The organism is Streptomyces sp. NPDC057950, from assembly GCF_042887295.1.
In the GTDB taxonomy this organism is placed as follows: Bacteria; Actinomycetota; Actinomycetes; order Streptomycetales; family Streptomycetaceae; genus Streptomyces; species Streptomyces kaempferi.
The window spans coordinates 114310-156708 of the sequence record NZ_JBHVPP010000025.1 but is presented as its reverse complement, the minus strand read 5'-3'; the positions used below and the strand labels follow the sequence as shown (position 1 = coordinate 156708).

Annotated in this window: 38 protein-coding genes (1 of these 38 only partly in view); 15 read left to right on the top strand and 23 right to left on the bottom strand. The window is 71.9% G+C overall.

Annotated elements, in window-relative coordinates:
- Window positions 1–403: 403 nt before the first annotated feature.
- The 3 genes from ACFVTC_RS34895 to ACFVTC_RS34885 all read right to left on the bottom strand — a co-directional run bounded on the left by ACFVTC_RS34895 (window position 404) and on the right by ACFVTC_RS34885 (window position 2982).
- On the bottom strand, window positions 404–1018 hold the full coding sequence (locus tag ACFVTC_RS34895) for a TetR family transcriptional regulator (RefSeq protein WP_390132495.1): 615 nt from the start codon (window positions 1016–1018) through the stop codon (window positions 404–406).
- The gene (locus ACFVTC_RS34890; RefSeq protein WP_390132493.1) at window positions 1015–1839 is read right to left on the bottom strand and encodes a sugar phosphate isomerase/epimerase family protein; all 825 of its coding nucleotides are present in this window, start codon (window positions 1837–1839) and stop codon (window positions 1015–1017) included. The genes ACFVTC_RS34895 and ACFVTC_RS34890 overlap by 4 nt, the downstream gene beginning before the upstream one ends.
- A gap of 210 nt (window positions 1840–2049) precedes the next feature.
- A complete protein-coding gene (locus ACFVTC_RS34885; protein ID WP_390132491.1) occupies window positions 2050–2982 on the bottom strand; it encodes a Ppx/GppA family phosphatase in 933 nt (310 codons plus the stop codon).
- Between the two features lie 71 nt (window positions 2983–3053).
- Here ACFVTC_RS34885 and ACFVTC_RS34880 point away from each other — a divergent pair, with 71 nt between their 5' ends.
- Window positions 3054–3914, top strand: a complete 861-nt coding sequence (locus tag ACFVTC_RS34880) for a hypothetical protein (protein ID WP_390132489.1) — start codon at window positions 3054–3056, stop codon at window positions 3912–3914.
- Between the two features lie 3 nt (window positions 3915–3917).
- On the opposite strand, the gene ACFVTC_RS34875 is transcribed toward ACFVTC_RS34880, so the two are convergent.
- Window positions 3918–5687 carry a hypothetical protein gene (locus ACFVTC_RS34875; RefSeq protein ID WP_390132487.1) on the bottom strand — a complete coding sequence of 590 codons (1770 nt, stop codon included), beginning with the start codon at window positions 5685–5687 and terminating at the stop codon, window positions 3918–3920.
- A gap of 273 nt (window positions 5688–5960) precedes the next feature.
- Here ACFVTC_RS34875 and radA point away from each other — a divergent pair, with 273 nt between their 5' ends.
- Both radA and disA read left to right on the top strand, forming a co-directional pair.
- A complete protein-coding gene (gene radA / locus ACFVTC_RS34870; protein ID WP_390132485.1) occupies window positions 5961–7370 on the top strand; it encodes a DNA repair protein RadA in 1410 nt (469 codons plus the stop codon).
- A 68-nt stretch (window positions 7371–7438) separates the two neighbouring features.
- Window positions 7439–8563, top strand: coding sequence for a DNA integrity scanning diadenylate cyclase DisA (disA, locus tag ACFVTC_RS34865; protein WP_168529366.1), 1125 nt, complete (start codon window positions 7439–7441; stop codon window positions 8561–8563).
- 108 nt (window positions 8564–8671) lie between these two features.
- On the opposite strand, the gene ACFVTC_RS34860 is transcribed toward disA, so the two are convergent.
- Window positions 8672–9508: a hypothetical protein gene (locus ACFVTC_RS34860; RefSeq protein ID WP_390132483.1), complete on the bottom strand. Its 837-nt coding sequence runs from the start codon at window positions 9506–9508 to the stop codon at window positions 8672–8674.
- Window positions 9509–9951: 443 nt separating this feature from the next.
- On the opposite strand from ACFVTC_RS34860, the gene ACFVTC_RS34855 reads away from it, so the two are divergent.
- From ACFVTC_RS34855 to cseC, 5 genes are all read left to right on the top strand, one after another.
- A complete protein-coding gene (locus ACFVTC_RS34855; RefSeq protein ID WP_390132481.1) occupies window positions 9952–10872 on the top strand; it encodes an A/G-specific adenine glycosylase in 921 nt (306 codons plus the stop codon).
- A gap of 258 nt (window positions 10873–11130) precedes the next feature.
- Window positions 11131–11682: a SigE family RNA polymerase sigma factor gene (locus tag ACFVTC_RS34850; protein ID WP_168529360.1), complete on the top strand. Its 552-nt coding sequence runs from the start codon at window positions 11131–11133 to the stop codon at window positions 11680–11682.
- The gene (locus tag ACFVTC_RS34845; protein WP_390132479.1) at window positions 11670–12329 is read left to right on the top strand and encodes a hypothetical protein; all 660 of its coding nucleotides are present in this window, start codon (window positions 11670–11672) and stop codon (window positions 12327–12329) included. Before ACFVTC_RS34850 ends, ACFVTC_RS34845 begins: the two co-directional genes overlap by 13 nt.
- A 29-nt stretch (window positions 12330–12358) precedes the next feature.
- Window positions 12359–13069, top strand: coding sequence for a two-component system response regulator CseB (cseB, locus tag ACFVTC_RS34840; protein ID WP_390132477.1), 711 nt, complete (start codon window positions 12359–12361; stop codon window positions 13067–13069).
- Window positions 13070–13076: 7 nt separating this feature from the next.
- On the top strand, window positions 13077–14633 hold the full coding sequence (cseC, locus tag ACFVTC_RS34835) for a two-component system sensor histidine kinase CseC (RefSeq protein ID WP_390132475.1): 1557 nt from the start codon (window positions 13077–13079) through the stop codon (window positions 14631–14633).
- A gap of 146 nt (window positions 14634–14779) precedes the next feature.
- Here the strand turns inward: cseC and ACFVTC_RS34830 are convergent, their stop codons facing one another.
- Window positions 14780–16372, bottom strand: a complete 1593-nt coding sequence (locus tag ACFVTC_RS34830; RefSeq protein WP_390132473.1) for an MDR family MFS transporter — start codon at window positions 16370–16372, stop codon at window positions 14780–14782.
- A gap of 197 nt (window positions 16373–16569) precedes the next feature.
- Here ACFVTC_RS34830 and ACFVTC_RS34825 point away from each other — a divergent pair, with 197 nt between their 5' ends.
- Complete coding sequence (locus tag ACFVTC_RS34825; RefSeq protein WP_390132471.1) at window positions 16570–17169, top strand: TetR/AcrR family transcriptional regulator; 600 nt, start codon at window positions 16570–16572, stop codon at window positions 17167–17169.
- Window positions 17170–17203: 34 nt separating this feature from the next.
- Here ACFVTC_RS34825 and ACFVTC_RS34820 read toward each other — a convergent pair whose 3' ends face one another.
- Both ACFVTC_RS34820 and ACFVTC_RS34815 read right to left on the bottom strand, forming a co-directional pair.
- The gene (locus ACFVTC_RS34820; protein ID WP_390132469.1) at window positions 17204–17851 is read right to left on the bottom strand and encodes a M23 family metallopeptidase; all 648 of its coding nucleotides are present in this window, start codon (window positions 17849–17851) and stop codon (window positions 17204–17206) included.
- A gap of 794 nt (window positions 17852–18645) precedes the next feature.
- Window positions 18646–21171, bottom strand: coding sequence for an ATP-dependent Clp protease ATP-binding subunit (locus tag ACFVTC_RS34815; RefSeq protein WP_390132467.1), 2526 nt, complete (start codon window positions 21169–21171; stop codon window positions 18646–18648).
- A 430-nt stretch (window positions 21172–21601) separates the two neighbouring features.
- Here ACFVTC_RS34815 and ACFVTC_RS34810 point away from each other — a divergent pair, with 430 nt between their 5' ends.
- On the top strand, window positions 21602–22363 hold the full coding sequence (locus ACFVTC_RS34810) for an SCO3374 family protein (RefSeq protein ID WP_390132465.1): 762 nt from the start codon (window positions 21602–21604) through the stop codon (window positions 22361–22363).
- Here the strand turns inward: ACFVTC_RS34810 and ACFVTC_RS34805 are convergent.
- The 10 genes from ACFVTC_RS34805 to ACFVTC_RS34760 form a co-directional block, all read right to left on the bottom strand.
- Window positions 22342–22677, bottom strand: a complete 336-nt coding sequence (locus ACFVTC_RS34805; RefSeq protein ID WP_390132462.1) for an Lsr2 family protein — start codon at window positions 22675–22677, stop codon at window positions 22342–22344. The genes ACFVTC_RS34810 and ACFVTC_RS34805 overlap by 22 nt on opposite strands.
- A 226-nt stretch (window positions 22678–22903) precedes the next feature.
- Window positions 22904–23467 carry an amino-acid N-acetyltransferase gene (locus ACFVTC_RS34800; protein ID WP_390132460.1) on the bottom strand — a complete coding sequence of 188 codons (564 nt, stop codon included), beginning with the start codon at window positions 23465–23467 and terminating at the stop codon, window positions 22904–22906.
- Window positions 23468–23476: 9 nt separating this feature from the next.
- Complete coding sequence (locus tag ACFVTC_RS34795; RefSeq protein ID WP_390132458.1) at window positions 23477–23965, bottom strand: BlaI/MecI/CopY family transcriptional regulator; 489 nt, start codon at window positions 23963–23965, stop codon at window positions 23477–23479.
- A 134-nt stretch (window positions 23966–24099) separates the two neighbouring features.
- Window positions 24100–24279: a hypothetical protein gene (locus tag ACFVTC_RS34790; protein WP_381924342.1), complete on the bottom strand. Its 180-nt coding sequence runs from the start codon at window positions 24277–24279 to the stop codon at window positions 24100–24102.
- A 13-nt stretch (window positions 24280–24292) separates the two neighbouring features.
- The gene (locus tag ACFVTC_RS34785; RefSeq protein ID WP_390132531.1) at window positions 24293–24916 is read right to left on the bottom strand and encodes a hypothetical protein; all 624 of its coding nucleotides are present in this window, start codon (window positions 24914–24916) and stop codon (window positions 24293–24295) included.
- Between the two features lie 384 nt (window positions 24917–25300).
- Window positions 25301–26098, bottom strand: coding sequence for a type III pantothenate kinase (locus tag ACFVTC_RS34780; protein WP_168529338.1), 798 nt, complete (start codon window positions 26096–26098; stop codon window positions 25301–25303).
- 5 nt (window positions 26099–26103) lie between these two features.
- On the bottom strand, window positions 26104–27120 hold the full coding sequence (gene nadC / locus ACFVTC_RS34775) for a carboxylating nicotinate-nucleotide diphosphorylase (protein WP_390132457.1): 1017 nt from the start codon (window positions 27118–27120) through the stop codon (window positions 26104–26106).
- A 5-nt stretch (window positions 27121–27125) separates the two neighbouring features.
- Complete coding sequence (locus tag ACFVTC_RS34770) at window positions 27126–28925, bottom strand: L-aspartate oxidase (RefSeq protein ID WP_390132456.1); 1800 nt, start codon at window positions 28923–28925, stop codon at window positions 27126–27128.
- On the bottom strand, window positions 28922–29911 hold the full coding sequence (gene panC, locus ACFVTC_RS34765; RefSeq protein ID WP_390132455.1) for a pantoate--beta-alanine ligase: 990 nt from the start codon (window positions 29909–29911) through the stop codon (window positions 28922–28924). Before panC ends, ACFVTC_RS34770 begins: the two co-directional genes overlap by 4 nt.
- Window positions 29908–30840 carry a Rossmann-like and DUF2520 domain-containing protein gene (locus ACFVTC_RS34760; protein ID WP_390132454.1) on the bottom strand — a complete coding sequence of 311 codons (933 nt, stop codon included), beginning with the start codon at window positions 30838–30840 and terminating at the stop codon, window positions 29908–29910. Before ACFVTC_RS34760 ends, panC begins: the two co-directional genes overlap by 4 nt.
- 173 nt (window positions 30841–31013) lie before the next feature.
- Here ACFVTC_RS34760 and ACFVTC_RS34755 point away from each other — a divergent pair, with 173 nt between their 5' ends.
- Together ACFVTC_RS34755 and ACFVTC_RS34750 are read left to right on the top strand one after the other, a co-directional pair.
- Window positions 31014–32234 (top strand): threonine aldolase family protein, encoded by a 1221-nt coding sequence (locus tag ACFVTC_RS34755; RefSeq protein WP_390132453.1) that lies wholly within the window; start codon window positions 31014–31016, stop codon window positions 32232–32234.
- Window positions 32235–32340: 106 nt separating this feature from the next.
- Window positions 32341–33447 carry a DUF5937 family protein gene (locus ACFVTC_RS34750; RefSeq protein WP_390132452.1) on the top strand — a complete coding sequence of 369 codons (1107 nt, stop codon included), beginning with the start codon at window positions 32341–32343 and terminating at the stop codon, window positions 33445–33447.
- 85 nt (window positions 33448–33532) lie between these two features.
- On the opposite strand, the gene ACFVTC_RS34745 is transcribed toward ACFVTC_RS34750, so the two are convergent.
- Complete coding sequence (locus tag ACFVTC_RS34745) at window positions 33533–34204, bottom strand: response regulator (RefSeq protein ID WP_390132451.1); 672 nt, start codon at window positions 34202–34204, stop codon at window positions 33533–33535.
- A gap of 64 nt (window positions 34205–34268) precedes the next feature.
- Window positions 34269–35474: a sensor histidine kinase gene (locus tag ACFVTC_RS34740; protein WP_390132450.1), complete on the bottom strand. Its 1206-nt coding sequence runs from the start codon at window positions 35472–35474 to the stop codon at window positions 34269–34271.
- A 119-nt stretch (window positions 35475–35593) separates the two neighbouring features.
- On the opposite strand from ACFVTC_RS34740, the gene ACFVTC_RS34735 reads away from it, so the two are divergent.
- Complete coding sequence (locus ACFVTC_RS34735; protein WP_390132449.1) at window positions 35594–36646, top strand: SAM-dependent methyltransferase; 1053 nt, start codon at window positions 35594–35596, stop codon at window positions 36644–36646.
- Here ACFVTC_RS34735 and ACFVTC_RS34730 read toward each other — a convergent pair.
- Complete coding sequence (locus tag ACFVTC_RS34730; RefSeq protein ID WP_390132448.1) at window positions 36611–37762, bottom strand: NADH-quinone oxidoreductase subunit D; 1152 nt, start codon at window positions 37760–37762, stop codon at window positions 36611–36613. The genes ACFVTC_RS34735 and ACFVTC_RS34730 overlap by 36 nt on opposite strands.
- A gap of 31 nt (window positions 37763–37793) precedes the next feature.
- Between ACFVTC_RS34730 and ACFVTC_RS34725 the strand changes: the two genes are divergently transcribed.
- Together ACFVTC_RS34725 and ACFVTC_RS34720 are read left to right on the top strand one after the other, a co-directional pair.
- Window positions 37794–38297 carry a PH domain-containing protein gene (locus tag ACFVTC_RS34725; protein WP_390132447.1) on the top strand — a complete coding sequence of 168 codons (504 nt, stop codon included), beginning with the start codon at window positions 37794–37796 and terminating at the stop codon, window positions 38295–38297.
- Complete coding sequence (locus tag ACFVTC_RS34720; RefSeq protein WP_390132446.1) at window positions 38294–39628, top strand: PH domain-containing protein; 1335 nt, start codon at window positions 38294–38296, stop codon at window positions 39626–39628. The genes ACFVTC_RS34725 and ACFVTC_RS34720 overlap by 4 nt, the downstream gene beginning before the upstream one ends.
- A gap of 174 nt (window positions 39629–39802) precedes the next feature.
- Here the strand turns inward: ACFVTC_RS34720 and ACFVTC_RS34715 are convergent, their stop codons facing one another.
- Both ACFVTC_RS34715 and ACFVTC_RS34710 read right to left on the bottom strand, forming a co-directional pair.
- On the bottom strand, window positions 39803–41518 hold the full coding sequence (locus tag ACFVTC_RS34715) for a hypothetical protein (protein WP_390132445.1): 1716 nt from the start codon (window positions 41516–41518) through the stop codon (window positions 39803–39805).
- A gap of 370 nt (window positions 41519–41888) precedes the next feature.
- Window positions 41889–42399 carry the final stretch of an alpha/beta hydrolase gene (locus tag ACFVTC_RS34710; RefSeq protein WP_390132444.1) on the bottom strand. The gene runs 614 nt beyond the window's last position, so 511 of the gene's 1125 nt are visible here — the last part of the coding sequence; its start codon lies beyond the right edge, outside the window; the stop codon is at window positions 41889–41891.

Here is a 42399-nt window from a genome sequence, read left to right as displayed (position 1 = left end):
CGCGTAGGCCGGGGGCCCGGCTCGACGCCCGGGTACGGGGCGCGCGCCGCGCCACACCGGAGCGGAGGACGCCCCTGCGGGCCGGGCCGGGGCACGTGGCATGGGGTGGGGTGGGGAGCGGGCCCGCGTAGGCCGGGGGCCCGGCTCGACGCCCGGGTACGGGGCGCGCGCCGCGCCACACCGGAGCGGAGGACGCCCCTGCGGGCCGGGCCGGGGCACCCGATGCCCGTGCCGGCGAGGCGCACCGGATGCCGTGGGCGTCAGCGCACCGGATGCCCGTGGGAGGCCGCCCGGTCGCCCGATCCCGTGGGGCGCCTCGGGGTGGGTCGGGAGGGAGCGGCGTGGAGTCGGTGGCCGGGCAGGACGTACGGGACGCGCTGCCCGAGGGGCTGCGCCCGCCCGCTCAGGGAAGGGTGAGGTGGCCCTGTACCACCGGGGCCACGCGCGCGACGATCGCCTCCAGGTCCGCCGAGGCCAGCGGCTCGACCTTGATCACGTAGCGGAGCATCGCCACCCCCACCAGCTGGGCGGCGGCCAGCTCGGCGCGGAGTTCGGCGTCGGGGAGGTCGACCTGCTGGGCGATGCGGCGCAGCAGCTGGGCGGCGATGAGCCGGCGGAAGACGGCCGCGGCGGTCTCGTTGTTCACGGCGGAACGGACGATCGCCAGGAGCGGCGCGCGGGTGGCCGGGTTCTCCCAGATGCCGAAGATGAAGCGGGTCAGGCGGTCCCCCACGCCGTCGAGCGGGCCGTCCTCGACCGCCACGGGGGCCGCCAGGGCGGGGGCGAAAGCGACCTCGATGGCCGCCTCGAAGACCTGCTCCTTGGTGCCGAAGTAGTGGTGCACCAGGGCGGAGTCGACCCCGGCGGCCTTCGCGATGCCACGGACCGACGTCTTCTCGTAGCCCCGCTCCGAGAACTCCGCGCGGGCCGCGTCCAGGATGCGGTCGCGGGTGGCGGGGGCCGCCTCCGTCTGCGTACGGGAGGGGCGCCCCCGGCGGCGCGGGGCTGCGTCCGTCACCGGCGGGGCACCTTGACGGCGGAGGCGAGGTGCAGTCGGGTGAAGGCGAGGGCCTCGGCGAGGTCCGCCTCGCGTTCGGCGCTGGACATCGCGCGGCGGGTGTTGACCTCGATGACGACGTGGCCGTCGAAGCCGCCGAGCGCGAGGCGCTCCAGCAGCTCCGCGCAGGGCTGGGTGCCGCGGCCCGGGACCAGGTGCTCGTCCTTGTTGGAACCGTTGCCGTCGGCGAGATGGACGTGGCCGAGGCGGTCGCCCATGCGGTCGATCATCTGGAGGGCGTCCGTGCGGGCGGTCGCGGTGTGGCTGAGATCGATCGTGTAGTGGCGGTAGTCGTCCTTCGTGACGTCCCAGTCGGGGGCGTACGCGAGCATCTCGCGGTCGCGATAACGCCAGGGATACATGTTTTCGACGGCGAAGCGGACGTCCGTCTCGTTCGCCATCTGCCAGACACCGGAGACGAAGTCGCGCACGTACTGGCGCTGCCAGCGGAAGGGCGGGTGGACGACGACGGTGCCGGCGCCGAGCTTCTCGGCTGCCGACCGGGCGCGCTGGAGTTTGGTCCAGGGGTCGGTGGACCAGACGCGCTGGGTGATGAGCAGGCAGGGGGCGTGGACGGCGAGGATCGGGATCCGGTGGTGGTCGGAGAGCCGGCGCAGAGCGTCGATGTCCTGGCTGACGGGGTCGGTCCACACCATGACCTCGACACCGTCGTAGCCGAGGCGCGCCGCGATCTCGAAGGCCGTCGCCGTCGACTCCGGATACACGGACGCCGTGGACAGCGCGACCTTCGCATCCGGGATGCGCACCACTGGTTCTGCCACGAGGGACAGAGTACGGGGAGTGGCCTGAGCACGGGGAGGCGGTGACCCGCGGACCCCCCGGAACCGGCCGTCCCGCCCTCAGGGGCCCCGCGAACGGGCCCCCGCCCCCTGGACCCCCGATCGCCCCGAAGGGCTCGTCCTCACCCGCCTGACGGGCTGCACACGCCTGACGGGCTGCGGACATGACCCCGGAGGCCCGTCGGAAAGGGACTACACGGATTCCATCTGGTCCAGACGCCGCAGGATGACACCCTCCCGAAGGGCCCAGGGACAGATCTCCAGGGTCTCCACCCCGAAGAGATCCATCGCCCCCTCGGCGACCAGCGCGCCCGCGAGCAGCTGCCCCGCCCGCCCCGGGGAGACCCCGGGGAGCTCCGCCCGCTCGCCGACCGTCATCGAGGCGAGCCTCGGCACCCAGTCCTGCAGAGAACGCCGCTTCAGCTCGCGCTGCACGTACAGCCCGTCCGTGGAGCGCGCCGCCCCGGCCAGCCGGGCGAGCTGCTTGAAGGTCTTGGAGGTGGCGACGACATGGTCGGGGGCGCCGAAGCGGCTGAACTCCCCGACCGTACGGGCGATCTGCGCCCGGACATGACGCCGCAGCGCCTTGACGTCGGCCGGATCCGCGGGATCGGCCGGCAGCCAGCCCGCGGTCAGCCGCCCCGCGCCCAGCGGCAACGACACCGCCGCGTCCGGCTCCTCGTCCAGGCCGTACGCGATCTCCAGCGATCCCCCGCCGATGTCGAGGACCAGCAGCTTGCCCGCCGACCAGCCGAACCATCGACGGGCGGCCAGGAACGTCAGCCTGGCCTCCTCCGCGCCCGTCAGCACCTGGAGCTCGACACCGGTCTCGGCCTGCACCCGGGCCAGTACGTCGTCCGCGTTGCTGGCCTCACGCACGGCGGAGGTGGCGAACGGCAGCATCGCCTCGACGCCCTTGTCCTCGGCGGCCTCCAGCGCGTCCTGGACCGTCTCGATGAGTTTGTCGACACCGTCGGAGCCGATCGCCCCGCTCTCGTCGAGCAGTTGGGCGAGCCGCAATTCGGCCTTGTGCGAGTGCGCGGGCAGCGGGCGCGCGCCGGGGTGTGCATCCACCACCAGCAGATGCACCGTGTTCGAACCCACGTCGAGGACACCGAGTCTCATGTACGGAACGCTACTGCGGCCGGGCCCGCCCGCCGTCCCCGGAGCGGCCTCCGGCGACTTACCCTGGACGCGTGCCAAAGACGAAAAAGGCGAAGCCTGACAATTCGGCCAAGGGTTCTTCGCAGGCGAAGGCCACCAAGTCCAAGAAGTCCCCGAAGGCGGCGCAGGTGAAGGCCTCGGCGTCCGACGAGAAGGGACTCGACTTCGCGCGGGCATGGGTGGAGTTTCCGGATCCCGCCGACGACGAGCAGGTCTTCCGGTGCGATCTGACATGGCTGACCTCTCGCTGGAACTGCATCTTCGGCAGCGGCTGCCAGGGCATCCAGGCCGGTCGCGCCGACGACGGCTGCTGCACGCTGGGGGCCCACTTCTCGGACGAGGACGACGAGAAGCGGGTGGCCGGGCACGTGGCGCGGCTCACGCCGGACCTCTGGCAGCACCATGACATCGGCCTGGAGACGGGCTGGGTGTCGCAGGACGAGGACGGCGAGCGCCAGACGCGCCCGTACGAGGGCTCGTGCATCTTCCAGAACCGGCCCGGTTTCGCCGGTGGCGCGGGCTGCTCGCTGCACATCCTGGCGGTCAAGGAGGGCCGCGAGCCGCTGGAGACCAAGCCGGACGTGTGCTGGCAGTTGCCGGTGCGCCGGACGTACGAGTGGATCGACCGGCCCGACGACTCCCGGGTGCTCCAGGTCTCGATCGGCGAGTACGACCGCCGGGGCTGGGGTCCGGGCGGCCACGACCTGCACTGGTGGTGCACGTCGGCGACCTCGGCGCACGGAGCGGGCGACCCCGTGTACGTCTCGTACCGCCCGGAGCTCGTGGAGCTGATGGGCAAGGCCGGGTACGACCGGCTGGTCGAACTCTGTGAGCAGCGGCTGGCCTCGCAGCTGCCGCTGCTCGCACCGCATCCCGCGGACCCGGTCGCCTGACCGTCAGGACGGGACCGGGTCGCCGGTGTCCGTGGGCGGCGCGGTCGAGCCGTCCGGGTGGGACGGGGTCGGGTCCGTGGGCGTGGGGGTCGGCGACGGGCCGGAAGGGGTCGGCCCCGGGTCGGGATCGGACGAGGGCGTCGTCGAACCGGGGCCGGACGGCGTGGGGCTGCCGGACGCCGGACCGGGGCCGGATCCGCCGGGGGCGGACGGGCCCGCGCTCCCGTACCCGCCGATCGTGACCACGGCGCCCGCGGGCGCGATCGCCACGCGCGCGCTCCAGTGGCCCGCCGGCTGGCGGAGCTGGTCCACGTACACCTTGATCGTCACCGACTCCCCGGGGGCGAGCGCGCCCGAGGACCGGCTGAGGTAGAGCCAGGGCGCTCCGGAACGCGCGGACCAGTGGACCGTCGAACTCCCGGCCGCGGTCAACCTGATGAAGGTCGTGTCGCCGCTCCCCGTGGCCTGTACGGAGAGGTCTCCCGCGGCACTGCCCGCGCCCACGGCACTGGTGACCTCCACGGACACGTCGGGCGTGCCGTCGCCCTTGGCGAAGCGGCCGCCGGGTCTGATGCTGGCGTTGCCCGCGTTCTCGTAGCCGCCCCCGTTCTCGCCGCCGATGCCGTCGTGGCCGTGCGCCTCGCTCGCGGAGGCCTGGCGGCCGTCGGCCCCCTCTCCGGTGAGGGGCGCGCCGCGGTAGGCCGCCCAGAGGGCGAACACGGGCGCGGCGACGACCGTGGCGACGACGGTCGTGGTGACGGCGCGCGCCCGCAGCCGGTCCCGGCGGGCGGCCCGGTCCTTGGGGTCCATCGGGAAGCCGCGCCGGTCGAAGCGCGGCGCGCCGCCCCGGGTCCGCGGGACGTGCTCGAGCGCGATGTGCAGGGCGGCGCGCGGAGCCCGCAGGACGGGGAGCGCGGCGGGCGTGACCGTGCCGGGCCAGGTGCCGGGCGCGGCGCGTTCGGCGGTGCGGCGGCAGCGCGGGCAGTCGTCGACGTGCCGGACGAGTTCGCGCCGCAGGCCGGCGCTCAGGACCAGCTGGCTGTCGCCGGTGAGGCGGGCGACGCTCGGGCAGGTGCCGGTCTCGACGACGGCGAGGGCGGCCCGGGTGCGTTCGACCTCGCAGGCGGCGGAGGCGAGCAGCTCGCGCGCCTTGGTGGCGTCCATGCCGAGGACGGCGGCGACCTCGTGGGCGGCGAGCTGGTGGCGGACGGCGAGTTCCAGCGCCTCCCGCTGCTCGGGGGTGGTGCCGGCGGCCTCCGGCCAGGCCAGCAGGGCGAGTTCGCGCTGCCGCTGGACCCGGGCCTCTTCGGAGACGGGGGCGGCGAGCGCCTCGGCCGCGCGCCGGTCGGCGGCTTCCTTGTCACCGTTGTCACCCTTGTCGCCCTTGGGGGTCGTACGGCGGCCGGAGGCGTGCGTCGCCTGGTGTCTGCGCCGGGCCTCGGTGAGCTTGCGCAGGCAGGACCAGCGGGCGAGCGCGTACAGCCAGGCCCGGCGGTCGTCCTGGGACTCCGGGGAGCGCTGGCCCCGGCGGTCGGCGAGCGCGAGGACGTCGCCGAGCGCGGCGGTGGCCGCGTCGTGGTCGCACAGCACGGACAGGCAGTAGGTGAACAGGCCGTCCAGATAGGGCTCGTAGCGCGCGGGAGGGCGCTGGGCCATCGTGCGGGCCGATGCGCCACGGGGCAGGGTCACCCGCTTGCGCGCTGCACCGCGCGCCCGGTGTGCGCCGGTGGTGTGCGTGGTGTGTGTCGAGGTCTCCGGACTGCTGCTCATCACCCGTGCGACCGTAGGTGCCCGACCGCGACCCCTTCTTCCCCCTTGAGCATATTTAATCCGTACGGGTGAAACGATCCCTCATAAGGGGACACGAACCTCCGATTCCGTGGCCTGGGCCTCCACGGGCGGCGACGGACGGGGGGCGCGCGGCCCGTCCCCGTCGGCGGGAGCCCCCGGCGCGACAGGGGAGAACCGAAGGAGCGGGCCGGTGACAAGTTCGCGGCGGGCATGACGGCCGACCGCGCTGTCGGTGGCCTCGGCTACGGTTCGGTCATGGCTGCCCGTACGAAAACCGCGAAGGACCGTCCGTCCTACCGCTGCACCGAGTGCGGATGGCAGACGGCCAAGTGGCTCGGCCGCTGCCCCGAGTGCCAGGCGTGGGGGACGGTCGAGGAGTACGGCGCACCCGCGGTCCGGACCACGACGCCCGGCCGTGTCACCACCTCCGCGGTGCCCATCGGCCAGGTGGACGGCCGCCAGGCCACCGCGCGCAGCACCGGCGTACCCGAGCTGGACCGTGTCCTGGGCGGCGGCCTGGTGCCCGGCGCGGTCGTCCTGCTCGCGGGCGAGCCCGGCGTCGGGAAGTCCACCCTTCTCCTGGACGTGGCGGCGAAGGCGGCGAGCGACGAGCACCGCACGCTGTACGTGACGGGTGAGGAGTCGGCGAGCCAGGTCCGGCTGCGGGCCGACCGCATCAAGGCCATCGACGACCACCTCTATCTGGCCGCGGAGACCGACCTGGCCGCCGTCCTCGGCCACCTGGACGCCGTGAAGCCGTCACTCCTCATCCTCGACTCGGTCCAGACCGTCGCCTCCCCGGAGATCGACGGCGCCCCGGGCGGCATGGCCCAGGTCCGTGAGGTCGCCGGGGCACTCATCCGCGCCTCCAAGGAGCGCGGCATGTCGACCCTCCTCGTGGGCCATGTCACCAAGGACGGCGCGATCGCCGGCCCCCGCCTGCTCGAACACCTCGTGGACGTCGTCCTGAGCTTCGAGGGCGACCGCCACGCCCGCCTCAGGCTGGTCCGAGGCGTCAAGAACCGTTACGGGACGACGGACGAGGTCGGCTGCTTCGAGCTGCACGACGAGGGCATCACGGGCCTGACCGACCCCTCCGGTCTCTTCCTCACCCGGCGCGCCGAGCCGGTCCCGGGCACCTGTCTGACCGTGACCCTGGAAGGCCGCCGGCCCCTGGTGGCGGAGGTGCAGGCCCTCACGGTGGACTCGCAGATCCCGTCCCCCCGCCGGACGACCTCCGGTCTGGAGACGTCGCGCGTCTCCATGATGCTGGCCGTCCTGGAGCAGCGGGGCCGGATCAGCGCCCTCGGAAAACGTGACATCTACTCGGCGACGGTCGGCGGTGTGAAGCTCTCCGAGCCGGCCGCCGACCTCGCGATCGCCCTCGCGCTCGCGTCCGCGGCGAGTGACACTCCTCTCCCCAAGAACCTCGTCGCGATCGGCGAAGTGGGCCTCGCCGGGGAGGTCAGACGGGTCACAGGGGTGCAGCGGCGACTGGCCGAAGCACACCGACTGGGCTTCACCCACGCCCTCGTTCCGGGCGATCCGGGCAGGACGCCACCCGGTATGAAGGTCCTGGAAGTCGCCGACATGGGCGAGGCGCTGCGGGTCCTTCCGCGCTCCCGTCGTCGAGAGGCCCCACGGGAGGACGAAGAGCGCCGGTAGACTTTGCCCTGGTCTCGCCCGTCCGTACGAACCCAGGGCGACCGGAAACCCGCGACCGGAGGAGTGCAGTGGCAGCCAACGACCGGGCAGCAGCTCCCGGAAAGTCCGGTGGGAGCTCCGGTGCCGATGGCCTGATGCGCGCCTCATTGAGCGCCGTGGCACCCGGCACGGCCCTGCGCGACGGGCTCGAACGAATTCTCCGCGGCAACACCGGCGGACTCATCGTGCTCGGCTGGGACAAGACCGTCGAGTCGATGTGCACCGGCGGCTTCGTACTGGACGTGGAGTTCACCGCGACCCGCCTGCGCGAGTTGTGCAAGCTCGACGGCGGCATCGTGATCGACAAGGACCTCACCAAGATCCTCCGGGCGGGCGTGCAACTGGTGCCCGACCCGACGATCCCCACCGAGGAGACGGGTACGCGGCACCGCACCGCGGACCGGGTGAGCAAGCAGGTCGGCTTCCCCGTCGTCTCGGTCTCCCAGTCGATGCGGCTCATCGCCCTCTACGTCGACGGTCAGCGCCGCGTCCTGGAGGACTCCGCCGCGATCCTCTCGCGTGCCAACCAGGCTCTCGCGACCCTGGAACGCTACAAGCTCCGCCTGGACGAGGTCGCGGGCACGCTCTCCGCGCTGGAGATCGAGGACCTCGTCACCGTCCGGGACGTGTCGGCGGTGGCCCAGCGTCTGGAGATGGTGCGCCGCATCGCGACCGAGATCGCCGAGTACGTGGTGGAGTTGGGCACCGACGGACGTCTGCTCGCCCTCCAGCTCGACGAGTTGATCGCGGGCGTGGAGCCCGAGCGTGAGCTGGTGGTCCGCGACTACGTGCCCGAGCCCACCGCGAAGCGCTCCCGCACGGTCGACGAGGCCCTCTTCGAGCTGAACGCCCTCGCCCATGCCGAGCTGCTCGAACTGCCCACGGTGGCAAGGGCGTTGGGTTACACCGGCTCCCCCGAGGCGCTCGACTCCGCGGTCTCGCCGCGCGGCTTCCGGCTCCTCGCCAAGGTCCCGCGTCTGCCAGGCGCGATCATCGACCGTCTCGTCGAGCACTTCGGTGGCCTCCAGAAGCTTCTCGCGGCCAGCGTCGACGATCTCCAGGCGGTCGACGGGGTCGGCGAGGCGCGGGCGCGCAGCGTACGCGAGGGGCTTTCGCGGCTGGCGGAGTCGTCGATCCTGGAACGGTACGTCTGACGATCCGCGGGTGACCCGGGGATCCGGATCACCCGCGGATGCGGACCGCCCGGGGATCCGGATGGCCCGGGGATGGAAACCATCCGGGCATCCGGACCGTCCGGCGCCTCAGTCCTGCGACAGCACGAACGAGGTCTGTGCCTTCGCCAGACCCGGCGCCTTCGCCTCCACCAGGTAGGTGCCCGCCGACGCCGAGCCCGCGGGGGGCGTTGCGCACTCGGGGGCGCTGGCCGTGCGGTCCCAGTCCACCGTGTAGGTCACCTGACCGCCCGCCGGAACACGGAAGAAGAGACTCGAGACGTCCTTGGGACAGTCGGCGGAGGACCAGAAACTCTTGTCCTCCCCGGCCTGAGTGATCGTCAGGACGGCTTTCTTCGGGCCGAGGTCGACCTTGCAGTCGCTGCCGGAGGAGTTCTTCGCGATCAGCTGGACCGAGGGCTTGGCGCCGGGGCCGTACGAGTTGTGGACGCTGCGCAGGGTCAGCTTGACCGCGCCCGCCGCGCAGTTGGGGAGAGTGGAACCGGCCGGGACCTGATCGGCGGATCCGGCGGAGCCGGTGCCTCCGCCGTTGGAGCCGCCGCCGTTGGAGCCGCCGCCGTTGGAGCCGCCGGTGCCTCCGGCCGATCCGCCGCCGGAACCGTCCCCGCTGCCGGAACCGTCGCCGTCGCCACTGCCGCCGCCGGTGTTCGCGCTGCCGCTCGACTCGTCGCGTCCGCCCGGGTGTTGGCTTATGGCCGGGCCGGATCCCGAGGGTCCCGGGGTGATCGTCTCCACGGGGCCCTTGCCGTTGGAACCGTCCGCGCCCTTCTTGCCGCCGCCGCCCCCGGTGCTGACGATCCAGACCGTCAGCAGCGCCAACAGAGCGACCAGAGACAGCAGAACGGCCCTCCGACGCCAGTAGATGGTGGAGGGTAGCGGCCCGACCGGATTGCGCAGAGATCCCACGGCGCAAACTGTACGAGAGATCGGGGCCGGGGCTTGCCCCACCCGCCGCCCTGGGCGTCAACTTTTCCGGATCATCATCTCGGCAGCCCGGTCCAGTTGTCGCCCCCGCCCGGATTTCGCCCCCGTCGCCCCTACCCGACCCGTCCGTTCCTGGGGGCTCCGCCCCCAGGCCCCCGGTCGGCCTGAACGGCCTCGTCCTCGATCGCCGGACGAGCCGGCCATGTCAGCCCGTCCGGCGATCGAGGACGAGCCCTTCGGGCGAAGCGGGGGTCCAGGGGGGCAGCGCCCCTGGCGGGGGGTCTGGGGGCGGAGCCCCCAGGGATGGGACGGGCAGGGGCGGCGGGGGCGAGGAACCCGGGCGCGCGCCGGGGGCGGGCGCGCAACCCGCCCATGTACGCGAGAAGCACGCCCCGGCACCGACCCATGGCAGGATCGGAAACGTCATGACTGCACCCACCTTGCCCACACCCAGCCCCCAGCCCACCACCTCCGGCGAGACCCTGCACGAGCCGGTGATCACCTGGTTCGACGAGCACGCCCGCGACCTCCCCTGGCGCCGCCCCGACGCCGGCCCCTGGGGCGTGATGGTCAGTGAGTTCATGTTGCAGCAGACCCCGGTGAGCCGCGTCCTGCCCGTGTACGAACAGTGGGTGGCCCGCTGGCCCCGCCCCGCCGACCTCGCCAAGGAGGCGCCCGGCGAAGCCGTCCGTGCCTGGGGCCGGCTCGGCTACCCCCGCCGCGCCCTCCGGCTGCACGGCGCCGCGGTCGCCATAACGGAACGCCACGGCGGCGACGTACCCACGGAGCACGCACAGCTGCTCGCGCTGCCCGGCATCGGCGAGTACACCGCCGCGGCGGTGGCGTCCTTCGCGTACGGCCAGCGGCACGCCGTGCTGGACACGAACGTCCGCAGGGTGTTCGCCCGAGCCGTGGCCGGCGTGCAGTACCCGCCCAACGCCACCACGGCCGCCGAGCGCAAGCTCGCCCGCGCCCTGCTCCCCGAGAGCGAGAGCACCGCCTCCCGCTGGGCCGCCGCCTCCATGGAACTCGGCGCGCTGATCTGCACGGCGAAGAACGAGAGCTGCCACCGCTGCCCGATCGCCGCCCAGTGCGCGTGGCGGCTGGCGGGCAAGCCGGCGCACGACGGCCCGCCGCGCCGCGGCCAGACGTACGCCGGGACCGACCGTCAGGTACGCGGCAAGCTGCTCGCCGTACTCAGGGAGGCCGTCACGCCCGTCCCGCAGTCCGCCCTGGACCGCGTGTGGGAGGAGCCGGTGCAGCGGGCGCGGGCTCTGGACGGGCTCGTCGCCGACGGACTCGTCGAACCCCTCACGGGTGGTTTGTATCGGCTGCCCCTGACCTAGTCACGACCGTCACGCACTCCACGGACCGCCAAATCATCCCGAACCAGGGCATGTAGTCACCTCGCCTTACCCGCCTCCTCCCTCCGTTACACAACCGACGTACAGCCGAGTGCTCGTCGCAGGCTGTCTCGGACAACCCCGTGACAACGCCTCCGTAGCTTCATTCCCGTACCGCACACACAGCGGAACGACAGCGGTGCACAGGCGATGGACAACCGGCAGCAGGCGGGTCGGAAACGGGGATGGAGGCGGTTGATCATGGCGCACGGCGAGGTGCTCGAATTCGAGGAGTACGTCCGCACTCGGCAGGACGCGCTGCTGCGCAGTGCCCGTCGCCTGGTCCCCGACCCCGTGGACGCCCAGGACCTGCTGCAGACCGCGCTCGTCCGCACGTACGGCCGCTGGGACGGCATCGCGGACAAGCGGCTGGCCGACGCCTACCTGCGCCGCGTGATGATCAATACGCGGACCGAGTGGTGGCGGGCGCGGAAGCTCGAGGAAGTCCCCACCGAGCAGCTCCCGGACGCCCGCGTCGAGGACTCCACCGAGCAGCACGCGGACCGCGCGCTCCTCATGGACATCATGAAGGTGCTGGCTCCGAAGCAGCGCAGTGTCGTGGTGCTGCGACACTGGGAGCAGATGTCCACGGAGGAGACGGCCGCCGCGCTCGGCATGTCGGCCGGAACGGTCAAGAGCACACTGCACCGGGCGCTGGCCCGGCTCCGCGAGGAGCTGGAGAGCCGGGACCAGGAGGAGCGCGGCGCCCGCGCGCTCGAACCGGGTAAGGAGCGGGAGCGTTGCGCGGCCTAGGAATTCGGGCCAGGAGTACCGGCCGGGTACTGAAGGCGGGGGGTGCGGCGACGGCCGTGCTCGCCGCCCTCGGCCTTTTCCTGACCGCTTGTGCCACGGGTGGTACGGGAGCCCGTGACGAAGGCCCGGCAGGCAGTGAGGCGGTGGCCAAGGGGCCTACGACGCCCACCACCTCCCCCTCGGCCACGAAGGCCCCCAAGCGGGTGGACGTGGTCAAGCTCGTCAAGGACGATCCCAAGGTCAGTCCGTCGGTCAAGAGCGCCCTCAAGCCGTGCGTGGCCGACGAGTACCCGGTGGACGTGTCGTACGGGGAACTGACCGGGGGACCCTCGGACGACGTCGTGGTCAATGTGATGACCTGCGGAGACGCCGTCGGCATCGGCTCCTACGTGTACCGCGAGGATAAGGGCCGGTACGAGAACGTGTTCAAGACCGAGGAACCGCCGGTCTACGCGGAGATCGACCGGGGCGATCTGGTGGTCACCCAGCAGCTGTACAAGAGGGGCGACCCGGTGTCGTACCCCTCCAGCGAGGAAGTGATCACCTACGGCTGGTCCGCGGCCCACTTCACCGAGGAGTCCCGGACGCACAACGACTACAGCAATGCCGTGGGCGCCACCGACGCCCCCTCCCCCGCCGCGAACTGAAGAGCAGACGGAACAAACGGAGCAGCCGGATGGCAGAGCAGACCCACGTCCTGTTCGTCGAGGACGACGATGTCATCCGCGAGGCCACACAACTCGCGCTGGAGCGGGACGGCTTCGCGGTCACCGCCGTGCCCGACGGCCTGGCGGGCCTGGCGGCGTTCCGCGCGAACCGCCCCGACATCGCCCTCCTGGACGTCATGGTCCCCGGCCTCGACGGCGTCAGCCTGTGCCGCCGTATCCGTGACGAGTCCACCGTCCCCGTGATCATGCTGTCGGCGCGGGCCGACTCGATCGATGTCGTCCTGGGTCTGGAGGCGGGCGCCGACGACTACGTGACGAAGCCCTTCGACGGTGCCGTGCTGGTCGCCCGCATCCGCGCGGTGCTGCGGCGCTTCGGGCACGCGAGCGGCCCGAACGCGGGTACGGACACACCCTCGCCGGTCGACGGCGGCCTGCTCTCCTTCGGGGACGGGGACCTGGAGATCGACACCGAGGGCATGGAGGTGCTCAAGGGCGGGGTGCCGGTCGCGCTGACGCCCACCGAGATGCGGCTGCTGCTGGAGTTCTCGTCCGCACCGGGCACGGTGCTGAGCCGCGACAAGCTGCTCGAACGCGTGTGGGACTACGGCTGGGGCGGTGACACCCGCGTCGTCGATGTCCATGTCCAGCGACTGCGGACGAAGATCGGCCAGGACCGGATCGAGACGGTCCGCGGTTTCGGCTACAAGTTGAAGGCCTGAGCAGGGTATGCGGGGGATGTTCCAGCGCCGGAACCCGGCGGACGACGACAGACCGGGCATCGGCATCGGCATCAGCGGATCCGGCACCGGATCCGGCACCGGCCACGGCGGACCGATCGGCGTCGCCGTCCACGGCGGCATCGGCGGGACGGGTGGGCCCGGCGGTAGGGCGGGCGTGGGCAGCGGGTCGGTCGGCTTCGCCGCCCGCACGGGCACGGGCGGCGGCAGGCCCCAGCGCGGTGGGCGGGCCGCCGAGGCCGGGCTCACCGGCATGCGCACCGGCATCCGGTGGAAGCTGAGCGCGGCCATCGCCATGGTCGGCGCCCTCGTCGCGGTCGCGCTGAGCCTCGTCGTGCACAACGCGGCCCGCGTCTCGATGCTCGACAACTCGCGTGATCTGGCGGACGAACGGATCCAGGTCGCCCAGCGCATGTACGAGTCCGGCCGCACGCAGTCCTTCGGGGTCAAGGTCGACGACCCGACGATCCCGGGCGACCTGCTGGCGAAGGTCAAGGAGGGACGGCGAGCCACCTACGTGGCCGACCGCCCCAACGGCGTGCCGGACATCTGGGCGGCCGTGCCCCTCAAGGACGGCCGTGTCCTCTCGCTCCACACCGGGTTCACGGACCGCAACACCGACGTCATGAAGGACCTCGACCAGGCGCTGATCATCGGCTCGATCGCGGTCGTCTTCGGCGGCAGCGCCCTCGGCGTACTGATCGGCGGTCAGCTGTCGCGGCGGCTGCGCAAGGCCGCGGCCGCCGCGAACCAGGTCGCCAAGGGCGAGACCGACGTCCGCGTACGGGAGGCGATCGGCGGCGTCGTGCGCGACGAGACCGACGACCTGGCGCGGGCCGTGGACGCCATGGCGGACGCGCTCCAGCAGCGCATCGAGGCCGAGCGCCGGGTGACCGCCGACATCGCGCACGAACTGCGCACCCCGGTCACGGGACTGCTCACCGCGGCCGAACTGCTGCCCCCCGGCCGCCCCACCGAACTCGTCCGTGACCGGGCACAGGCCATGCGCACGCTCGTCGAGGACGTCCTGGAGGTGGCCCGGCTGGACGGTGCCTCCGAGCGGGCCGAGCTGCAGGACATCCTGCTCGGCGAGTTCGTGGCCCGCCGGGTGGCCACCAAGGACGCCGACGTCGTCGTACGCGTGATCCACGAGTCGGAGGTCACCACGGATCCGCGCCGCCTGGAGCGAGTCCTGTTCAACCTGCTGGCCAACGCGGCACGGCACGGCAAACCGCCGATCGAGGTCTCCGTCGAGGGCCGCGTCATCCGCGTGCGTGACCACGGTCCCGGTTTCCCCGAGGAACTCCTGGCCGACGGCCCCAGCCGTTTCCGTACCGGCAGCAGCGACCGCTCGGGCCACGGCCACGGACTCGGGCTCACCATCGCGGCGGGCCAGGCCCGGGTGCTCGGCGCCCGGCTGACCTTCCGCAACATCCGGCCCGCGGGCGCCCCGGAGAACATGCCCGCGGAAGGCGCCGTCGCGGTGCTGTGGCTGCCGGAGCACGCGCCCACGAACACGGGCAGCTTCCCCCTGCTGCCGGCGTGAGGGAGCGGCAGCCTGTCGCGGTACCGGTGTGCCGCCGCCGGGCCAGGCCCATGAACGCCTGTGAACGCCTGTGAACGCCCAGGAACAGGAGAAGGAAAAGGCCCCCGGGGCGGACACGCCGGGGGCCTTCGGGTCGAGCGGGAGGGTCAGACGGTTTCCGCCAGGGTCTCCTTCGGCGGCGCGTCGTTCGCCGTGCCGTCGGCCTCGGCGGACTTCGCGGGCGCTCCCGCGCCCCGCAGCGGGACCTCCTTCACGAACACCGCCGCCACCAGTGCGCCCAGGGCCACCACGGATCCCAGCAGGAACGCGGAGTGCGTGCCGGAGGACACCGCGAACTGATAGGCCTCGCGCGCCGCGGCCGGCAGCTTGGCGAGGCTGGCCGCGTCGAGCTGCGCGGACTGCTCGGTCATCTTGGAGCCCAGCGCCCCGGCCCGCTCGGCCATCACGTCCTGGACGCGGTGGTTGAACAGCGCGCCCATGATCGCGACGCCGAAGGACGAGCCCAGCGTACGGAAGAGGGTGGTGGACGAGGACGCGACGCCCATGTCCTTCATCTCGACGCTGTTCTGCGCCACCAGCATCGTGATCTGCATCAGGCAGCCCATGCCCAGGCCGAGCACGGCCATGTACAGGCCCGAGGTCAGCCGGCTGGTCGCGGTGTCCATCTGCGAGAGCAGGAACAGGCCCACGGACATCAGCACACTGCCGACGACCGGGAACGCCTTGTAGCGGCCGCTGCTGGTGGTGACCCGCCCGGCGACCATCGAGGTGACCAGCATCGCGCCGAGCATCGGCAGGAGCAGCAGGCCGGAGTTGGTCGCGGAGGCGCCCTGCACGGACTGCTGGTACAGCGGCAGGAAGAGTACGGCGCCGAACATCACGAAGCCGGTGATGAAGCCGATGAGGGACATCAGCGTGAAGTTGCGGTTGCGGAAGATGTGCAGCGGCAGGATCGGCGAGGCGGCCTTGGTCTGTACGAAGACGAAGCCGACGAGTGCGGCGACACCGATGCCGATGAGCTCCATGATCCGGGCGGAGCCCCAGGCGTACTCGCTGCCGCCCCAGGTGGTGACGAGCACGATGGACGAGATGCCGACGGTCAGCAGACCGGCACCGAGATAGTCGATCTTCGCGTCGACCCGCTTCTTCGGCAGGTGCAGCACGGCGCTGACGGCCAGCAGCGCGACGATGCCGAGCGGCAGGTTGATGTAGAAGGACCAGCGCCAGCCCCAGTGGTCCGTGATGGACCCGCCGACCAACGGTCCGGCGATCATGGCGAGCGCCATGATGCCGGCCATCATGCCCTGGTACTTGCCCCGCTCACGCGGCGGAATGAGGTCCCCGATGATCGCCATGACGCCGACCATCAGACCGCCGGCGCCCAGGCCCTGGATGGCGCGGAAGCCGATCAGCTGTCCCATGTCCTGCGCCATCCCGCTGAGCGCGGACCCGACGAGGAAGATCACGATCGAGGTCATGAAGGCGCCCTTGCGCCCGTACATGTCGCCGAGCTTGCCCCAGATCGGGGTCGAGGCCGCGGTGGCGAGCGTGTACGCGGTGACGACCCATGACAGGTGCTCCAAGCCGCCCAGTTCGCCCACGATCGTCGGCATCGCCGTGCCCACGATCATGTTGTCGAGCATCGCCAGGAGCATCGCGATCATGAGCGCGAGCAGCACGACCCGTACACTGCGTGGTTGTTTCTCGGTCTGCGTGACCGCTTCCGTGTTGTCCGCCATCTTTCCCACTCCCCTGGGTCCCGCTGGATGCCCACTGGTGTCGGGGCGAGTGCCCCTGCTCCGCTACTTACTTGCCGACCGGCAAGTTGACTACACTGAGGAAAAGTAGTCCCGTAACTAGCCGGGCGTCAAGTAAGTTTTCCTGGATTTGCCCGCGGGGCGGCACGTGCGTATCAAGGAGTGCGAGGAGTACGACGATGGGCGGCGACACCATGGACGGCACCAAGCGGCAGCGTCGCGGGGACACCCGCCAGCGCATCCAGGACGTGGCCCTCGAACTCTTCTCCGAGCACGGCTACGAGAAGACCTCGCTCCGCGAGATCGCAGAGCACCTGGACGTCACCAAAGCGGCGCTGTACTACCACTTCAAGACCAAGGAAGACATCCTCAAGAGCCTCTTCCAGGACCTGTCCCGGCCCATGGACGAACTGATCGAGTGGGGACGGCAGCAGCCGCGCACGCTGGCGACTAAGCAGGAGATCCTGCACCGCTACAGCAACGCCCTCGCGGACGCGGCGCCGCTCTTCCGCTTCATGCAGGAGAACCAGGCCGCCGTCCGTGAGCTGCGCACCGGCGAGGACTTCAAGGACCGCATGATCCGCATGATCGACCTGCTCAAGGAGCCGGAAGCGGACCTGACGGACCAGGTCCGCTGCATCAGCGCGCTGTTCTCGATGCATGCCGGGATGTTCATGCTGAAGGACGTCGAAGGCGACCCCGAGGACAAGCGCAAGGCCATCCTGGAGGTCGCCGTCGATCTGGTGACGCAGGCGCACAGCGGTCCCGCCGCCCCGTGAACCGTCACGCCTTCGCGGTCATGCCCACGGGCGCTTAGACCGTCACACCCTTGGAGTGCAGGAAGGCGACCGGGTCGATGGCCGAGCCGTAGTTCGGGGTCGTACGGATCTCGAAGTGCAGGTGCGGCCCGCTGGAGTTCCCGGTGTTGCCCGACAGCGCTATGTGCTGGCCGGTGGTGACGACCTGGCCTATGCGCACGTCGATCCGCGACAGGTGCGCGTACTGGGAGTACGTCCCGTTGCCGTGCTTGATGACGATGGCGTTGCCGTACGCGGGACCGTCGCCGGCGCCGTTGCCGCCGGCCTTGACGACGGTGCCGCCGTGGGCGGCGGACACGTCCGTGCCGAGCGGAACCGCGAAGTCCTGGCCGGAGTGCTTGTGGGCCCACATGCCGCCGGCCTGGTTGAAGGTGGCGGACAGGGTGTACTTCTTCACCGGGTCGATCCACGAGGCGGCCTTCTTGGCCGTGTCGTGCTGAGCCTTCGAGGCGGCCTTGGCCTGGGCGGCGGCCTGGGTCTGCAGGACACCGGCCGTCGTGCTGGTCGCGGCGTTGTCCAGGGTGCTGGCGGACGCGATCCCGGCGCCCAGTACGACCGTGGCGCCCACCGAGGCGGCGAGGACGGCCGTCCGGCTACGGAGCAGGGACGTGCGGGAGTTACGGGACGTGACACGCTTCGACATCTGAACCTCATGGAGACGGGGACGGGGGGCTTGAACCCATCCGGAGCTCGGTCGCTGCCGGAGGGGGCCATCCCTTGGTAACCCGGACCCCGGCGAATCCCCAAAGCCCCCTTCTACGACGCTAGGTCGTACTTGACCCCGAAACGACCGACTCCTTGACAGAAGTCATGACGTGCGTGGATTCGTCCGTTTTTTCTGGAAGAAGTTGGGTTTAACCCCACTTCCCGCCCCGCACGACACGGCGGGAACGAGCTCCCGCCACACCCCGGCGACGGACCCCCGGACCGCCATGTGAGCCCAGCTCGAAAAGTCCGTTTTGCCCCCTTGCTGCTTTCTACTAACAGCCCTAGTACGGGGAAAATCGCCTGTGCGTCATGTCACCGCGCAGGCGTCCGCGGAGCCCCGTCCGACCTCTCCGGCGACCCCCGTCGCGAGACGATCCGGGCCCTTCCGTTGATGTCTGCACACGGGCACGGACACGGGCATGGACACGGGCCAGCACCCCGGCGGCCCGGACACGGGCCGCCCGGACACGAGCCCGCCCGGACACGAGCCCGCCCGAGTACGGAAGCCGGCCGGCGGCGAACGGACCCTGTGCGCGTGCGCGCCTGCGTACGGAGGCCGTGTGCACGTCCGCCGGGGCCGTCGGCCGACGCGCGCTCCGACGCCTCACAGCGGTCCGGGCCCGCCGTCGTACGCGTGCGCGCACCGCCGTGGACAACGAGAAGAGGGGCTGCCCCGGGACCGAAGTCCCGGGGCAGCCCCTCTTCTCCTGCTGAGGCGAACCCGGAGGGCTACGCCTCCTTGCTCAGGTTGGGACCGGCCCCACCCGCGGCCTGCTCGATCGGCGGGACGTCGGGCAGCGCCGACTTCTCCTCGCCCCGGAAGGTGAAGGTCGCGGTGTCGCCCTCGCCCTCCGTGTCGACGACCACGATGTGACCGGGGCGCAGCTCACCGAAGAGGATCTTCTCCGAGAGCGTGTCCTCGATCTCGCGCTGGATCGTGCGACGCAGCGGCCGCGCGCCCAGAACGGGGTCGTAACCCTTCTTGGACAGCAGCTCCTTGGCGGACTGGGAGAGCTCGATGCCCATGTCCCGGTCCTTGAGGCGCTCGTCCACCTTGCCGACCATCAGGTCGACGATCTTGAGGATGTCCTCCTGCGTCAGCTGCGGGAAGACGACCACGTCGTCGACGCGGTTGAGGAACTCGGGACGGAAGTGCTGCTTGAGCTCGTCCGACACCTTGTTCTTCATGCGCTCGTAGTTGGACTTCGTGTCACCCGTGGCCGCGAAGCCCAGGTTGAAGCCCTTCGAGATGTCCCGCGTGCCGAGGTTGGTCGTCATGATGATGACCGTGTTCTTGAAGTCCACGACCCGGCCCTGGGAGTCGGTCAGGCGCCCGTCCTCCAGGATCTGCAGCAGCGAGTTGAAGATGTCCGGGTGGGCCTTCTCGACCTCGTCGAAGAGGACGACCGAGAACGGCTTGCGGCGCACCTTCTCCGTCAGCTGGCCGCCCTCCTCGTAGCCCACGTAACCGGGGGGCGAACCGAAAAGACGCGACACCGTGTGCTTCTCGCTGAACTCCGACATGTCGAGGGAGATCAGCGCGTCCTCGTCGCCGAAGAGGAACTCGGCGAGGGCCTTGGACAGCTCGGTCTTACCGACACCGGACGGGCCCGCGAAGATGAACGAACCACCCGGACGCTTCGGGTCCTTCAGACCGGCCCGGGTACGACGGATCGCCTTCGAGAGCGCCTTGACGGCGTCCTTCTGGCCGATGACCCGCTTGTGGAGCTCGTCCTCCATGCGCAGCAGGCGGCTCGACTCCTCCTCGGTCAGCTTGAAGACCGGGATGCCGGTCGCGGTCGCGAGGACCTCGGCGATCAGCTCGCCGTCGACCTCGGCCACGACGTCCATGTCGCCGGCCTTCCACTCCTTCTCCCGCTTGGTCTTCGCCGCCAGCAGCTGCTTCTCCTTGTCGCGGAGAGAGGCCGCCTTCTCGAAGTCCTGGGAGTCGATGGCCGACTCCTTGTCGCGGCGGACGCCCGCGATCTTCTCGTCGAACTCGCGGAGGTCCGGCGGCGCGGTCATCCGGCGGATGCGCATCCGGGAGCCCGCCTCGTCGATCAGGTCGATCGCCTTGTCCGGCAGGAAGCGGTCCGAGATGTACCGGTCGGCCAGGGTGGCGGCCTGGACCAGTGCCTCGTCGGTGATGGAGACGCGGTGGTGTGCCTCGTAGCGGTCGCGCAGGCCCTTGAGGATCTCGATCGTGTGCGGGAGGGAAGGCTCCGCCACCTGGATCGGCTGGAAGCGGCGCTCGAGGGCCGCGTCCTTCTCGAGGTGCTTGCGGTACTCGTCCAGAGTCGTCGCACCGATGGTCTGCAGCTCACCGCGGGCCAGCATCGGCTTCAGGATCGAGGCCGCGTCGATGGCGCCCTCGGCGGCACCCGCACCGACCAGCGTGTGGAGCTCGTCGATGAACAGGATGATGTCGCCGCGGGTGCGGATCTCCTTGAGCACCTTCTTCAGGCGCTCCTCGAAGTCACCGCGGTAGCGGGAGCCGGCGACCAGCGCGCCGAGGTCCAGGGTGTAGAGGTGCTTGTCCTTGAGGGTCTCGGGCACCTCGCCCTTGACGATGGCCTGCGCCAGGCCCTCGACGACAGCGGTCTTGCCGACACCGGGCTCACCGATCAGGACCGGGTTGTTCTTGGTCCTGCGGGAGAGCACCTGCATGACCCGCTCGATCTCCTTCTCGCGCCCGATGACCGGGTCGAGCTTGGACTCACGAGCGGCCTGGGTGAGGTTCCGGCCGAACTGGTCGAGGACCAGGGACGTGGAGGGGGTGCCCTCGGCAGGACCGCCGGCGGTGGCGGTCTCCTTGCCCTGGTAACCGGAGAGCAGCTGGATGACCTGCTGCCGCACCCGGTTGAGATCGGCGCCCAGCTTGACCAGGACCTGGGCGGCGACGCCCTCGCCCTCTCGGATCAGGCCGAGCAGGATGTGCTCCGTGCCGATGTAGTTGTGGCCCAGCTGAAGGGCCTCGCGGAGCGAGAGCTCCAGGACCTTCTTGGCACGGGGGGTGAAGGGGATGTGCCCGGACGGGGCCTGCTGCCCCTGCCCGATGATCTCCTCCACCTGCTGGCGGACCGCCTCGAGCGAAATCCCGAGGCTCTCCAGGGCCTTAGCGGCGACACCCTCACCCTCGTGGATCAGGCCCAGGAGGATGTGCTCGGTGCCGATGTAGTTGTGGTTGAGCATCCGGGCTTCTTCCTGAGCCAGGACGACAACCCGCCGCGCGCGGTCGGTGAACCTCTCGAACATCGTTAATCGCTCCTCAGAGCGGTCAGGCAGTAAGGGGACGCTCCCCTCCCTGTCCTTCCGCAGCTTAGTCCCGCAAGCGGGGACCGCTCATTCCAACTGCCGACACCGTCCTTGGCCTCCTGACCCCGAACGCCGACATCTGCTCCAACCTGATGGTGCGAGACGATGTTCCCGCAGGCCAGGCAGATACCCTCATGAGCTGTACGCCGATGGCGAACGTGAGGTGCCCAGGCTCTGCGTGTCGCCCCTCCCACTAGGGATGTCTTACCCGTACGCACTGACACTCCATGCAGCGCGCACAGGTTCCCTCCGCTACGGGCGAACATCGTTGCGCCGTCGTTCGTCCCCGCGCGCCCCCCTGTTCGACACTCTGCGCTCATCACGAAACACCCAGCGTAACCCTGGAGCCCTTCCGTCGGTTGCTCCTGTCATGGTTCCCACTGTCCCCCTTCCTCGCCGCCCGCTCGACCCGAGCGACCGGACGCGGCAGTGGTACGAGAACGAACTGGGCTGGACGACCTTGCCCGGCTCACCGGTGCGACTGGCCACCGGCACGCGCTTCGACGTGCTGGAAGTCCCCGCGGAGGCGGGTTTCGCGGCCCTTCGGCACCTCGGTGCGACGTCTCCGGTGGCACTGCGCAGAAACCTGCCGGAACGGCATGGCGAATCCGGTGACTGCGCTGATTTCGGTGATCCCGGGGATTCCGGGGATTCCGGAGCGCGTGAGTCCGCTCTTACGGCCCTTCCGGCACCGCACGGGGGTTCCGCGGTCCGCCCGGGGGACGCATCGTCCCGGTGCGGCGGCCGGCCGGTCCGGCGCGGGGCGCGGATGCGGCTGCTGGTGGCGGCGGGGAGCGCGGAGGAGCTGCCGGGGCTGCTCGACTGGCTGGAGTGGGGCACCCTCGCGCTGGATCTCACGGCGGTCGGGGCGGGCGGGAGCATCGGGGCTCCGCTGCCGCCGGGGGTGCCCGAAGGGCCGATCTCCGCCGGCGGGTACGGTCCGCAGGGGGCCGCCGTCTGGCTGCGGCCCCCTGAGCCGGGGTGCGAGGTGGAACCCTCGCTGCCGACCCTGTCGGCCATGGGGGGCGGTGGGGGCGCCCCCGATCTCGTACGACTCGTGGAGACGATGGCGACCCAGTGCCATCGCATCCGGTTGCGGCGCGCGTGCGCTCAGCCGTTGGCCTTCTCGTAGGCCTCGCGAATGGACGCGGGAACGCGGCCACGGTCGTTGACCTCGTAACCGTTCTCCTTCGCCCACGCGCGGATCTGCGCGGTGTCCTGGCTGCCACCGGAAGCGACGCGGGCCTTTCCGCGTGCCCCCGAAGCGCGGCCACCGGTACGGCGCCCACCCTTCACGTAGGCGTCGAGAAGACCACGCAGCTTGTCCGCATTGGCGGTCGTGAGATCGATCTCGTAGGTCTTGCCGTCCAACGCGAACGTCACCGTCTCGTCCGCCTCGCCACCGTCGAGGTCGTCGACAAGAAGGACCTGAACCTTCTGTGCCACCGGATTTCCTTTCATCGATAACGTGAGGGCCGAGGGTCTGCGGCGTGGCCGCCGTTTCGCGTCCCCTGTTATATGCAGTACTGCAGTACGTCGGAAAGCAAACCGCTTTTGCTGGAAAAACACAAACCCCTGGAGGAGACTCGGGGGCCGCTGGAAGACCGGAAACGTGCGCGTTTCGGACATAGGGAACGCGGGCAAGCCGGCCCGGTGGAATAGTGGCCGGCGATCACAGATGCAGAAGCATCCGGCTGTTGCCCAAGGTGTTCGGTTTCACTCGTTCGAGACCGAGGAACTCCGCGACGCCCTCATCATAGGAACGGAGCAGCTCGGCGTACACATCGGTGTCGACCGGCGTCTCACCGATCTCCACGAAGCCGTGCTTCGCGAAGAAGTCCACTTCGAAGGTGAGACAGAAAACGCGGCGAACGCCGAGCCAGCGGGCGGTGTCCAGCAACTTCTCCAGCAACTGATGACCGACACCGGCGCCCTTGACCGCCGGGTTCACCGCGAGAGTGCGGACTTCCGCGAGGTCTTCCCACATCACGTGCAGCGCACCGCAGCCGACGACCTCGGCACTCGAGCCGGTGTCGCGTTCGGCGACCCAGAACTCCTGGATGTCCTCGTAAAGCGTCACCGTGGCTTTGTCGAGCAGGATGCGGCGCCGGACGTTCGCGTCGAGGAGGTGGCGCACGGCCGGGACATCGCCGGTCCTGGCCCGCCGGACGGTGATGGCTTTCGCGGGGTCTGCGGGATGCGGTGCGGGCCGCCGCGCCGGATGCTCTGCTGGCATGAGCGGACGCTATCGCCCGGTGCCGTCACGGTCCGAGGCGGGGTTCTCGCCGCCCGGCTTCTCACCCGCGTTCCCGGCCGGGTTCTCGCCCGACTTCTCCTCGCGCTTCTCGTCGCGCTTCTCGCCGGAAGCTTCCGGAGCCGCCCGCGTTTCGGCAACGACCGGGCCTTCTTCGGGACCTTGCACGATACGCATGGCGTCACGCAGCGCATGGCGCTGTTCCTCGCTCATCATGCCGAAGAAGGCGACGAGAGCGGCGGCGGGGTTGTCACTCTGGGACCATGCGTCGTTCATGAGGGCCGCGGAGTAGGCGGCACGCGTGGAGACCGCCTCATATCGATAGGCCCGGCCTTCCGCCTCGCGACGCACCCAGCCCTTCTGATGGAGATTGTCCAAAACGGTCATCACCGTGGTGTAGGCGATGGACCGTTCCTGCTGAAGGTCTTCCAGGACTTCCCGAACGGTCACCGGGCGGTTCCACTTCCACACCCGCGTCATGACCGAGTCTTCGAGTTCTCCCAATGGGCGAGGCACAGCTCAGAACAATAGTGGGAGATCAGCAACAAAAAGGGCGTACGACTCGAAAAACGTATGAGTCGTACGCCGATGAGCGCCCCGAAGGGGTCGGGCGCTCAGGCCTCGGAGTCCCGGGAGACCTGGCGGGCGCCGTCCGCGCGCGCGAGGGCGGCGTCGACGACCGCGTCCTCCTTGGACTTGTTGGCACCACCCTGGGTCTTGACGATCGTCACGATCAACCCGATGAAGAACACGGCCATCACTACGGGGGGCACGAGCGCGGAGACATATTCCATGCCTCCAGAGTAGCTAGCCAGCCGCGAGCTGTTGAGGGGGGTTCACCGGTGGCGGCGCGGGTTTGCGCCTGGGCGGGAAGACCTCGCCCGGGGTGGGAATCGGGCGGTCCGGGCGCGGACTCCTGCCGGGCGGGTTCGGCTTCGGATCGGCGGCGGGCCGGTCCGCCGGTTTCCGGACGGGCTCGTCGGGACCCGCGGCCCGTGCCAGACCTCCGGGGAGGGCCGTCAGACGGGTACGGGACGCCGGGACCGTGGGAGTGGCCGTGCGGCCCGCCAGGCGGGCGCGGACGTCCCGTTCGGCGAGGTCGCAGCAGCGTTCCAGGAGGGCGGCCGCGGCGGGGTTCCCGCGCAGGGCGCGCAGGGCGGCGAGATCGTCCGGATTCGGCCGGTAGCCGGTGGCCAGGGTCTCTTCCAGGAGTACCAGGTAGCCGGCGGCCGTACCGGGCAGCGCGGCCCGGTAGCGGGAGAGGTCGGCCAGCAGGAAGGCCCGGAGCCTGGCCCCCTCGCGGGCGGCCTCGTCGACGGATTCGGCGAGCCGTAGGCAGTCCTGGACGTCTTCGGCCGAGGCGGGGGCGGGATGGAGGGCGAGGGCGAGAGCACGACGGAGCACACGCAGCTCCTGCGCACCGAACGCCATGCCGCCGCGGGATCCGTAGGGCGTGGGCATGCCGCGACGATACGCGCTAATCAGACAAAATCCGCCATATCCCCCTACGCGTGTCCTGGGCCCCGCCCCATCTCCTGGTGACTCCGCCTCCCGGGCCTCCCTGCCAAGGGGTCGCCGCCTTCTGGACCCCCGCACCGCCCGAAGGGCTCGTCCTCAAACGCCGGACGGGCTGATGGCGCGGGCCCGCGCCCCACGGCCGGACCGTGAAGCCGACGACCGAACCGGAACGATCCGGCGCCGGCCCCCGTTTCCAGCCCGTCCGGCGCTTGAGGACGAGGCCGTTCAGACCGGAGGGGGGTCTGGGGGCGGCGCCCCCCAGGAACGGGACGGGTGGGGGCGGCGGGGGCGCCCCCCTCAGGTACGGGACACGTTTCGCTCGTACACCAGGCGGAGCCCGATCAGCGTGAGCCACGGCTCGTGCTCGTCGATGACCGAGGCCTCCCCCAGAACCATCGGCGCCAGCCCCCCGGTCGCGATGACGGTGACATCGTCCGGATCCTCCGCGAGCTCCCGCACCATCCGGTTGACGACCCCGTCCACCTGCCCCGCGAACCCGTAGATGATCCCGGACTGCATCGCCTCGACGGTGTTCTTGCCGATGACGGCCCGCGGCCGGGCCACCTCGATCTTTCGCAGCTGGGCCCCCTTGACCCCGAGCGCGTCGACGGAGATCTCGATCCCGGGCGCGATGACACCGCCCACGTACTCGCCCCGCGCGCTGACCGCGTCGAACGTGGTCGCGGTGCCGAAGTCGACGACGATCGCCGGTCCCCCGTAGAGCTCGACGGCCGCGACCGCGTTGATGATGCGGTCCGCGCCGACCTCCTTCGGGTTGTCCGTGAGGATCGGCACGCCCGTCTTGACGCCGGGCTCGACCAGGACGGCCGGGACGTCGCCGTAGTAGCGGCGGGTCACCTCACGCAGCTCGTGCAGCACGGACGGGACGGTGGCGCAGATCGCGATGCCGTCGATGCCGTCGCCGAGTTCCTCGCCGAGCAGCGGGTGCATCCCCATCAGGCCCTGGAGGAGCACGGCGAGCTCGTCGGCGGTGCGGCGGGCGTCCGTGGAGATGCGCCAGTGCTCGACGATCTCCTCGCCGTCGAAGAGGCCGAGGACCGTGTGGGTGTTGCCGACGTCGATGGTCAGGAGCATGGGTCCTACTCCGCCTCGTCCGTGGAGGTCTCGTCCGCCGACGCGTCGCGCAGGTCCAGGCCGATGTCCAGGATCGGCGAGGAGTGGGTCAGGGCGCCCACCGCGAGGAAGTCGACGCCCGTCCTGGCGTACTCCTCGGCGTTGCCGAGGGTGAGCCGGCCCGAGGCCTCCAGGAGCGCGCGGCCGGCGACCAGGGCCACCGCCTCCTCGCACTCGGCGGGCGTGAAGTTGTCGAGGAGGATCAGGTCGGCGCCCGCGTCCAGGACCTGGCGCAGCTGGTGCAGCGTGTCGACCTCGACCTCGATCGCGACTTCCGGGAACGCCTCACGGACGGCCGTGAATGCCTGCTCCACGCCTCCCGCCGCGACCACGTGGTTGTCCTTGACCAGTGCGGCGTCCGAGAGCGACATGCGGTGGTTGACGCCGCCGCCGCAGCGCACCGCGAACTTCTCCAGGGAGCGCAGGCCGGGGGTCGTCTTGCGGGTGTCGCGCACGCGGGTGCCGGTGCCCTCCAGGGCGTCGGCCCACGCGCGCGTGGCGGTCGCGATGCCGGACAGACGGCACAGCAGGTTCAGCGCGCTGCGCTCGGCCGTGAGGAGGTCGCGGGTGCGGGTGGTGACGCTGAGGAGCTTCTGTCCCGCCTCGACCCGGTCGCCGTCCTCGACGTGCCGCTCCACCTCGAACTCGTCGGTGCAGACCACGGAGACGACGGCCTCGGCGACGCGCAGGCCCGCGACGACGCCCGCGTCACGGGCGGTGAAGTCGGCGGTGGAGACGGCGTCCTCGGGAATGGTCGCGACGGTCGTCACGTCCACGCCGTTGTCGAGGTCCTCCTGGATGGCGACGTTCGCGATGTCCTCGACCTCGAGCGGGTCGAGTCCGGCGTCGGCGAGGAGCTGGGCGAGCGCGGGGTCGAGGCCGCACTCCATGTACGTCTCGTCGCCGTCGTTGTCGGCGCCGCCACAGCCGCAGCCGTCGCCGCAGCCGCCGCTCTGGACGAGGGGAAGGTCGGGGGTGCTCACTTCGGTCACTGCTCCTGGTTGCGGGGCGTCTGCCGGGGCGTGGGGGACTCCCCTGCCCGGGCGGGGCCGTCGGCTTGGGGGAGGGTCGGGGGGAAGTCTGCTGTGTCGGTGGTGTGCACGGCGAGCGTGCGGTCGGGATTCAGCCGCACGACGATGTGCCGGCGCCAGTTCGAGTCGTCGCGGTCCGCGTGGTCCTCGCGCCAGTGGCAGCCGCGGGTCTCCTCGCGCAGGAGGGCGGCCGCGACCAGGACCCGCGCCACGCACAGGAGGTTGGTGGCCTCCCAGGTGTCGACGCCGGGCTCGGAGGTCTTGCCGTTCTCGTCGAGGGCGTCGCGGGCGTCCGAGTGCAGCCGCTGGAGACGGTCGGCCGCGTGGGCCAGGGACTCGGCCGAGCGCAGGACGCCCGCGCCCTCCGTCATGATCCGCTGGATGGCGAACCGGGCCTCGGGCGCGAGCAGCGGGTGCGCGGGCTTGTCGGGGTGCGGGACCGGCTCGGGCACGCGCGCGTGGAGGCCGTCCTTCGCACGGCTGTACGCGATGTCGGCCGCGATGCGCTCGGCGTAGACCAGGCCTTCCAGGAGGGAGTTGGAGGCGAGCCGGTTGGCGCCGTGCACTCCGGTGCAGGCGACCTCGCCGCAGGCGTACAGACCGGGCACCGTGGTGCGGCCCCGGGCGTCCGTGCGGACGCCGCCGGAGGCGTAGTGGGCGGCCGGGGCGACCGGGACGGGCTCGGTCACCGGGTCGATGCCGTGGGCGCGGCAGGCGGCGAGGATGGTCGGGAAGCGGTGCTCCCACATGTCGGCGCCGAAGTGCCGGGCGTCGAGGTACATGTGCTCGGCGCCCTGCTCCTGCATGCGGCGCATGATGCCCTTGGCGACGATGTCCCGGGGTGCCAGCTCGGCCAGTTCGTGCCGGCCGAGCATGAAGCGCACTCCGTCCGCGTCGACCAGGTGGGCGCCCTCGCCGCGGACCGCCTCCGACACCAGTGGCTGCTGGCCCTCCGCGTCCGGGCCGAGGAACAGCACGGTCGGGTGGAACTGGACGAATTCGAGGTCGGAGACCTCGGCGCCCGCGCGCAGCGCGAGGGCCACGCCGTCGCCCGTGGAGACCGAGGGATTGGTGGTCGCGGAGAAGACCTGTCCCATGCCGCCGGTGGCGAGGACCACGGTGGGGGCGTGCACGGCTCCCACGCCGTCGTGCTGGCCCTCTCCCATGACGTGCAGGGTCACACCCGCGGTGCGGCCGTCGGCGTCCGTCAGGAGGTCCAGGACGAGCGCGTTCTCCACCGTGCGCAGGCCACGCGCGCGTACCGCCTCGACGAGCGCCCGGGAGATCTCGGCGCCGGTCGCGTCGCCGCCCGCGTGCGCGATGCGGCGGCGGTGGTGGCCGCCCTCACGGGTGAGTTCCAGGTCGCCCTCGGAGGACTCGTCGAAATGCGCTCCGGTCGCGATGAGGCGGCGTACGGCGTCGGGGCCCTCGGTGACGAGGATGCGTACCGCGTCCTCGTCGCACAGTCCGACGCCCGCGACCAGGGTGTCGTCGAGGTGCTGTTCGGGGGTGTCGCCCTCGCCGAGGGCCGCGGCGATGCCGCCCTGGGCCCAGCGGGTGGAGCCGTCGTCCAGGCGGGCCTTGGTGACGACGACGGTCGTCAGGCCCGCGGCCTCGCAGCGCAGGGCGGCGGTGAGGCCGGCGACGCCGGAGCCGACGACCACCACGTCGGCGGTCAGGGCCCAGCCGGGGGCGGGCGCGTGCAGTCGTATGCCGGTACCTGTGCCTTTACCGGTACCTGTGCCTTTGCCGGTCACGAGGCGGCTCCGAAGGTGAGGGGGATGTTGTCGATCAGGCGGGTCGTGCCGACCCGGGCGGCGACGGCGAGGACCGCGTCGCCGGTGAAGTCGTCCTGGATCTCGGTGAAGTCGGACGGATCGACCAGTGCCAGGTAGTCCAGGGCCAGCGGCGGCCGCAGACGGACCGCCTCGTCCAGGATCAGGCGGGCGGCCGCGCGGACACCGGAGGGGCCGCTGGGGGCGGCCTTGGCCACGGCGTGCGCGTCGGCGGCGGCGCGGGACTCTCCGATCGCGCTGAGCGCCTCGGCACGCGCGCGCGTGGCGGGCACTTCGCGGGCCCGCGCGCGCAGGGCCTCCTGGGCGGCGTGCCGGTCGCGGCCGGCGAACAGCGCCTGGGAGAGGGCGAGGGCGGTGCGCCGCTCCTCGGTCGACAGGAAGCGGTTGCGGCTGGAGAGGGCGAGTCCGTCGTCCTCGCGCACGGTGGGTACGCCGACGATCTCCACGCCGAAGTTCAGGTCGCGGACCATGCGGCGGATCAGGGCGAGCTGCTGGGCGTCCTTCTGCCCGAACAGGGCCGTGTCCGGCCGGGTCAGGTGCAGGAGCTTGGCGACGACGGTGAGCATGCCGTCGAAGTGGCCGGGGCGCGTGGCGCCCTCCAGCCGCTCGCCCATGGGGCCGGCGGAGAGCCGGACCTGGGGTTCGCCGCCCGGGTAGACCTCGTCCACGGAGGGGGCGAACACGGCGTCCGCGCCCGCCTGCTCGGCGGTCTTGACGTCGGAGTCGAGGGTGCGGGGGTAGCGGTCGAGGTCCTCGCCCACGCCGAACTGGAGGGGGTTCACGAAGACGGTGACGACGACGTCGCCGCGCGGGCCGGCGAGCTCGCGGGCCGCGCGGATCAGCGTGGCGTGGCCCTCGTGCAGGGCGCCCATGGTCATCACCACGACCCGGCGCTCGCCCCGTCCGCGCGCGTGCAGGTCGTCGGAGGTACGCAGCAGGACGGTCATCGGTCGCTCCCGTCGTCGGGCAGGGTCGCGTCGTCGGCGAGTACCCCGAGGAGGTCCTCGGCGAGTTCCGGCTTCAGCAGTCCGTGGGCGAGGGCGCGGTCGGCGGTCGCGCGGGCCATCGCGAGGTAGCCGGCGACGGTCTGCGGGGCGTGTTTGCGCAGCTCGGCGACGTGGGCCGCGACCGTGCCCGCGTCCCCGCGCGCGACGGGCCCGGTGAGGGCGGCGTCGCCGGATCTGAGGGCGTTGTCGAGGGCGGCGCCGAGCAGCGGGCCGAGCATCCGGTCGGGGGCCTCGACGCCGGCGGCGCGCAGCAGCTCCATGGACTCGGCGACCAGGGTCACCAGGTGGTTGGCGCCGAGCGCGAGGGCCGCGTGGTAGAGCGGCCGGGACTCCTCGGAGATCCACTCGGGCTCGCCGCCCATCTCGATCACGAGGGCCTCGGCGGCGAGGCGCAGCTCCTCGGGCGCGGTGACGCCGAAGGAGCATCCGGCCAGCCGCTGCACGTCCACGGGGGTGCCGGTGAAGGTCATGGCGGGGTGCAGCGCGAGCGGCAGGGCGCCGGCCCTCAGCGCAGGGTCGAGCACCCGCGCGCCGTACCGCCCGGAGGTGTGCACGAGCAGTTGGCCGGGCCGGACGGCCCCGGTCTCGGCGAGTCCTTCGACGAGGCCGGGCAGGGTGTCGTCCGGGACGGTCAGCAGGACCAGGTCGGCGCGCTGGAGGACCTGTGCCGGGGACATCAGCGGCACGTCGGGCAGCAGGAGCGCGGCACGGCGCCTGGAGGCGTCGGAGACCCCGGACACGGCCACCGGGCGGTGTCCGGCGAGCTGGAGGGCCGCCGCGAGGGCGGGGCCGACGCGGCCCGCGCCGACGACGCCGACGCCGAGGCGTGCGGGTCGGTCCTTGGGTTCTGGCTGGGGGGATGTACTCACTCGACGGCGGCCTTCCGTTCCAGTCCGCTCGGGGTACCGGACGATTTCTCGTCATGTTAACGCGATTGGTTCGGGGGCTGTTTCGGTTGTCCACAGGCTGTGGGTTTCCGCAGGTCGCGGCGGGTGCGCAAATGGAGGTGCCGGGACGGGACGGCGCACGGCATCATCCGGGGATGAGCGATTCGGCGGAGCGTGGCCGGGAACCGGCCGCGGAGCGGGACACGGAGCAGGACACGGAAGAGACGGGCGGGCAGGGCCGGGAAGAGACGGCGGAGCGGAAGCGGGAGCGGCGGAATGCCGCGTGGCAGGGGGCCGAACGGGTGCTGTGGCGGTCCAGCCATCAGCAGACGGTCCGTTCACGGCTGGCCTGGCTGACCGACGGCGCCGAGGGCGTGTACGACCTCGACCGGCCGGTGGACATGTACGGCGACCGGCTCGTGGAGACCCTGGAGGAGCGGGTCGCCGGACTGCTCGGCAAGGAAGCGGCCGTCTTCTTCCCCACCGGGACCATGGCGCAGCAGGTCGCCCTGCGCTGCTGGGCGGGCCGTACCGGCGACGCGACCGTCGCGATGCACGCGCTCAGCCACCCGGAGACGCACGAGCGGCATGCGTTCAGCAGCCTCAGCGGCCTGCGCCCGGTCAGGGTGACGGACGAACCACGGCTGCCGACCGCCGAGGAGGTCCGGGACTTCGAGGAGCCTTTCGGGTCACTGCTGCTCGAACTGCCCCTGCGGGACGCCGGTTTCGTACTGCCGTCCTGGGAGGAACTCGTGGCGGTCACGGAGGCGGCGCGCGAGCGGGATGCCGTCGTGCACTTCGACGGTGCCCGGCTGTGGGAGTGCACCCCGCATCTCGGCCGTCCCCTGGACGAGATCGCGGGCCTCGCGGACAGCGTCTACGTGTCGTTCTACAAGTCGCTGGAGGGCCTCGGCGGGGCGGCGGTCGCGGGCCCCAGGACGCTGATCGACGAGGCGAAGGCATGGCGGCACCGGTACGGCGGCATGGTCTTCCAGCAGTTCCCGACCGTGCTGGCGGCACTGATCGGGCTGGACCGGGAGCTGCCGCGGCTGCCCGCGTACGTGGCCCACGCGCGCGTGGTCGCCGCCGCCCTGCGCGAGGGGTTCACCGAGGCCGGGGTGCCCTGGGCGCGCGTCCATCCCGAGGAGCCGCACACCCACCAGTTCCAGGTCTGGCTGCCCTACGACGCCGAGGTGCTCACGGACGCGGCGATGCTGCACACCGAGGAGACGAAAACCGGTCTCTTCGGGCGCTGGAGCCGTGGCGGCCCGGGGCTCGCGCTCACCGAGGTCACGGTGGCGGCCCCGGGTCTCGAGTGGACGGCCGGGGACGTGAAGGCGGCCGTCGCGGACTTCGTGGCGCGGCTGCCCGGCTGAGATCCCGGCCCTCCCGGGGCGCCCGCGCTCGGCGTACGCCGCCGCCGATTGACGGCGGCCGTCAATCGGCGGCGACGTTGTCGGTGGTGGGGTGCACCATGAGGTCATGAGCGTGCGTATCGATGTCACCGGGCTCCGGCCGGAGCGGATCGCCGTCGTGCCCTCGCCGCTGGCCGAGCTCGGGATGGCGCTGCACGCGCTGTCCGAGCCGGGGCACCACCCCGGGCTCCAGGGCTGGGCGACCGGCGTGACCCCCCGCCTCGACCCGCACCTCGCCGACCGGATGTGCGAGGCCGACTTCCTGTGGCGGACGACCTTCTCCGACCTGTTCCTGCCCTACGCGGGCATCCCCGGCCGGAGCACGCTCCCGGGCGCCACGCTCGCCGAGGAACTGGACCAGCTGGACAAGCTGACGGACGAGCAGTTCGTCGACGCGGCGCTGGAGTTCACCTGCGCGCTCCCGTACGAGGGGCCGGGCCCCGACACGCTCTCCGACCCGGCGCTGCAGCACCGCGCGCTGGAGCTGGCCGCCGCGCGCGGACCGCAACAGGTGCGGTTCAGCCGACGGCTGCTGGACGATCCTCCGCAGATCCGGGCGTGGCTGCGGCAGTTCCTGGAGGACTGCGACGAGGCGTTCTTCGCGGAGACCTGGTCCCGGCTGCGCCACCAGCTCGCGGCGGACGCCCGGCACAAGACGGATCTGCTGCGGCGCAGGGGCCTCGCGGAGGCCGTGGCCTCGGTCTCCCCCGCGATGGCGCTCGACGAGAGCACCCGCACGATCACGGTCGACAAGCTGGGCCAGGGCCGGACGTCCACCGGGGACGGCGGCCTCCTCCTGGTGCCGACGAGTCTCGGCTGGCCGCACCTGATGGTGCTGCACCGGTACGGCTGGCAGCCGGTGCTGCACTACCCGGTCGGCTCCCCCGAACTGACCACCCCGTCCTCCCTGGAGCAGCTGACGCTGCGGATGACCGCCCTGTCGCATCCGGTCCGGATGCGGATCTGCCGGAGTCTGGCCCGCAGCGTGTTCACCACGGGCGAGCTGGCCCAGGTGAACGGGATGACGGCCCCCGAGATATCCCGGCACCTGGGCGTGCTCAAGAAGGCGGGCCTGATCACCACGCGGCGCCGTGGCCGGTACGTGCTGCACCAGCTGGACGTGGCGGTCGTGGCCCGGCTCGGCAGCGACTTCCTTGAGGGCATCCTGCGCTGAGCCGCGGCCCACTGCCCCGGTGGGGCCGCGGGAGGCCGGGCACGCCCGGCCCGTCGGCGGATCACGCGCCCGGCCCGCCGACGGATCAGCGGTGCCCGCCCGCCCGTACGAGCCCCGTCTCGTAGGCGAGGACCACCACCTGCACCCGGTCCCGCAGCCCCAGCTTCGTCAGAATGCGCCCCACGTGGGTCTTCACGGTCGCCTCGGAGAGCACGAGGCGGGCCGCGATCTCTCCGTTCGACAGGCCCTGCGCGACGAGGATCATCACCTCGCGCTCGCGGTCGGTGAGCCGCTCCAGTCCCTTGTGCTGGGGATCCTTGCCGGCGTTGGGCAGCATCGGCGCGAAGCGGTCGAGCAGGCGCCGGGTGGTGGACGGCGCGACCACCGCGTCGCCGCTGTGCACGGAGCGGATGGCGGTGAGCAGTTCGCCGGGCGGCACGTCCTTGAGCATGAAGCCGGAGGCACCCGCCTTCAGCCCGGAGAAGGCGTACTCGTCGAGGTCGAAGGTGGTGAGGATCAGCACCTTCGGGGGGTTCGGGTCCGAGCAGATGCGGCGCGTGGTCTCCACCCCGTCCAGCTTCGGCATCCGGACGTCCATCAGCACCACGTCGACGGCCGACGCCCGCAGCACCTGGAGGGCCTCGACACCGTCGCCCGCCTCGGCCACGACCTCCATGTCCGGCTGGGCGTCGAGCACCATCCGGAAACCGGTGCGCAGCAGCACCTGGTCGTCGACGAGCATCACGCGGATCGCCATCGGGGTCCCTTCACATCACTTGCTTACGGATCACACGTGCTTACGGATCGCACGTGTACAGGTGTCAGTGCGCGGGCTTGAGCGGCAGCAGGGCACTGATGCGGAAGCCTCCACCGGGCCGCGGTCCCGCGTCCAGGGTGCCGCCGACCATGCCGACACGCTCGCGCATCCCGATCAGACCGTGCCCCTGCCCGTCGGCGCCCCCCTCCTCGTACAGCTCGTGGGGCGCGCCCTTGCCGTCGTCCTCGACGAGCAGGCCGAGGCCGTCGTCGAAGTAGACCAGGCGCACACTCGCGCCGGTGTTCGGGCCCCCGTGCTTGCGCGTGTTGGTGAGCGCCTCCTGCACGATGCGGTACGCCGTGAGCTCCACGCCGCTGGGCAGGGGGCGCGGCGTCCCCTCGACCTTGAAGTCGACGGGCAGCCCCGAGGTGCGGCACTGCTCGATGAGGTCGTCGAGCTGCTCCACGTCGGGCTGCGGCACGTACTCGCCGACCTCCTGGTGTTCGCCGGTGCGCAGGACGCCGAGCAGGCGGCGCATCTCGGCGAGCGCCTGGCGGCCGGTCCCGGAGATGGTCTCCAGGGCCTTCCTCGCCTGCTCGGGGGCGGTGTCCATGACGTAGGCGGCGCCATCGGCCTGGACCACCATCACCGAGACGTTGTGCGCGACCACGTCGTGCAGCTCCCGGGCGATCCGGGCGCGCTCGGCGGCGACGGCGACCTTGGCCTGCGCCTCACGCTCCTTCTCCAGCCGGGCGGCCCGCTCCTCCAACTGGGCGAGATAGGCGCGGCGGGTGCGGACGGAGTCCCCGAGCACCCAGGCCAGCGCGAACGGCACCGTCTGGAAGGCCGCTATCAGGATGTTGCCCAGCGAGCCGGAGTCCAGCTGGGGCCAGCGGATCTGCGAGAGGGTCGCCGCGCACAGGCCGCCGATCAGCGCGAAGCGGGAGGCCCAGCGGGCGCCGTCCGCCGCGACGGTGTAGATGATCACCAGCATCGCGAAGTCGGCGGGCACCACCTCGACGTCCAGGACCAGCTGCGCGAGGCCCATCGCGGCCGCCAGGACCAGCATCTTCTCGGGCATACGGCGGCGCAGCGCCACGACCAGGCTCAGGACCAGAGCGATCGGGAGGGCCGTCACGAGCGACCCGTGGTGGTTCGCAGCGCCGTTGACCTTGGTGAGGCTCACGGCGGAGATCCCGAGCAGGACGACGGCCCAGAAGCCGTCGACCCACGTCGGATGTCTGCGGAGAAAGTCATAAAGGCGCTGCACGTAACCCAGAGTAGGGAAGCGTGCAGTGTGCAGGGGTCAACCGGAGGACCGATCCGCGAGCGGTGCTCGTACTCCCCAAGGTGGAGGCTCTCCCCGTTCCGGACGCCTAGCCTGACCCGGTGAGGCATGAGACGGCGGGCGTGTGGCGGGGTTGGCGCGAGGCGGCACAGGAGGCGCTGTACGGCCCCGCGGGCTTCTACCGCGGGCCCGAGGGACCCGGGGCCCACTTCCGTACGTCCGTGCACGCCTCCCCGCTCTTCGCGGCCGCCGTGGCCCGGCTGCTGTGCCGGGTCGACGCGGCCCTCGGCCGTCCCGCCGAGCTCGACTTCGTCGACATGGCGGCCGGTCACGGCGAACTGGTGACGGGTGTCCTCGCCGCGCTCCCCGCCGACGTGGCCTCCCGGGCGCGCGGGTACGCCGTCGAACGCGCCGGCCGCCCCGCCGGACTCGACCCCCGGATCCAGTGGCTCCCCGAGCCCCCGCGCGGGACCACCGGACTGCTGTTCGCCAACGAGTGGCTGGACAATGTGCCGGTGGACGTGGCGGAGGTGGATTCCGAGGGCGTACGGCGGCTGGTGCTCGTACGTGCCGAGGACGGGACCGAACGCCTCGGGGAGCCCGTCGCCGGGGCCGGGGCGCAGTGGCTGCGGGCGTGGTGGCCGGCGTCCGGAGAGGGGGCCCGCGCCGAGATCGGGCTCTCCAGGGACACGGCCTGGGCCGGAGCCGTGGCCACCCTCGACCGGGGTCTGGCCGTCGCCGCCGACTACGCCCACCTCGCCGCCGCCCGGCCGCCCTTCGGGACGCTCACGGGCTTCCGCGGGGGCCGGGAGACACGGCCCGTGCCCGACGGCTCGTGCGACATCACGGCGCACGTCGCCCTCGACGCGTGCGCGCTGCCCGGGGGGCGCGTGGTGACCCAGCGGGCCGCGCTGCGCGCGCTGGGCGTGAGCGGCTCCCGACCGGCGCTCGCGCTGGCTTCGAGCGATCCCGCCGCGTACGTACGCGCCCTCGCGGGGGCCGGCGAGGCCGCCGAGCTCATCGCGCCCGGCGGCCTGGGCGACTTCGGCTGGCTGCTGCAGCCGGTGGGAGTGCCCCGGTCAGGCCGCCGCACCCTGTTCGAGGGCCTGCCCGCCGATCTACTTGTCGATGTCGCCGACCACGAAGAACAGTGACCCCAGGATCGCCACCATGTCCGCGACCAGCGTGCCCGGCAGCAGCTCGGTCAGCGCCTGGATGTTGTTGAACGAGGCCGAGCGCAGCTTCAGCCGGTACGGGGTCTTCTCGCCCTTGCTGACCAGGTAGTAGCCGTTGATGCCGAGGGGGTTCTCGGTCCAGGCGTACGTGTGGCCCTCGGGCGCCTTGAGGACCTTGGGGAGGCGCTGGTTGACCGGTCCGGGCGGCAGCTCGGCCAGCCGGTCGAGACAGGCGTCGGCGAGGTCCAGCGCGTTGTGCGTCTGCTCCAGGAGGCACTCGAAGCGGGCCAGGCAGTCGCCCTCCTGCCGCGTGACGACCTTCAGGGTGTCCTGGAGCTCGCCGTACGCCAGGTACGGCTCGTCGCGGCGCAGGTCGAAGTCGACGCCCGAGGCACGCGCGATCGGCCCGCTCACGCCGTACGCGTGCACGGCCGCCGGCGCGAGGACGCCCACGTCCCGCGTGCGCCCCCGGAAGATCTCGTTGCCGAGCACCAGGTCGTCGTACACGCCCATCCGCGAGCGCAGCGCGGTGACGGCGCCGCGCGCGCGTGTGGTCCATCCGGCGGGAAGGTCCTCCTTGAGGCCCCCGACCCGGTTGAACATGTAGTGCATGCGCCCGCCGGAGATCTCCTCCATCACGTGCTGGAGCTCCTCGCGCTCCGTGAACGCGTAGAAGATCGGCGTGATCCCGCCGAGCTCCAGGGGATAGGAACCCAGGAACATCAGGTGGTTCAGGACACGGTTGAGCTCCGCGAGCAGCGTGCGCAGCCACACCGCGCGCTCGGGGACCTCCATGCCGAGCATCCGCTCCACGGCGAGCACCACACCCAGCTCGTTCGAGAACGCCGAGAGCCAGTCGTGGCGGTTGGCGAGCATGACGATCTGGCGGTAGTCGCGCGCCTCGAACAGTTTCTCCGCACCGCGATGCATGTAGCCGATCACCGGCTCCGCGTGCTGGATCCGTTCGCCGTCGAGCACGAGCCGCAGCCGCAGCACGCCGTGCGTCGACGGATGCTGGGGCCCGATGTTGAGCACCATGTCGGTGCTTTCCGCGGCGCCGCCGATACCGATCGTGGTCTCCGTCTTGGGAGTCATGGACACAGTCTGGCGTACGTACCCTTGCGGCATGGAAAAGCGGAGCACGGAACCCGCGGTCGACACCGCCTCGGAGCCTGTCTGGACCGGGCTGCCGCCGGGTCTGCTGCGGATGCGCCGGCTGCTGCTGGTGGTGTGGCTGGGGCTGCTGACGATCGCCGTGGCCCTCCTGCCGGGACTGCTCGCGGGGCCGGTCTGGGCCGCTTTCGCCCTGCTGCCGCTCGCTCTGCTGGGGTGGGGCTGGCGGATGCTGGGGCGCAACTGGCGCTCCTGGCGGTACGCCGAGCGCGCGGACGACCTGCTGATCAGCCGCGGGGTGCTGTTCCGCGAGGAGACCGTGGTGCCCTACGGCCGGATGCAGCTGGTCGAGGTGACCTCCGGACCCGTCGAGCGGCATTTCGGGCTCGCGAGCGTGCAGCTGCACACGGCGGCCGCGGCGACGGACGCCCGCATCCCGGGTCTGGACCCGGCCGAGGCCGAGCGGCTGCGCGACCGGCTGACCGAGCTGGGCGAGGCCCGATCGGCGGGGCTGTGACGACGCCGGCGCCGGGCCCGCAGGACGCCGTGCGGGAGGAGAAGCCGCTGGTCGAGCGGCGGCTGCACCCCGTGACGCCGTTCCGGCGGGCCTGGGCGCCCGTCGCCGTGATAGCCGGCTGGGCCGTCCACGACCCCGATCAGGCACAGGAGCAGCTGACCCGGCTGACGACGACGGCGCTGCTCATCGGACTCGCCGTGATCGTCCCGGCGGCCGCCCTCTACGGCTTCCTCAGCTGGTGGTTCACGCACTTCGCGGTGACCGAGACGGAACTGCGCATCCGCACCGGCCTGTTCTTCCGGCGTACCGCGCACATCCGGCTCGACCGCCTCCAGGCCGTCGACGTCACCCAGCCGCTGCTGGCCCGCGTGGCGGGTGTCACCAAACTCAAACTCGATGTCGTGGGGACGCACAAGAAGGACGAACTCGCCTTCCTCGGCGAGGACGACGCCCGCGCCCTGCGCGCCGAACTCCTCGCCCGCGCGGCCGGTTTCGCCCCCGAGACGGCGCGCGAGGTCGGCGAGGCCCCGGTACGGCGGCTGCTGCACGTCCCGGCGGGCGTCCTGGCCGTCTCCCTGGTCCTCACCGGCGCCACCTGGGGCTCCCTGGCCGCCGCGCTCGTCGTACCGCCCGTGCTCTGGTTCGCCACCCACAGCGTGTGGTCGGTCCTCGCGACCGGGGTGCCGCTGCTCGGCGCCGCGGGTGCGAGCAGCGTGGGCCGGTTCGTCGGCGAGTACGACTGGACGGTGGGCGACTCCCCCGACGGGCTCCGCATCGACCACGGCCTCCTCGACCGCACGCACGAGACGGTGCCGCCGGGGCGCGTGCAGACCGTACGGATCGTCGAACCGCTGCTGTGGCGGCGGCGCGGGTGGGTACGGGTCGAGCTGGACGTGGCGGGGTCGTCCAACTCCGTCCTCGTGCCGGTCGCCCCGCGCGAGGTCGCCGAGGCGGTGGTCGCGGGCGTACTGCCGGGAGTGACGGTGCCGTCCGCCCTGTCCCGGCCGCCGCGCCGGGCCGGGTGGTGCGTGCCGTTCTGGTGGCGGGGGTACGGGATCGCCGTCACCGACACCGTGTTCGCCACCCGCCACGGCCTGCTGCGCCGCAGCCTCTCCCTCGTACCCCATGCGAAGGTCCAGAGCGTCCGGCTGACGCAGGGGCCCTGGAAGCGCTTCCACGGCCTCGCCGACGTCCATGTGGACACCGGGGCCGGCAAGACGGTGACGGCTCGGCTGCGCCCCGCCCCGGAGGCCGCGGAGCTTCTTCAGGCGCAGGCGGACCGGTCGCGGACGGGGCGGCGGGAGGCCCGGCCGGACCGCTGGATGGCATGACCCGCGGGGCTGGACGGCATGACCCGCGCGGCCCGGCGCGGGGGCCTGGGCGGCGAGGGCGCGGGGGGCCTTTCGGGGAGACGTCGTGGGGGCCGGACAGCGGGAGGGCAGTGGCTCGGTGCCACTGCCCTCGTCCACGCGCGACCCCGATGCCTCAGGCGGTGGGGGCGACGGTCAGGAAACCGCGCTCCGCAGCACGCCCACGTCGATGTGCTCGGTCTCGTCGTGCGCCGTCAGGTCGATGACCTGGCCGACCCCGCGGGACCCCTCGTCGACGGGCTTGAAACCGGCCTCGGCCTCGGCCTTGTGCAGGGCGAGCGCCTCCTGGCCGACCACGTCGGCGAGGTCCTCGTTCTGCACGGACGCCATCGCCTCGGGCGACGACCCCTGCTGCGTACCGAAGAAGTCGAACCCGCCCTCGACGGACGGGCGACGCGCGGGCGTGGTCGGCACGACGGCCACCGCGGTCGGCACGGTGAAGTGCCCGGAGGGACGCACGGGCTTGGCGGGCTTCACCGGCTGCGCGGGGTGCGGCGCCTCCTCGGCCACCGCGGACGCCTTCGCGTGAGCGGCGGTGGCAGCGGGAACGGGGGTCTGCGGGGGCGCGGGGACGGTGTCCGTGCGCGCGTGCTCGTCGGCCGCCTCGGGCGTCGTCGCCGGCCGTGTCCCGTCCGTCCGCTCCCCGGCTCCGTTCGCGGACGCGACGGCGTCGGCTCGCGCGGGCTGCTTGTCCAAGAGGCTCAGAGGGCTCGCGGGGGCCGCCGGGGTCACGGAAGCGTCGTGCGCGGACCCGTCCGCCGGTGAGTCGCCGGGCTCGGCACCCGCGGACGCCTCGGCGTCGTCGTCCTCCGGCACGGACTCGGCCTCGGGGTCGGGGTCCGGCTCGGGATCGGAGTCCGCGGTCGGTCCGGTGCCATCGCCCGCGTCACCGTGGGCGTCGCCGTCGGCGGCGTCAGCGTCCTCGGCGTCGGAGGCGGTGTCCGCGGCCGAGCCGGTGCCGGTGTCGGTGTCGGCATCCGCGTCGTCCGCGACGTCGGCCTCCGTGGCACCGCCCGCGATCCGGCTGAGCGCCGCGTCGGCCCGCAGGAAGAGCGACGACCCGGCCGGAGAGAAGGCCTCCGGAGCCTCGGACGCGTCCGGCGCCCCGGCTGCCGACTCCTCGTCGGCCGCCTTCTCGACGGCCCCGTCCTCCGCCTTCTCGGCCTTCTTCGGCTCCTCCGGCTTCTCCGGCTCCTCCACCGTCGGCTGCGCGTCCGTGCCCTCGCCCGCGTCGGCGTGCGTCTCCTCGCCCGTGCCGGCCACGTCCGCGGGCGTCTCCGCCGGGTCGGCCCCGTCCGCGGGCGTCTCCGCCGTGTCGGCCCCGTCGGTCTCCGGCTCCGCGGAGTCCTCCGACCGTGCCGGCTCCCCCGCGGCGGTCAGCTCGCGCGCGGGAGCCGTGGTCTCTATCTCGAGCAGCCGACGGCCCTCCAGGGCGCTCGCCCGCTCGGTCTCCGCCGTGGCGTACCGCCGCAGCAGCGCCGCGTGCTCGTTGCGCAGGCCCGCCAGCTCCACGCGCTTGGCCCGCAGGTTGTGTTCGAGCTTGGTGCGCAGCTCGCGCGACTCGTCGAGGTCCGTCTCCAGTTCGGCGACGCGCTCCTCGTGGCGCCACTCGTCACTCGCACGCGCGCGCGTGAGGTCCGCGACCCGCTTGCCCGCGGCCGTGTCCCAACTGCGCATGACGACGGCGCCGGCGACAGCGGTCACCGCGGCGCCCGCTGCCAGCATGCGGAGCACACCTGGCTCCGTGAACAGCCAGGGACCCACGGCGCAGACGAGCGAGACGCCCGCGATGGCCGAGGGAGGCAGCAGCCTGTGCAGAGGCGGGGAATGGCGGTGACGTCCACGTGGCATGGCCAGAAACTTACCGCGCGTAGGCGAATCTTGGAGCCCCGCCCGGTAAAAACACAGCCACCCCGAAACCTTCGCAGCGCCCCGGCAGTCCCCAGGGTGACCACCTGCCCCTAAAGGGCCACCGCATGCCCCGCGTGCCCGCGAGCGCCGCCCGTTGTTGATCAGCCTCTTCGTCCCGATCCTTCGGCCGGGCCCGTCGTCCGGACCCTTCGTCTTTCCGAAAGCGCTTTGAGGTCGCGTTTCTCGCCGAATAGGCGGCGGAACGACCGGAGAAGGCACCGCTGAAACAGTCGGCGGGAATTCTCCGGATCTTCTCCGCCGCGCCGTTCGCACACCCCGGAGGGGCGGCCGGCGGTCCCCGGAGGGGCCGTCAGCGGTCGCTCAGTATCCCGCTGATCCACTGCAGCGTCCCCGGGATCTCCCTTCGCCACGTGTTGAAATTGTGACCACCGCTGTCGAGGATGATCGACGCGATCCCGGTGCGCCCGGTGGCCTTCACCTGGTCGATGAACCGCAGCGTGTCCCGGTAGTTGTGCTCGCCCACCTTGCTGCTGGTGACCAGCAGCGACGTGTGGGGCGCCGGCTTGTGCCGCAGGTACCAGCGCAGGTCGGCCGAGTTGCGCAGCAGCCGGTCCCCGTGGAAGAGGTCACCCGTCGTCGGGTCGATCGGCGCCTTGTAGTAGGGCGACAGGCCCGCCCCGGCGGCGTACGTCTCGGGGTGGTGCACGGCCAGTTTCAGCGCGCAGTACCCGCCCGTGGAGTCGCCGACGATGCCCCAGCTCCCGGGCCTCTTGCCCACCCTGTAGTGGGCCCCTACGGCCTCGGGAAGGTCCTTGGCGAAGAAGGACTCGGTCTGCGGTCCGCCCGGGATGTCCACGCAC

What these genes read in the sequence shown, in the direction of transcription:
- ACFVTC_RS34745 (WP_390132451.1), bottom strand. Translation starts at nt 34,204, where the DNA reads ATGGCGATCCGCGTGATGCTCGTCGACGACCAGGTGCTGCTGCGCACC.
- ACFVTC_RS34795 (WP_390132458.1), bottom strand. Translation starts at nt 23,965, where the DNA reads ATGACGCGGGTGTGGAAGTGGAACCGCCCGGTGACCGTTCGGGAAGTC.
- panC (WP_390132455.1), bottom strand. Translation starts at nt 29,911, where the DNA reads ATGACCGTCCTGCTGCGTACCTCCGACGACCTGCACGCGCGCGGACGG.
- ACFVTC_RS34800 (WP_390132460.1), bottom strand. Translation starts at nt 23,467, where the DNA reads ATGCCAGCAGAGCATCCGGCGCGGCGGCCCGCACCGCATCCCGCAGAC.
- ACFVTC_RS34830 (WP_390132473.1), bottom strand. Translation starts at nt 16,372, where the DNA reads ATGGCGGACAACACGGAAGCGGTCACGCAGACCGAGAAACAACCACGC.
- ACFVTC_RS34850 (WP_168529360.1), top strand. Translation starts at nt 11,131, where the DNA reads ATGGCGCACGGCGAGGTGCTCGAATTCGAGGAGTACGTCCGCACTCGG.
- cseC (WP_390132475.1), top strand. Translation starts at nt 13,077, where the DNA reads ATGCGGGGGATGTTCCAGCGCCGGAACCCGGCGGACGACGACAGACCG.
- ACFVTC_RS34725 (WP_390132447.1), top strand. Translation starts at nt 37,794, where the DNA reads ATGGAAAAGCGGAGCACGGAACCCGCGGTCGACACCGCCTCGGAGCCT.
- ACFVTC_RS34855 (WP_390132481.1), top strand. Translation starts at nt 9,952, where the DNA reads ATGACTGCACCCACCTTGCCCACACCCAGCCCCCAGCCCACCACCTCC.
- radA (WP_390132485.1), top strand. Translation starts at nt 5,961, where the DNA reads ATGGCTGCCCGTACGAAAACCGCGAAGGACCGTCCGTCCTACCGCTGC.
- ACFVTC_RS34825 (WP_390132471.1), top strand. Translation starts at nt 16,570, where the DNA reads ATGGGCGGCGACACCATGGACGGCACCAAGCGGCAGCGTCGCGGGGAC.
- ACFVTC_RS34715 (WP_390132445.1), bottom strand. Translation starts at nt 41,518, where the DNA reads ATGCCACGTGGACGTCACCGCCATTCCCCGCCTCTGCACAGGCTGCTG.
- ACFVTC_RS34790 (WP_381924342.1), bottom strand. Translation starts at nt 24,279, where the DNA reads ATGGAATATGTCTCCGCGCTCGTGCCCCCCGTAGTGATGGCCGTGTTC.
- ACFVTC_RS34780 (WP_168529338.1), bottom strand. Translation starts at nt 26,098, where the DNA reads ATGCTCCTGACCATCGACGTCGGCAACACCCACACGGTCCTCGGCCTC.
- ACFVTC_RS34810 (WP_390132465.1), top strand. Translation starts at nt 21,602, where the DNA reads ATGGTTCCCACTGTCCCCCTTCCTCGCCGCCCGCTCGACCCGAGCGAC.
- ACFVTC_RS34755 (WP_390132453.1), top strand. Translation starts at nt 31,014, where the DNA reads ATGAGCGATTCGGCGGAGCGTGGCCGGGAACCGGCCGCGGAGCGGGAC.
- ACFVTC_RS34785 (WP_390132531.1), bottom strand. Translation starts at nt 24,916, where the DNA reads ATGGCGTTCGGTGCGCAGGAGCTGCGTGTGCTCCGTCGTGCTCTCGCC.
- ACFVTC_RS34885 (WP_390132491.1), bottom strand. Translation starts at nt 2,982, where the DNA reads ATGAGACTCGGTGTCCTCGACGTGGGTTCGAACACGGTGCATCTGCTG.
- ACFVTC_RS34815 (WP_390132467.1), bottom strand. Translation starts at nt 21,171, where the DNA reads ATGTTCGAGAGGTTCACCGACCGCGCGCGGCGGGTTGTCGTCCTGGCT.
- cseB (WP_390132477.1), top strand. Translation starts at nt 12,359, where the DNA reads ATGGCAGAGCAGACCCACGTCCTGTTCGTCGAGGACGACGATGTCATC.
- ACFVTC_RS34820 (WP_390132469.1), bottom strand. Translation starts at nt 17,851, where the DNA reads ATGTCGAAGCGTGTCACGTCCCGTAACTCCCGCACGTCCCTGCTCCGT.
- ACFVTC_RS34750 (WP_390132452.1), top strand. Translation starts at nt 32,341, where the DNA reads ATGAGCGTGCGTATCGATGTCACCGGGCTCCGGCCGGAGCGGATCGCC.
- ACFVTC_RS34730 (WP_390132448.1), bottom strand. Translation starts at nt 37,762, where the DNA reads ATGACTCCCAAGACGGAGACCACGATCGGTATCGGCGGCGCCGCGGAA.